Origin of the sequence: Salinilacihabitans rarus, assembly GCF_024296665.1 — an archaeon.
Classification (GTDB): Archaea; Halobacteriota; Halobacteria; order Halobacteriales; family Natrialbaceae; genus Salinilacihabitans; species Salinilacihabitans rarus.
In genome coordinates, this window is record NZ_CP100762.1 from 1439801 (window position 1) to 1496892 (window position 57092).

Sequence of the window (57092 nt, forward strand, 5' to 3'; positions counted from 1 at the left end):
GGTCGACCGGGATCGGTTCGACTCGCGACAGCAACTGCTGAACGACCTCCACCCGGTCTTCGAGGAGTACCGCAAGCGCCGCTCCGGCGGCGTCGTCAAGCAGGTCAGGTCGCTGTTGCCGTTCTGATCAGCGCTCGCGGTCCCGGCGGTCCGTCTCGCGGCTGATCCGTTCGAGACGCTGGCGTTGCTCGTGGTGCAGCGTGACGATCATGTCCGAGAGCACCCCGAACATCAGCAACTGGACGCCCAGCAGGACCGCCGCCGCGGAGACGACCGCCATGATCTCGTGGCCCTGCTGGTACTGGATCCACTCCCAGAGGACGTACAGCGCGATGGCGCCCCCGGAGACCACCGCCGCGGCCCCGAGACTGCCGAAGTAAAACAGCGGGTTGTTCGTCTTCGCCAGCGAGTACAGCGCGAGGATGATCGTCCCGCCGTCCCTGATCGGGTGGAGGTTCGTCTCCGACTCCTCCGGGCGTGCGCTGTAGCTGACGGGGACGACCGTCGTGTCGACGCCCTGTTTGACACACTCGACGGCCAGTTCCGTCTCGATCGTGAAGCCGTCGGATTCGAGCGGCAGCCGGCGGATCGACTCGGTCGTAAACGCCCGGTAGCCCGAGAGGATGTCGTCGTACTCGGCGCCGTGGATGAACCGGAACGCCCGGTTGATGAGGCGGTTCCCGAACCCGTTGAGCTTCCGCATCGCGTCGTCGTCCATGTCGGCGAACCGGTCGCCGATCACGTGCTCGTAGCCGCGGGCCAGCGGTTCGAGCATCCGATCGGCGTCGGCCGGGTCGTACGTCCCGTCGCCGTCGAGCATGAGGACGTACGGGACGTCGACGTAGTCGAGCGCCTCGCGGACCGCCTGACCTTTCCCCTCGCCCGACTGGACGAAGACGCGAGCGCCGCGCTCGCGGGCGATCTCGCGCGTGTCGTCGCTCGAACCGCCGTCGGCCACCAGCACGTTGGTGAACCCTCGCTCGCGGAAGCCGTCGATCACCTCGCCGATCGTGGCCCCCTCGTCGAGCGTCGGGATCAGCACGCAGACGTCGTCCGGCGAGACGCCGCGTGACTCGTCGCCTGCGGCCGCGACGTCCCGGGCCGGCGAGTCCGCGTGAACCGCGTCGTCCATCGGGACTCACTCTACGTTCCGGGCCGAAAAGGCTACTGATCGACCGTCGACGCTTCCGGCCGACCGCGTCACCAGGTCAGCCCCTCGTACGCGTCGAGGGCGGCCCCGTCGACGTCGATCCGGCGGCCGTCGACGACCACCCGCCGGGCCATCCCCTCGAACGAGAGGTCGTCGAACTCGGGCCAGCCGGTGGCGACGACCGCCCCCTCCGCGCCGTCGAGGGCCGCCTCGGCCGCGTCGGCGTACTCGATTTCGGGGTACTCCTCTCGGACGTTCTCGACCGCGACCGGGTCGTAGGCGACGACGTCCGCGCCGCGCTCGCGCAGGTGGTCGATCACGTCCAGCGCGCGCGACTTCCGCGTGTCGTCGGTGTTCGGCTTGAACGAGAGCCCGAGGACCGCGATCCGGGCGCCCGCGAGGTCGACGTGGTCGGCCAGCAGGTCGACCAGCCGGCGGGGCTGTTCGTCGTTGACCGCGACGACCGCGTCGAGGAGTTCGGGGTCGTACCCCTGCTCGCGCGCGCCGGCGCGCAACGCGTTGACGTCCTTCGGGAAACAGGAGCCACCCCAGCCGAGCCCCGAGCGGAGGAACCGCTCCGAGATGCGACTGTCGAGGCCGACGGCGTCGAACACCTCGTAGGCGTCGGCGCCGTAGGCTTTCGCGACGTTCCCGAGTTCGTTCACGAGCGAGACCTTCGCCGCGAGGAAGGCGTTGTTCGCGTACTTGATGAGTTCGGCCTCCCGGAGGCCGGTCTCGACGAGGTGCGTCTCGTCCCGTCCTACGATCGGGGCGTACAGTTCCCGGAGCGTCGCGTACGCGTCGTCGCTCGTCGCCCCGACGACCACCTTGTCGGGTTCCAGAAAGTCCCGGACCGCGCTGCCCATCCGGAGGAACTCGGGGTTCATCGCGAGTTCGAGCCCCTCGCCGACCCGCTTCCCGGAGTGCTCCTCGACGACGGGGCCGACGACCCCCTCGGTGGTGCCGGGGAGGACGGTGCTCTTGACGACGACGAGGTGATCGCCGTCCGTCGACGCGAGCGCGCGCCCGAGCGACTCCGCGCCGGCGCGCATCGCCGCGAGGTCGAGGCTGCCGTCGTCGGCCTGGGGCGTCGGCAGACAGAGGAAGGTGACGTCGGTCTCCCGGACCGCGTCGTAGTCGGTCGTCGCCCGCAGGCGGCCGCCCGCGTGCTCGGCGATGCGCTCGTCGAGGCCCGGTTCGTGGATCGGCGCCTCGCCGGCGTTGATCGCGTCGACGATTCCCTCGTCGACCTCGACGTTGACGACCTCGTTACCGAGGTCCGCGAGGCAGGCGGCGATCGTCGTGCCGACGTAGCCGCTGCCGACGATGGAGACGTTCATACGTTGGAGGATGGAGGGGGCGGATTAGTCGTTTTGGGTTCGCCGCCGACCGGCGGACGGCGTTTCCGCGGAGCGTCAGGCTTCCTCGACGAGTTCTTTCCCTTCCTCGGCCAGCCGCTCCTCGGCGCGGTCGCGGTCCTCGGGGTAGCCGACGTCGATGCGCCAGCCGTCCATCCGGATGGCGTCGATCGTCCGGCCCGACTGGATCAGGAGGTCGATCGCGTCCGGCAGTTCGTACTCGCCCCGATCGGAGGGCTGGACGAGGTGACAGGCGTGGAAGATGGCGGGCGTGAACGTGTAGAAGCCGGTCATCACGAGATTGGAGGGCGGGTCGTCGGGCTTTTCCATCACCTCGACGATCTCGCCGTACTCGTTCGTATCCAGCACCCCGTACCGACTCGCTTCCTCGTAGGGGACTTCCTCGACGAGGAACGCGGCGTCGGCGCGTTCTTCCTGTTGCCTGTTGATCACGTCGCCGAGGTTCGCCCGGAAGACGTTGTCCCCGAGCATCAGCATGAAGTCGTCGTCGACGTGGGGTTCGGCCTGGAGGATGGCGTGGGCGAGACCCAACTGCTCGCGCTGGTGGGCGTACGTGATCGGGACGCCCTCGTACTCGTCGCCGTAGCGCTCGATGATTTTCTCTTTCATGTACCCGACGACGACCACGAACTCGGTCGCGCCGACCTCGATCAGGTTGTCGAAGACGTCCTCAATGAGGGGTTTCCCGTCGACTTCGACGAGGACTTTCGGTTTGTCCTCGGTTAACGGCCGGAGGCGGGTGCCCTCGCCGGCCGCTAAAACGACTGCTTGCATACGCCTCGCTATCTGATGCCGGTGACAAGTATCTTCTGCTCGTTCGAACAGGACGGCGGAAACGCGTAGATGCTGGAAACCGGTTCGCTTATAATATCTCGTTGGGGATCTTCTCAGCGTGGAACTGAACGTCAGAGAGTGGCTGAAGCAACTCCGGACTGAGTGGGGCCAGAATCCGCGTCGCGCTCCCCTCTACGCCTTTTACGTCCCGTACCTCGGGATGTGGTACTCCGTTACTTCTCGCTACCCTGTCGGGACGAACGTATACGATAAAGATTGGGACGTTCTGGTCGTTCTCGACGCGTGTCGGACCGATTCGCTCCGACAACTCTCGGACGAGTACGACTTTTTGGCCGAGATCGATAGCGTTCGTTCCGTCGGGAGCCAGTCGGGCGAGTGGATCGCGAACACGTTTCGAGAAGACCGGCTCGATGACGTCGAAAATACGGTCATGGTGACGGCGAACGGCTTCGCGAGGCGGATTCTGGCCGATCGTCGATTTCCGCCCTTCAGCAATAACCCGCCCGTCCAAGCGGCCCAGTGGACTCCAGTTTACGGTTCCGACTTCGAGGACCTACAATTCGTCTGGGAGGACCATCACGATCCGGATCTCGGCGTTGTCCCTCCACGGGTCGTGACGGATTACGCGATCGAAGCCGCACGGGAGACGCAGCCGGAACGGCTCGTCGTTCACTATCTTCAGCCCCACCGGCCGTACATCGCGGACGCCGCGGCCGCCGGGCGACGTACCACCGAGGTCGAACGGGAGGGATACGAGGTTCTGGAACGGGGCGAGGCCTCGCGAGACGAGATCTATTCGATGTATATGGACAACCTGCGGTACGTATTGGACGACGTCGAACTCCTTTTGGAAAACGTCGACGCCGAAACGGTCGCGATCACCGCCGACCACGGGGAGTCGTTCGGCGAGGGGTTCGCGTACGGACACCCCGAAGGCTTCCTCCATCCCGTGGTGAAACGGGTCCCGTGGGTCGAGACGACGGCGGCGGATACCGGCTCGTATACGCCCGAGATCTCCGCTCATGAGGATCTCGAAACGGACATCGAGTCACACCTTCAGGACCTGGGCTACATGTGACCGGAATCGCATCCGACCAGAGGCGTGACCGTGGATCACGCTACCCCGTAGATACCGGCTACACGACCCTATGAGACTCGGTCAAACCTCCGTCGTACACTTCGGCTCGCAACTGCTGGTGACCGTCGCCGGCTTCGTCGCGAACATCTACTTCGTGAGAACGCTGGGTGGCGATACGCTGGGGGCGTACTTCCTCGTGCTCGGCGTACTGGCGTGGCTCTCTATCGTGGGCGATCTCGGCATCCGAACCGCGGTGAAAAAGCGAATGAGCGGCACTGGTGAGGAGGCCGCCTTCTTCACCGCCGGCCTTCTCGCGCAAGTTGTCGTATTGAGCGCGGTCGCAGCCCTCGTCCTCGTGTTCGCCGACCCCCTCAATCGCTACCTCGGGGTCGAGGCCGCGACGTTCGTCGCGCTGTTGCTGGTCGCACGCGTATTTCTGTCGTTCGTCAGAGCCGCGCTGGACGGCAGTCACCTCGTGTACGTCTCTTCGCTGTTGAACCCCTTGGAGTGGGGCGGGCGAACTACGCTTCAGGTCACGGCCGTCTTCTTTGGCTTCGGTCTCTCCGGAATGCTGTGGGGCTACTTCGGCGCAGCAATCTTTGCTATTGCCGCCGGACTGTTCTTTCTCCCGGCCGAACTCGCAACGCCGGATCGGGAACACTTCGACTCCCTCTTCTCGTACTCCCGGTACTCCTGGCTCGCCGAGTTCCGCCATCGGAGTTTTCTCTCGATGGACACCGTCGTTCTGGGGCTGTTCGTCTCGACGGGGTTCATCGCCATTTACGAAATCGCGTGGAACATCGCCTCCGTGCTGGCGATCTTCGGAACGTCGGTGAGCAAGACGCTGTTCCCGGAGATCAGTGAACAGACGTCGAGACAGTCGGCGGAAAAGGCAGTCCGGTTTACGACGCAATCGTTACTGTACTGTGGGCTGTTCATCGCCCCCGGACTCGTCGGCGCGGTCGTGGTCGGCGACCTCGTCCTCGCGCTGTACGATCCCGAGTTCGTCGCTGGTTACTGGGTACTGCTCGTTCTCATCGTCGCACGGGGGATCCAGTTGTATCACGGCCAACTTACCAACGTTCTCTCCGCCATCGACAGACCGGACGCCGTCTTCCGGATCGACGCGGCGTTCGTGCTGACGAACCTGTCGCTCAACGTCGCGCTCGTGTACTCGTACGGCTGGATGGGGGCGGCGGTGGCGACGACGATCTCGGCGGTCGTCGGTCTGGTCCTGGCGTACTACGCGCTCTCGAGCGTGATCGACGTGTCAGTTCCCGTGGTGGAAATCGGGAAACAGTGGGTCGCCGCGTTGACGATGGGCGGCGCGACGTACTACCTGCGGACGTTGATGGCGGACTCTACGGTCACGCTCCTCATTTTGGTCGGGATCGGGGCTGGCATCTATTTCGTCGTCCTCTGGGCTCTTTCCGGTCGGTTCCGGCGTGCTGTCGTCGATAATGTCCCCGGTGACTTCTTGACCGGTAGTGGATAGCGAACCAGTCCGGTAGAAACGTTCGCAGCTACAGTCCGGTTGCATCCCCGGATTGATCGACCTGCATACGCTGGTCGACATTTCGAACGGCTGGTCCGAATCAGCTCTCCCGCTGAATCGGCATCGTTTTGATCGTCTGTAAGAACCCGTCCATGAGAGATGGGTGGATCGTTCAAGGAGTGGGTGAGAGATCATTACGAACGGATCGCCTCCGAGCCCGCCCGCGGGCTGATGCACGCAGCGTATACGACGTACCTCGGACTTTGGTATACCCTCACGTCGAGACGGCCGGTTGGAACCCACATCTACGACGAGGACTGGGATGTGCTGGTAATCCTCGACGCGTGTCGCCTCGACGTGCTTCGGTCCGTAGCCCCTGAATATGACTTCATCGAGACGGTGGACTCCCGATGGTCTGTCGGAAGTCATTCACACGAGTGGCTCGCACAGACGTTCTCGATCGAGTATGCGGACGAGATCTCGGACACGGCGTATATAAGTGGTAACGGACACACGTACGAAACTTTTGTCGCGAACGAATATCCGCCGGACGAGACGGTACCGATTTGCTGGCCACGTTGGCAAACTGTAGAAGAAGATACCTTCGGCACGATAGACATGCTCTGGGAAACCGCTCATCGGGATCAACTCGGCGTCCCACCGCGTGCGATTACGGACCGAACCGTCGAGGTGGCCCGCGAGGCCGACTACGAGAGGGTAGTCGCTCACTACATGCAGCCACACATTCCCTACATCGCAGGATCGCTAGAGCAAGACCGCGAACCGACCGATGTCGAAGCCGGAGGATGGAAACATCTTGAATCCGACGGGACGACGTACGACCGCGTGTGGGAGCTCTACGAGGAAAACCTTCGGCTCGTCCTCGACGACGTCGAACTCCTCCTCGAGAACGTCGATGCTGAAACCGTCGTCATCACGGCCGACCACGGTAACGCGTTCGGGGAGTATACGGTGTACGGACACCCGGAAGGATTTCTCCTCCCGTGTATCAAGAAAGTGCCATGGGTCGTAACTTCGGGGTCAGACGAGAAGACGTATACGCCGACAGAGGAGTACGATACTGAGGAGAGGACCGATATCGAAAGTCATCTTCAAGACCTCGGGTATCTGTGAAATATACTCCTCGAGGGGAGTGACAGCGCAAGCTACTGTTTTGAGGGATCAGACTCGCTGCCCACCTGATACGCTTCGAGACGAGTCGCTTCGTATAACCGCGCGGCGTGTGTCTCCGGGTCGGGGGTGTTCGCCGACATCAGATCCATCGTCGGGTCGAAACAGCGTTGGATCTGTGTTCGAACCCACGTTTCACGGTCTTCGCGGGTAGCGACATCGAAGGTTTCGAACGCGAACGGGATTTCGAATCCGGGTGGGTTGTACGGGTAGCCAAACCGGTTGTCGTCGATCGATTCACGGTACGCTTCCGACCGAGCGTACTCGAGAGCGCGCCGGACGGATGTGGTGTCCCAGACGGAGTGTGACGGATAACATCTTTTTAACAGCGCCAGTGCGTACAGGTTGAAACTGTGATAGCCGATCGCCTTCGTTCTGAGCGCTCGTTTTCGTGACGGGGGCCGCGCGTAGTGGAGGAGGTGCGTTCGTAATAACCCCCGATAACGGAGCGGTCGAGAGAGAATCACCCCTCGGTCGGTAACGAGGTCGGGTCGGAGCGGGTGTCGAACGAGCCCGGTGTCCTCTACGTCCAGCAGCGACTCCAAACGGTCGAGAAAGATAGCCACCCGTGCGTCCGCTTCGTCGCTTCCAGCCTGAGCGAGCAATCCGCCGGCAGCGGCGAACCACAACTGGTGGTTGAACGTTCTGTCGTACGGCAGGACGGTCCCGTCCACTTCGACGCGTTTCCATATTCCTAACCGTTCGTCGAACGGATGGCTACAGAAGACGTCAGTGGCGAGCCGACACAGATCCGGCCGATCGAGTCGCTGTGACGCGACCGCCAGCGCCTCGATGGTCCACGCCTGTCCGATCAGTCCGTTACAGCGATCCTTGTCGGGATTTTCCCTGTGGACGAACGTCGCACCGTGTGGTCTTGCAGCCGGCGAGAGCAGGTATTCGATAGCGCGTCGGGCACCCTCACGGTACCGATTTTCGCCGGTCAGTTCGGCAGCTTGCAGGAAAATGACGAGCCAGTGGGACGTATTCCGGACCGGCGTCTCCGGGTCGCGGTACGGACCGTTGTGACCCGCGGGCATGGCGCCCGTCTCCGCCTGTCGGCCGAGGCCAGCCGTCGCGGATCTGACAATCAGCTCGTGGAGGGAAGATGACATTGAATCTGATGAGGATCGCTGCTGACGCGTGATACAGTTTACTATCGCTGCTGTCGGGTCGATCTTCCGCCACCCGCTATGGTACTACTCGAGGATTCGAGTTGCCGTCAGTAACACCTATGAACGGCCGGCGACCTGATGCTGATAATGAGCGCCCGTGCTCCGAACGTTCTTCTAGTCGTACTGGATAGCCTGAAGGCCAAAAACGTCGGATTGTACGGATACGAGAGGGAGACGACCCCGTTTCTCGAATCGTTCGCCGCTTCGGACGCCACGACCGTGTACACGCAGGCGCGAGCGCCGGGGATGACGAGTTACCCGAGTCACACGAGCATCTTTACGGGTCTCGAGGTCGCCGAACACGGTGCCCACGATCTGCTGACACACCAACTGGATCCGTCGCGTACGATCTGGCACACGCTCTCGACCGAGTTCGGCTACGAGACGGGCGTGTTCTCCGACAACGTCAACTTGACCGGCGAGAAGTCACTCGCGTCGGCGTTCGACCACGTCGTCGGGCGCCGGGGAAGACTGGTTCCCGATGCGCCGGATCCTGACAAGTTCTTCAACAGTCCCGAGTATCTCGATGGGGAGACGAACGGTTCGAAACACCTCGAATACCTAAAACACTGTCTGCGAAGCGAACGGACGATCGGCGGAATCGCGAACGGTGCTGCCAAGCAGTTCAGCCAGACCTTCTCCTCTGCGGCCCTAGAACGTCGCCTCGACCACTCTGCCGATCGGTTCCTCGACCCCTTCTACACATGGATCGACTCGGTAGACGGGCCGTGGGCCGCCTGTCTCAATCTCATGGACACACACCTCCCCTTTTGTCCCGCGAAGGAACACGATCTGTGGGGCGGATCGCGTCTCCAACGGACCCAAGCCGCTCTCGACCCGACCTCGTGGAACGTGTACGGCGGAGACGTATCTTGGGACGCGTGGAACTCCCTCGAGAACATCTACGACGGAACTATCAGGCAGGTTGATCACTACCTTGCGGACCTCGTCGACCAACTCAAAGGGCGGGGCTGTTTCGATGATACGCTCCTCGTTATCACCTCCGATCACGGGGAGGGGTTCGGGGAATACAGTCGAGTCAAACCCGATTTCCGGATCGCCGGCCACATCGTCGGGTTACACGAATCGCTGTTGCACGTGCCGCTCATCGTCTCGGCTCCGGAGCAATCGAACGGGGAAACCGTCACGGACCTGGCAACACTCCGACGGTTCCCCGATGCAGTAACGGAGGCCGTGGACGGGGAAATCGAACCCGACGCCTTCGTCCCGAACAGCCCCGTCGTAGCCTCCGCGTCGACAATCGACGTTAAACGGAAAAACAGACAACGAGCCAGGAAGTACTGTGGGGATCTCGCGCCGTACGAGGGACCCATTCGAGCAGTGTATCGGTCGGAGAACGGGACGATCCGGAAGTACCTGACGTGGGGGGATCGCGGCGCGACGGTCGAGATCGAAGATGCCCAGCGGGCGTCGGTGGTCGATGGTGGGGATCCACACGAAGAGGTGGCCTCGGCATTCGAACGGTTCGACGAGGCCGACGTGGTGCTCGAACAAGGGGAAATCGGCGACGAGACGAAAACACACCTTCAGAGCCTCGGCTACCTGTAACGCGGAATCGAACGCAGCCCTCTCGGCACGATTAGCCGGCTTTCGGTGAATTGATAGCCGCGGGCTCACAACCGGTAGCCGATGTCACACGTTGCCGCCGTATCCCTCTCCTTACGTCGAGCCCCCCGAGACGGAGAGCCGACTGGATTGAACGGTCGAGCGAAGCGGGCGGCGTGGAGTCGAGTTCGGTGATCGATGCCAGCCGACGCTACCGTCTCGATTATCGTCCCCGTGTACAACGATCCGGGCGGCGTCGCGGTCACGATCGACTCGTCGTTGTCGCAGTCCCTCGACCGCGAGTACCGCATCGTCGTCGTCGACAACGGCTCCACCGACCGAACCCCCGACGTCGTTCGCTCCTCCGACGACGACCGACTCTCCCTCGCTCACGAAACCGACGTCCAGTCCTCCTACGCCGCCCGAAACACCGGCATCCGCGCCACCGATGCCGACGTCCTCGCCTTCGTCGACGCGGACGTGACCGTTCCCGAGGACTGGCTCGACCGCGCCCTCGACGAGTTCGAAACCGCCGACGCGGACTACATGGGCTGTAACGTCGAACTCACGCTCCCCGAGAACCCTGCGCTCGCGGCCCGCTACGACGCCCACACCGGCTTCCCGGTGGAACAGTACCTCCGGCGCCAGCGCTTCGCCCCGACCTGCTGTCTCTTCGTTCGCCGCGAGGTCTTCGAGGACGTCGGCCTCTTCGACCACCGGCTCACCTCCGGCGGCGACAAGGAGTTCGGCAACCGCGTTCACGAGGCCGGCTACGAGATGCACTTCGCCGAGGACGTCACGATGTACCACCCGACGCGGAACTCGATCCGCGACCTCGTGACGAAGGACCTCCGCGTCGGCCGCGGCCTCTGTCAGCTACAGCGGTACCACCCGGACCGGTACGGCGAGCCCGGAATCCCGCCGCGTCCGTCGGGGATCAAGCGACCGGACCGCGACCTGTCGCGACGCGATCGGCTCGCGTTCGGCGCGCTCTCGACGTTCCTCACGGGCGTCCGCGGGCTGGGCTACTACCGCGAGTACGTCGCGGGCGAGCGAGACGCGGAACCCGGTGGGGTTCCCGCGCTCGAATCGTGAGCCGCGGTCGGAGCGAAACGGGCAGTCAGTTACCCGTCGCCGAGTCGCGGCCGGCGGTCAGCCCGGAGCGGTCGACGTCGACCAGCCCGTACAGGTAGCCGAACCCGACCGCCGCGGTGAAGACGAAGATCGCGACGAGCTGTTTCACCCCCGCCAGCGACGGCCGTCGAACGAGGTCCGTCAGCCGCGAGGGGACGAACTCGAACAACAGCCGCTTCAGGTACTCGTTCTTGTCGCCTTTCGCCTCCGGCAACAGCAGGTCCATGATCCGCTTGGAGTAGCCCTGCCAGAACGACCGGAACACGAGCCAGCGGAACTCGCCGCGGTAGTCGAACAGCTTGTGGTGGACGACGGCGTCGGTGTTGTAGATCACGCCCTTGCCGTACTCGTTTCGCATCCGGATACAGACGGGCGCCTCGTGGGCCTGGACGTGGCGGTCGCCCTGCCGACCCGTGTTCTCGTCGTAGCCGCCGACGCTCAGGAACACCTCGCGGCGAAAGGAGATGTTCGAGCCGTAGGTGTTTCGCAGTTCCTCCATGTGCTCGCCGAACCCACGCTCGTCACAGCCGACGAGCCAGTAGAACTCCTCGGGGAAGAAGTCGGGCTTCGCCGTGACCCAGTCGGGCGCGACGTGGCCGCCGACCGCGATGGCGTCGGTCTCCTCGTACACCCGCACTAGCTGTTCGATCCAGTCCGGTTCGGCGACCGCGTCGTCGTCGATGAACGCCACGACCTCGCCGGTGGCGATCTCGGCGCCTTTCGTGCGGCTGTAGGAGATGCCGCGGTTCTCTTCGTTGCAGTGGAGGACGACGTCGTCGAGGTCGCCGAAGTCCTCGCGGACGCGCTCGAAGACGGGTTCGTTGCCGTCGACGACGAGGACGACCTCGAGGGGCTCGTAGGTCTGGGCGAGGACGCTCTCGACACACTCGGAGAAGACGTCGTAGCGCTCCATCGCGTACGTGCAGATGACGACGGAGACTCTCATCGAAGGTCGATTGCGGCGACTTTCGAATAAGCCTTCTCTTTCCGCCGTCCCGATACGTTCGCCCGCGGCCGGCGCCCGACCGCCGCGTCCTCCGCCCTCGACCGCGGACCCCCTCGCGGCGCCGGCGGATCGCCGGACGGCCGGACGACACACCGGTTTCACGCCCTCCTGCCAACACGAGTAGATGACAAAGTTTATTCGCCACATCCCTCTGGTGGGACCTAATGAGTACCGACACCGAGCACGTCGAGGAGGGAGCCGAAACCTCCACCCTCCGGGCGTGGGAACGGTGGTATCACCTCCCGGTTCTGGGGGCCGTGATGCTGTTCATGCTGTGGGTTCGAACGCAGCAGTACGAGCGCTTCCTCACCGACGACGGCACGCCGGCGCTGGCGGGCGTCGACTCCTGGTACCACTGGCGGATGATCCGGTGGACCGCGGAGAACTACCCGAGCACGATGCCCTACGAGGCCTGGACCGGCTTCCCGACGGGCCGGTACGTCGGCCAGTTCGGGACGCTGTTCGACCAGTTGATCGTCACCGCGGCGATGATCGTCGGTCTCGGCGACCCCTCCACCGGGACGGTCTACGCGGTCGCCCTGTTCGCCATCCCCGTCATGGCCGCCCTCGTCGCGGTCCCGGTCTTCTACGCCGGCCGTCGCCTCGGCGGCACGTTCGGCGGCCTCGTCTCCGTCGTGGTCCTCGCGCTCGCGCCCGGACAGTTCCTCTCGCGGAGCACGATCGGGCAACTCGACCACCACGTCGGCGAGGTGCTGTTCATGGCCATCGCCGTCTTCGCGACGATGGTCGCGGTTCGCGTCGGCGAGCGCGACCGGCCGATCTACGAACTCGTCGCCGAGCGGGAGTGGGACGCGGTCCGCCGGCCCGCGCTGTACGCCGCGCTCGCGGGGCTCGCGCTCGCGCTGTACGTCTGGGTCTGGCCGTCCGCGGTCGTCCTCGTCGGCATCTTCGGCGTCTTCTACGCCGTCGCCCTCTCGATCGACTACCTGCGCGGGGTCTCGCCGGACCACCTCGCGTTCGTCGGCGCGGTGAGCATGGCCGTCACCGCGCTCGTCGCGGTCGTCCTCTTCGAGGAGCCGAGCACGAGTCCGACGAGTTTCGGCTACCTCCAGGTGCTGTTGCCCGCGCTGGTCGCCGTCGGCAGTCTGTTCATGGCGTGGCTGGCCCGGCAGTGGAACGCCCGCGACCTCGACCGCCGGTACTACCCGGTCGCCATCGCCGGGCTGGCCGCCGTCGCGTTCGCGGCCATGGCGGTCGTCCTGCCGGACCTGTTCGACACCATCGCCAACAACCTCACCCGGCGGCTGCTGCCGCTCGGCGAGCCGACGACCGACGTCACCATCCGCGAGGCCCAGCGGCCCGACGACTTCACCGCACACGCCGTCGCCGAGTTCGGCGCGGCCTTCTACACGATGCTGGCCGGTCTGGCGCTCCTCGCGGCCCGGCCGTTGCTCGGCCGGGAGTACCGCGCCGAGTACACGCTGGTGATCGTCTGGTCGCTGTTCCTGATCAGCATGGCGGCGACGCAGATCCGTTTCGCCTACTATCTCGTGCTCGCGGTCGCGGTCGTCAACGCGGCGTTCGTCGCCGACGTCGCGAACCTGTTCGACATCGACGTCCGGGGCAGTCTCGACTCGCTGCGTTCGGTCGAGACCTACCAGATCATCGTGGTGGCCCTCGTCGTGCTCTTGCTGTTCGCGCCGCTGCTTCCGCCGCTGGCGCAGGCGGGCGGGACGGCGTGGGCCCAGGGCAACGCGACCGCTCCGAACTCGGACGCGAGGGTCTGGGAGGGGTCGAACGAGTGGCTGAACGAGAACACGCCCGAACCCGGTAACTGGGCCGGCGCCGACGGGGCGGCCGAACTCGACTACTACGGCACCTACGAGCGCCCGGCCGACGGGGACTACGACTACCCCGAGGGCACCTACGGGGTGTTGTCGTGGTGGGACTACGGCCACCTCATCACGGTCCAGGGCGAGCGGATCCCCCACTCGAACCCGTTCCAGCAGAACGCCCGCTCCTCGTCGGCGTACCTGACCGCCGAGTCCGAGGAGCGCGGCGAGTTGATCCTCGACGCGATCGCGGCCGGCGCGTCGGTCTCCGAGCAGTCCAACGAGGAACTCAGCGGGATCGTCGAGGGCAACGAGTCCGACGAGGAGATCCGGTACGTGATGATCGACTACGCGACCGCCGGCGGCAAGTTCGGCGCGATCACCCAGTGGACCGGACCGGCCTACGGCCACTACGCGACTCCCGAGGACTACCAGCTCGGCGAGCCGATCCCGGTCGACGAGATCAACGAGACGCTGACCGACCTGCCGTACGACGACACGATGACGTCGCGGCTGTACTTCGGCGACGCGACCGGGATGGAGAACTACCGGCTGGTCCACGAGAACGCCGAGGCCGGGAGCCCGCTGTTCGCCAGCTACGCCGTCGTCCGGGACGGTCAGGTGGCGCTCGACGAGAACGGGCGGCCCGCGGTGGCGGTCAACCGGCAGGTCAGCCGGGGAGAACTGCTCCAGCTCGACAACGACCCCCGCTTCGAGGTCTTCGACGTCCGCCAGGCCGCCGCGGTGAAGACGTTCGAGCGCGTCGAGGGCGCGACGATCACCGGCACCGTCGACGACTCGTCGGTTGCCGACGCGAACGCGACGGTCTTCGCCTCCGTCGAACTCGCGACGGCGGACAACCGGACGTTCACCTACGTCCAGGAGGCCGCGGTCGCCGACGACGGCTCGTTCGAACTGACCGTCCCGTACGCCACCGACGACGAACTCGCCGTCGAGGACGGCTACACGAACAGCAGCGTCGAGGCGACCGGCCCGTACGATGTCGAACTCGCCGTGGAGGGCGAGGACGGCCTCGAACTCGCCTACGACGGCACGACCGAGGTCGGCGAGACCGCGGTCGTCGAGGGCCAGACCGTCGACGTGACGCTCGAAGAAGCCACCGGCGAACCCGGAGGGGCCGACGCCGGGGAGACGGACGGCGACGGAGACGACGGAACGCAGGACGACGCGCAGGACGGCGGAAACGACACGCAGGCGGGCGACGCGGGCGAGTCGGAGAACTGACGCCGGCCGTCCGAACCGCGCCGCCCGCACCAACGGGGAGTGAGAACGCTTTTACCGGCACCCGGAATACACCCCGAGCGATGCGAGAGCTTCTCGTCGTCTATCTCAAGGGGTTCGCGATGGGCACCGCCGACGCCGTCCCGGGCGTCTCCGGGGGCACGATCGCGCTCATCGCGGGCATCTACGACCGCCTGATCCGGGCGCTGACCGCGCTCGACCCGCGGGCGTTGCGGCCGGCGCTCCGGCTTCACGACTCGGCCGGCCGGGCGGCGTTCCGCGAGGCCATGGTACGCATGGACGTCCCGTTTCTGGCGGCGCTCGGCCTCGGCGTCGGGACGGCGCTCGTGACGTTCGCACACCTCGTCGACGCGGTCGTGGAGGCGTACCCGGTGCCGTCGTACGCGTTCTTCTTCGGCCTGATCGCCGCGTCGGCGGTCGTCCTCTACGGCGAGATCGGTCGCTGGACCCCGCCCCGGATCGCGGTGTCGCTCGCCGGAGTCGTCGTCGCGGCCGTGGTGACTGGCGCGACGGCGACCGGGGTCTCCCACACCACCCCGATCGTCTTCCTCGCGGGCGCGATAGCGATCTGTGCGATGGTGCTGCCCGGCGTCTCGGGTGCGTTCTTCCTGCTCGTGCTCGGCCAGTACACGTACCTGGCGGGCGTGCTGACCGACTTCGTCGACGCGCTCGCCGGCCTGGCCGACGGCGGGTCGGTCGCGCCGGTCGTCGAGTCCGGGACGGTGGTCGCCGTCTTCGGCGCGGGCGCGGTCGTCGGCCTCTTCTCGATGGCTCACCTCGTCCGCCGGGCGCTGGACCGGTACCGCGCGGCGACGCTCGCGTTCCTCGTCAGCCTGATGGTCGGCGCGCTGCGGTTCCCGATCGAGAAGGTGGCCGCCGCCCTCGGCGAGACGCCGGCGGGTTCGCCGGGGGTGGCGGTGCTCGCGGCCGCCCTCGGCGCCGGCGCCGTGCTGGTGTTCGACCGCTACACGGCCGACCTCGAGTACGACGCCGACCCGGCCCGGGTCCGCGACGGCGCCTGAGCGACGGTCGGGGTCGTCGATCCCGTCACGAATCGCACCGGTCGGCACACTGTACTCATCGCCGAGCTACCCGAAATAATGGGGTGGATTAATAACCATTGGAGATGATTATGTGGGTGCAATGTCCGCGAAAGGTCGTCTGAAAGACTCCCTCGCATCGCACCCCCGAATGATCGGCGCGCTGTTCACGCTGCTGGTGCTGCTCAGCCAGAGCGGCACCGTCCTCGCCGGAGCGTCGAACACGAATCCTGGCCCCTGAAAGACGTCTCACGGCAGATCGGGGAGTCCGGGAGAGTCGTTCCAGATTATCGAACCGTTTTTGCAGACGGGTAGCCGGGCCCACGTAAGATACGCCAGCAGTTCAGACCGCGGAATCGACGAGTTCCGGACGGTTCCGGAGGTGAGATGCCGTTCGGTTATCGTCTCGATGTTCGGCTTGGTAGCGGAGCCGATCGCCAGTTCTTTCGTCGGATACGACTTGATAACTGCGTCGTACGGCTCCTCGTCGTTTTCGATCCACATCGCGGTCGGCGCACCCCCGTCCGTCTGGGCGATGTCCGCCGAGCCGTCGCCGACGATGAGGTACTCGTCGCCGAGCGCCGTCGTCTCTCGCACCAGTTCGAGCGCCGCCCGCAGGGGAAAGCCGAGGTTCAACAGCCGTGCCATCGTCTCGCCCACCTCGACGGCGTCCTCGTTGCCGACGTCCTGGAGGGTGGCGATCCCCCCGAACGCGCCGCGTCGGGTCAGGGCGAGCCCCTGATCGTACGACCGGCAGGCGTTGAGGAAGAAGACCCCGAGGTCGACCGACGACAGCGAGCGCACGTCGAGTTCGCCGTCCGAACAGCGGAGGCCGTCGGGGGTCGCGTGGCCGATGTAGTGCAGGAAGTCGTAGCCGCGGTCCAGCAGCGCCGCGAGTTCGTCGGTCGCGACGCCGAACTCGGAGTCGACGTCGAACGGGAGCGCCTCCCGGTTCCCGTAGGCCGCGCCGAGCAGGTCGTGCTCCTCGAGCATCCGCGCGTCGTTGCAGACGACGAGGATCTCGATCGACTCGTTTCGCCGTCCCCGCGAGAGCTGGTTCCGGTAGGCTTCGAGGGTCGCCTTCGACGCGCCGCGCGGGACGTCCTCGCCGAACCAGGCCTGCTCGATCGAGCCGTCGTCGACCGCCGGTTCGACGTACGTCTTCGGCTCTCGCTCCTCGACCGGGCGAACCGACGGCGAGCGCTCGACCGACGCGGACCGCACGAACGTCGCCTCGGCGTCGGCGGCGGGCGCCGGCGCCCGGACGACCTCGCCGCGGGGCTCCCTGACGACGCCGAGTTCGTTGACGACGAACGGGAGGATCTCGATACCGTCGGGCGTCGAGGGGACGTGCGCCGTCAGCGGCCAGCGCGGCACGTACGGCTCGACGACCTCGTACGGAACGTCGAGGTAGCGGTCGACCCGCTCGGAGAGCGTCGCGTCGTAGACGCGGCCGGGGTCGAACGGCAGGACGTCTTCGAGTCGGCTCCGCTCGTGGAGGGGGTCGGGGTAGACGCCCTCGGTGCGGACGACGCAGTCGAGGAGGAACAGTCGTTTGAGCGCGCGCGCGGCGTCGTCCGCCAGCGGGCGGTCGACCCCGAGTTCGTGGGTCGCCGTCGCGGTCTCGATCGCCGGCCGGTCGCCGGGGCGGACGTCGGCGCCGAGGTAGAACGACAGCGAGGCGACGGCGTAGAGGTCGCGGTACGTCGGCGGCACCCGGATCGTGATCGGCGTCTCCAGCGGCGTCACGACCGGCGGGATCTCGAGGTCGTCGCCGAGTTCGATCAGGGGCGGGTGGCCGCGCAGGCTCGGCCACGACCGCTCCGGCGAGGTCGTCTTCAGCGCCGAGGAGAGCGCGGAGAGCGCCCGCATCGTCGCCTCGGGGTCGGCGGGCGTCCGGACGGTCGCGGTGGGCCGCTCGTGTAGCGAGCGCGCCCCGACGTCGATCGTCGTCTCGCGCTCGAAGGTGAGGTGAATGGAGTCGATCCCCGTCTCGATCTCGCCGGCCCCGGGGACGCGACAGTACAGTTTGATCGGGCCGCCGAGGCCGACGAACCGCGTCCCGTCGAGGCTGACCCGCTCGCCGACGTCGACGTCCCGGATCGACTGGCCGTTCTCGTCGTGGAGGTGGACCGAGTAGCGCTGGTCGAAGACGAGCGACGCCGTCTCGATCGAGCAGGCGCTGTCGACGGGAAAGCAGAACCGCTCGGGGGCGATCGCCGCGGGCGAGACCGGCTTCGAGGTCCGGACGCGGAGCCGGCGCTGTTCGATCCGGTCGTAGACTTCGAGGCTCGACGGCGCCGTCGTACTGTCGAATTCGACGCTCATTCCGGTTCGATAGCGCTGATATTCACGCGAACGACCAAAAATCAACCGCCGTCAGATCTCGCCGTCGTCGCCCGGCTCCGAGACGAGCGCGCGGTAGACGAGCGTCGGGAACCGCGGCTCGACCGTGCTCGGCCGCCGGCCGCTCCCGTTCGAGGGAAGCTGGCGGCGCTCCAGGACGCCACGGTCGGCGAGTTCGTAGAGGAGCCGCTTGACGGTCCCCGTGGTCAGCGACGAGCCGGCGGCGACGTCGGCGGCGAGGTCGCCGATCGGCCGGTCGGCAGGCTCGCGGTCGACGAGTTCGAGCAGCACCCGCCGGCGCGTCTCCGAGAGCGCGAGCGCGCGGCCGACGTGGACGCTGTCCGGCGGGACCGCGGCCTTCCCCTCCTCGAAGTACACCGGTTCGAGGCGGTCGGCGCCGGCCTCGCTGGCGAGCCGTGCGGTGCCGAACAGGGCCGCGAGGCCGTCGTGGGCGTTGCCGTCGGCCCACCGCGCGAGGTCGCGGATCGAGCCGTGATCGAACGCGCCCGCGGCCAGCCCGGCCGACGCCCGCTCGGTGAGGACGTCGACGAGTTCGTGGCGCCGGTAGGCGGGGACCGAGACCGTCTCGCCGCTCCAGTCCGCGGGCTCCCGGACGCCGACGGCGACCGTCGAGACGCTGTCGGCGACCGGGTCGAGCAACTCGCGTGCCCGCCCGTACGAGAGCGTCGCCGGTTCGTCGTGGTGGTCGATCGCCACGACCGCCCGCCGGGCGGGCCGGTCCAGCCGGGTGCGGAGCCGATCGCGGAGGTCGTCGGTGCCGACGCCGCCGGTCGGAACCGTCTCCGAGGAGAGCGCAGACAACACGGCCCGGTAGAACGCGAAGGCGCTCTCGGTCCGGCGACTGTCGACGTAGACGAACCACGTCGTGGGCGTCTCGCTGCCCCCGCGCGTCGTCGTCGCGATCGCCCGACGCGAGCCGCCGAGTCGCTCGCCGAGGCCGGCAAACAGCGCGGTCACCACCGCGGACGTGCCCGCGCCCGGCGGGCCGACGACCGCGATCGGCGGCGGGAGGTCGCCGTCGAAGATCGGTTCGAGCGCGTCGAGACACCGTTCGAGAACCGGCCCACGCCCGATCGGTTGCGGACGGTGGACGACCGGGCTCAGGTGGTCGCGGTCGACGACGATGCCGCGGTCGCCGTGGGCCGACTGTCGTCGCGCGATTCGCTCGCGGAGGTCCATCACTCGGTCCCGACCAGCGCCGCCTCGAGGACCTCGAGCGGGTGCGTGATCTCGTATCCCGTGCCGTGTTCCATCTGCATCGCGCAGGTGGGACACTCGGTCAGACCCGCCTCGCCGTCGACTTGCTCCATGTGCTCGAACATCTCCTCGCCGATCTTCATGGACGTTTCGTAGTGCTCTTCCTTCCAGCCGTAGGTGCCGGAGATGCCGGAACAGGAGTCACCGACGTCGTGGGCCTCGACGCCGTCGATGGTCGCGAGCACCTCGACCGCCTGCCCGTCGAGTCCCTGATTGCGGGCGTGACACGGCGCGTGGTAGGCGAACTCGCCGAGGTCGGCCGAGGTCCCTTCGAGTTCGGTTTCGAGGTCCTCGTGGACGCGCAGGTACTCGAGGGCCTCCCAGGTGTTCTCCGAGACGTCCTCGACCCCGTCGATGTCGAACAGTTCGGGGTACTCCTGGCGCAGCGACATCGAACAGGAGGTACAGGAGGCGATGACGTCGGCGCCGTCGTCGATCGCGGCGGCGAGTTCGGGGACGTTGACCTCCGCGGCCCGCTTGGCGTCCTGGAGCATCCCGTTCGCGTACATCGGCGTGCCCGAACAGCGCTGCTTCGGGACCATGATCTCGTAGCCGAGGTGCTCGAAGACGCGGACGAGGGCCTTGCCGACCTCGGGTGTGTTGTAGTTCGAGTAACAGCCGTGGAAGTAGGCGATGCGCTTGTCGGGGTTCTCCACCTGCGCGCCGCCGCGTTCGGCCCACCAGCTACGGAACGTCTGGGTCGCGAACTCGGGGAACTCCCGGTCGCCGGCGAATCCCAGGGTCTTCTCGCCCAGCCACCTCGTGATCGACAGCCCCATCACGAAGTTCGCGAGTCGGGGGAACATGGCACCCAGCGGCGCGAACGTCCCGTAGTTCGCGAGGATGCGGTTGCGGACGTACTCGCGGGAGAACTTGTTCATCTGGCGCTCGACGTACTCCCCGCGGGCGGTGTTGTGCATCTGCGAGAGGGGCACCTCCGAGGGGCAGGCGTGGTCACAGCGCATGCAGTTGGAACACTTCAGCACCGAGTCGTCGATGTCGTGGTCCTCCTGGCGCTTGAGCCGCCACTGTTCGGGGCCCTGGAACTTCGGCCCCGGGAACTCCTCGTCGACCTCGGCGACCGGACAGTTCGTGTCGCAGGTCGAGCACTTGTAACAGTTGTCCGCCCCTGGCCGCAGGTCCATCTCCTCGGCCTCGGGGAACACCTGAACTGGTTCGAACTCGTCGTCGCCCGGTACGTGATCGTCCGTGGGTCGTTGCGCGTCGCTCATCTGATCACCCGTGTCTCGGTCGCGTCGGTCGCATCGGTCGTCGCCGGTTCGCCGGTCGGTCGCGTCGCACCGGCGGCGCTCATCCGCTCACCTCCTCGCCGGCGCGGCGGCCGGCGACGTAGCCCGTCGCGAGCGAGACGCCGCTGCCGGACTTCTCGGCGGCGAAGTCGTAGCCGCCGAGGACGGCCCCCGCCGCGCGGAGGTTCTCGAACTCGCGGTCGTCGTCGGCGTCGAGCGGCCGCAGGTCGCGGTCGACCGCGAGGCCGAACCGCGCGAACGGGTGGTCGCCGAACGCGTCGTCGACGAACCAGTCGTAGCGGTCGGCGGCGTGGGCGACGTGACAGTCGAAGATCGGTTCGAACACCCGGTCGCGCTCCGAGCGGACGCCCTTGCCGACGAGGCCGCCCGTCGCCAGCACGTACTGGTCGGCGCGGTAGGGGACGTCCCGGCCCTTCCGGTCGACGAGGACGCGGTCGATGCGGTCGCCGCCGTCGGCCTCGTAGTCGACGACCGGTACCCCGGTCGTCACCCGTACCCCTGCGTCGGCCATCGCGTCGTACAGCAGGTCCTCCAGTCGCATCCCCGGGAGGCTCGGCGGCCCCGAGGGCACCTCGAACACCTCGACGCCCAGTCGCTCCTCGAGGTCGCGGCGGACGACGTCGTGGTTGTCGTCGCCGAGGATCGGCGGGAAGCCGACCCGCCCCTCGCCGTCGAGGTGCGGGCGGACGGCCTCCGCGAGCGCCGTCCGCGCGGGGGCGTCGCCCGCCCCCGAGTCGACGGCCTCGTTCCGGTCGAGCAGGTGGGCGTAGCGGGTCACCTTGGCGTCGTCGCGCTCGATGCCGGGGAACCGGAGCGTGACCCCGCGGGTCCGGAAGGGGACGCCCGCGGCTTCGAGGTGGCCCGCCGAGAGCGGCGCGTCGAAGTCCGGCAGCGTCTCGAAGCCGACCAGCAGGGCGTCGCGCCGGTCGCTCGCCAGCCCCGGCGCGACCGCGGCCGGGTAGCGCGCGGTCGGCTTGACCGTCCCGCCGTGGGTCGGCACCAGCGCGTTCGCGTCGGTGTGGCCGCCCCGGTAGGCGTCGCCGGCCACGGAGTCGAAGAAGAGCAGCGCCTCGCGGACCGCGTCTGCGCCGACGCGCTCGTAGGGGTGGCCCTCGGGCAGGTCCGAAAGCGCCTCGAACGGGTCGGCCAGCGGACCGCCGGCAGACCTCGGGTCTGCCGTGGATCGCGAACCGTCATCGGTTCGCTCACCGCCGTCCGCGCGAGCGGCCTCCCCGCTCGCGGCGAGGTCCGCGGACGGGTAGCCCAGCACGTCGATCAGGCCGCTGGCGTGACGCAGCGTGCTCTGCTTGTACGAGATCAGCCGCACCTGCGCGTCGCGTTCCGCGGCGGCGAGCGCGGCCGTCGCGCCCGCGAGGCCCCCGCCGATCACGAGGACGTCGTCCTCGATCGCCACTAGCGGTCACCTCCCTCGTCGGTCGTGCCGGGACGGCGCCCCGGCGAGGATCGCGGTCCGGCGGACCGTTCACCGCCGTCGGTGGCCGCGCCCGCCGGCCCGAGCGGCGAGTCGCTCGCGCTCCCGGTGCCGTCGTCGAACGCGCCGAAGTCGACCGCGGCGTCGGCGCTCGCGGGGTCGGCGTCGCGGTTCATCGTCGTCGCGTGCAGGGCGTAGTTGAGCATCGCCTGTGAGAGCTGTTCGCCCCAGAGGGCGTGGCGCTCGCCTTTCCAGCGTTCCTGGAACAGTTCGTCGAGCGAGTCCCGGACCGTCGGCTCGTCGTACTCCGGGTGGAGTTCGTGGGCCATCGCGTGACAGCAGAAGCCGCCCTGACAGTTGCCCATCGACGCCCGGGTGCGGATGCGGACGGCGTTGAGGTCCGAGCCGGACTGCTCGATGGCGTCCCGGATCTCGGCGCGCGTGACGCCCTCGCACTGGCAGATCACGGGGTTTGGCTCGTCGGTGTCGAGCACCTCGCGGGCGCGACTGCCCAGCCGTTGCTTGCTCCGGCGGGCGATCGGCGAGCGAAGCCCGAAGTCGTCCATCCCCTCTTCGAGCACCGAGAGGTCCTCGCTGCCCGGCAGGGGTTCGTCGGCGGTCGTACACGAAGCCCGGACGCCGAGTTTCTCGCAGACGTGATCGGAGATCTGTTCGGCCATCATCCGGTAGGTGGTGAACTTGCCGCCGACGATGCTCGACATGCCGGAGACGCCGTCGCGCTCGGCGTGGTCGAGCAGGAAGAAGTCCCGCGTGATGTCGGTGGGGTCCTCGGTGCCGGTCCCCGGGGGCTCGTACAGCGGTCGCACCCCCCAGAACGAGCGGATCGTCCGCGCCTCCTTCAGGATCGGGACGAGTTCCGAGAGGGTGTCGATCATGTGGTCGACCTCCCACTGTTCCTCGGGGTAGTCGTCGGGGTCCTCGACCTCCTCGTCGGTCGTGCCGAGGATGGCGGTCGTCTCGTGGGGGACGACGATGTCCGCGTCGCCTTTCGGCCGGCAGCGGTTGACGACGGTGTCGACCTGCCGGACGTTCATGATCGTCATCACGCCCTTCGACGGCCGGACCGCCACCTCGAGGTCGGCCATCGCGCCGATCTGGCCGGCCCACGCGCCGGTCGCGTTGACCACGTAGTCGGCGGTGATCTCCTCGGTCGTCCCCGGGGCGCGGTGGACGCGCTTCCCGGGCCCGGAGGTGTGGCGTACCTTCACGCCGTAGATGTCGTCGCCCTCGCGCAAGAGGTCGATCACCTCGGCGTGGGTCTCGATGCGCGCGCCGTGGCGCTCGGCGTCGATGGCGTTCGCGACGCAGAGCCGGAACGGGTCGACGGCGCCGTCGGGGACCTCGATCGCGCGCTTGACGTCTTTCGCGAGGTAGGGTTCGACCTCGCGCGCCTCGCGGCCGGAGAGTACGCGCGCGGGGATGTCGCAGTCGCGACAGCCCTGGAGTTTCTCCTGGAAGTAGTCGTCTGGATCCTCGGGTCGCTGGACGAACAGGCCGCCGGTCATCTCGACGCAGTGGCCGGCGATGTCCCGGAGGACGCGGTTCTCCTCGATGCACTCCTTGGCGCTGGCCTGATCGGAGACCGCGTAGCGCCCGCCGCTGTGGAGGAGCCCGTGCATCCGCCCCGTGGTTCCGTGTGTGAGGTTCCCTCGCTCGACGAGGGTGACGTCCAGCCCGCGCATCGCCAGGTCCCGGGCGATGCCACAGCCGGTCGAGCCGCCGCCGAGAACGAGAACCTCGGTGTCGTGTGCCATCCCTTCTCCCGACTGGAGGGGCGCCATCACCTTTATTTTATCGACGATCCCCGAACGCACATAGCTATCGGAAATGTGATCCATGTGGCGCGACGGGGACCGGCACTGATCGGACGGGACTCGCTACCCGGGGCCGGTCGCTCGACGTCCCCGTGTGGCCGCGGTCGGTCACGTCGCTGACACCCGGCGACCGACCGCTATACCAGCAAGGTTTATAATAGTCGTAGATAATGTTTACCAGTAGCACGCGACCGACAGTAAAGACGTCGCGTGAGACACCACGAGGGGCAACCGAAAATGACAGACAACACCTACGTCGGCGCAGTCGATCAGGGTACGACCGGCACGCGCTTTATGGTCTTCGACCACGGCGGGCAGGTCGTCGCCAACGCCTACGAGAAACACGAACAGATATATCCGGAACCGGGTTGGGTCGAACACGACGCGACCGAGATCTGGGAGAACACCAAGTCCGTCATCACGACGGCGCTCGGGCAGGCCGGGATCAGCCCCGACCAGCTCGAGGCCATCGGCGTCACCAACCAGCGTGAGACGACGCTGCTCTGGGACGCCGATTCGGGCAAGCCGGTCCACAACGCCATCGTCTGGCAGGACCGGCGGACGACCGACCGCGTCGAACAGCTCGAAGAGGACGGCCTCGTCGGGACGATCCGGGAGAAGACCGGCCTCGAGGCCGACGCCTACTTCTCGGCGACGAAAGCCGAGTGGCTGCTCGACAACGCGGACCCGATCAAGCTAGAGCGTACGCGTCCGGAGGACATCCGCGACCGCGCGGAGAAAGGCGAGGTGCTGTTCGGCACCATCGACACCTGGCTGATCTACAACCTCACGGGCAACCACATCACGGAGGTCACGAACGCCTCCCGGACGATGCTCTACAACATCCACGACCTCGACTGGGACGACGAACTCTTAGCGGAGTTCGACGTCCCCCGGGAGATGCTCCCCGAGGTCCGACCCTCGAGCGACGAGGCGACCTACGGGACGACCGACCCCGAGGGCTTCCTCGAGGCCGAGATCCCGGTCGCGGGGGCGCTCGGAGACCAGCAGGCCGCGCTGTTCGGCCAGACCTGCTTCGACGCCGGCGACGCGAAGAACACCTACGGCACGGGCTCGTTCTTCCTGATGAACACCGGCGACGAGGCCGTCGAGAGCGAACACGGGCTGCTCACCACGATCGGCTTCCAGCGCTCGGGCGAACCCGTCCAGTACGCACTGGAGGGTGCGATCTTCATCACCGGCGCGGCGATCGAGTGGCTGGAGGACATGACGCTGATCGACGACCCCTCCGAGACGGCCGAACTGGCCCGCAGCGTCGACTCGACGGACGGCGTCTACGTCGTCCCCGCGTTCACGGGGCTGGGCGCGCCCCACTGGGACCAGCGCGCCCGCGGCACCATCGTCGGGATGACCCGCGGCACCCGCAAGGAGCACCTCGTCCGCGCGACGCTGGAGTCGATCGCCTACCAGACCCGCGACGTCGCGGAGGCGATGGAGGCCGACTCGGGCATCGAGATGACCTCGCTGAAGGTCGACGGCGGCGCCGTGAAGAACAACTACCTCTGTCAGCTCCAGGCCGACATCATCGGCTCGGACATCGTCCGCCCGGTCGTCGACGAGACGACGGCGCTCGGCTCGGCGTACGCCGCCGGCCTCGCCGTCGGCTACTGGGACGACGTCGAGGGGCTGCGCGACAACTGGCAGGTCGACCGCGAGTTCGAACCCGAGATGGACGAGTCGGAGGCCGACGGGATGTACTCGCGCTGGAGCGACGCCGTCGAGCGCTCGATGGGGTGGGCGACCGACGACGGAGGTGACGAATGATCGACCAACTGCTGGACCTCGCCGAGTTGCTCGGTGCGTTCGCCGGCGGGGCGTTCGGCGCGGCGCTCGGCCCGCTGCCGGCGTTCATCTTCACCGGCTTCATGGTGATCGCCGGCGAAGCCTCGACGCTGGCCGATCCGAACGCGGTCGCGATCACCGACAACGTCGCGTTCGGGCCGCCGTTCTCGCCCGCGATCAGCTTCGGCGGCGGCGTCGCCGCGACGGCCTACGCCGCCCGCAAGGGCTACATGGACACCGGCTTCGACTACCACGAGGCGAAGAACATCGCCTACGCGCTGGGGACGAAGCCCGACGTGCTCGCCGTCGGCGGCGCGTTCGGCATCCTCGGCTACTGGCTCCAGACCTTCTCGGGACAGCTGGCGCTGCCGTACGACCCCATCGCGATGGGGGTCGTCCTCTCGGCGCTGTTCCACCGGCTCATCCTCGGTTACAGCATCATCGGGAAGGTCCGCGGTTCGGGCATCTTCGACATGACGCCGTTCGAGCGCGAGGAGCGCCGCGCGGTCACCGACGGCGGCGAGGCCGAGGCGGCCGAATCCGCCGCTGCCGGCGTGGCCGACCGCCTCGCCGTCGAGCCGTGGCTGCCCCACCAGTACAAGTGGGGCCACGTCGCGATGATCGGCCTCGCGGCCGGCATCCTCGGCGGTTACGTCGCCATCTCGACGGGGCGCCCGTTCCTCGCGTTCGGTATCAGCGCGGCGACGCTGGTCTTCCTCAACTGCGGCGTCGAGAAGATTCCGGTCACCCACCACATGACCTTGCCGGCCGGCACCGCGGCGCTCGCGGTCACCCAGACGGGTGACGGCGCCCTCGCCGGCATGGGGCTGGCGGGCGGGTTGCTCGTCGCGGGCGTCTTCGGCATCCTCTGTGCGCTGTTCGGCGAGGCGTTCCAGCGGGTGTTCTACGCCCACGCCGACACCCACTGGGACCCGCCGGCGGCCGCGATCGTCTTCGGGACGTTCCTGATCGCCGTGCTGTACTTCGCGGGCGTCTTCCCGGACGCCGTCTGGGTCCCGACCCTCTGATCGGCCCGCGAACGTACCGCTCGTTTTTTTCGGCCGTCGGCGACGAGCGCCGGCGTCGCGCGTTGCCCCGACCCGATCCGTTTAGGCCGCCGGCCGCCCACGGTCCGGTATGGCCGACGATCCGCCGCTCGTCCTCGACGTCGACGGCACGCTCACCCGCCCCGAGGGGTGGGGGCTCGACCCCCGCGTCTTCGACCCGCTGTGTGGCTGGGACGCGCCCGTCGTGATCGCCACCGGGAAGGCCTTCCCGTACCCCGTCGCGCTCTGTCACTTCGTCGGGATTCCGGAACTCGCCGTCGCCGAGAACGGCGGCGTCGTCTACGCCGGCGACGAGGTCCGCGTCGTCGGCGACCGCGAGGGCGCACGGGCCGTCGTCGAGGAGTACCGCGCCGCCGGCTACGACCTCGGCTGGGGGCCCGAGGACACCGTCAACCGCTGGCGCGAGACCGAGGTCGCCGTCTCGCGTGACTCCCCCGAGGAGCCCCTGCGAGAGATCGCCGCGGCCCACGGGCTGGAGGTGGTCGACACGGGCTACGCCTACCACGTCAAAGATCCGGCACCGAACAAGGGCGACGGCGTCGAACTGGTCGCCGACCGGGTCGGGTTCGACCCCGCCGACGCCGTCGCCGTCGGCGACTCGATCAACGACGTCTCCACGTTCGCGGTCGTCGGTCGGAGCTTCGCCGTCTCGAACGCCGACGACGCCGCCCGCGAGGCGGCCGACGAAACCCTGACGGAGGCTCACGCGGACGGGACGCTTTCGGTCCTCGAACGGGTTCGCGCGACGAGCGAGTGAGGGCGGGCTTACGCGTCCTCGGTCAGGTCCGCGATCCAGCTCAGCGCGGCCATCGCCTGCGGGAAGCCGAGGGTGGTGATCGCGAGGATCGCGACCTGTTCCAGCGCTTCGGGGTCGACGCCATCGTCGAGCCCGCGGCGGACGTGAGAGTGGACGCCGCCCTCGGACTGGGCGCCGACGGCGAGCGCGAGTTTCACGAGTCGCTTCGTCTCGTCGTCGATCGGGCCCGCGTCGGAACAGGCTTCGCCGAGGTCGGCGTACCGCTCCCAGACCTCGGGGTGGTCGTCAGCGAACTCGCTCGGCGTCGACGGCAGTTCCTCGGGGAGGTCGAGCTGGTCGGTCATGCACGTTCTCGTTCGCTCGCCAGCTATAATAATTCGTGCTCGCCCCGCCGGGGTCGGAGGGGGCGGTCGCAGCCGTCGCGCTCGGGACGGCCCCGGCGTCGGGGCCCCACACCACACGGCTTTTGACCGCGCCCGTCCAACGACGCCACCATGACCGACTCCGCGGACTCCGGGGGCGGGTCGTCCGCCGGCGGCGACGCCCGGGACGAGGGGACGGGCGACGCCCCGATGCAGGTCGACTCCCCGAGCTACCACCACGAGAACCACACGGCCGCCCAGACCTGCGGGTGGACCGCGAACGCCCTGCGCGGGGAGGGCAAGTGCTACAAGAACGTCTGGTACGGGATCGAGTCCCACCGCTGCATCCAGATGACGCCCGTCGTCCGCTGTAACGAGCGCTGTGTCTTCTGCTGGCGCGACCACAACGGTCACGCCTACGAGATGGACGACGTCGAGTGGGACGACCCCGAGGCCGTCGTCGACGCCTCGATCGACCTCCAGCGGAAGCTGCTGTCGGGGTTCGGCGGCAACGACGAGGTCCCCCGCGAGGCCTTCGAGGAGGCGATGGAACCCCGCCACGTGGCCATCTCGCTGGACGGCGAACCGACGCTGTACCCCTACCTGCCGGAACTCGTCGAGGCCTTTCACGACCGCGGCGTCACCACCTTCCTCGTCTCGAACGGCACCCGCCCCGACGTGATCCGCGAGTGCGACCCGACCCAACTGTACGTCAGCGTCGACGCCCCCGAGCGCCACACCTTCGACGGCGTCGTCGGCGCCACGGAGGACGACGCGTGGGAGAAGTTAGTCGAGACGATGGACGTCCTCGCCGGGAAAGTCGACACGCGGACGGTCCTCCGGACGACGCTCGTCGAGGGCGAGAACATGCACAGCCCCGACTGGTACGCCGCCTTCTACCGCCGCGCGGACCCCGACTTCGTCGAACTCAAGGCGTACATGCACGTCGGCCACTCCCGGGGCCGGCTGGACCGCTCGTCGATGCCCGACCACGAGCGCGTCGTCGCGTTCGCGGAGGCGGTCCAGAAGCACATGCCCGACCACCCCGAACTCAAGGCGGTGCCCGCCTCCCGCGTCGCGCTGCTCTCGAAGACCGCCGACACGTGGGTGCCGAAACTGAAGAAGGACGGCGAGTTCTGGGCGCGCGACCCCGCGGCCGGCGACTGACGTTTCCGCCGGCCGTCGTCCTCAATCGGCCGACCGCGGCACGTACCGCTCGAACCCCGTCTCCCGGAGCACGCCGCGGATCGTCACCCGGAGTTTGCGGCTGATCGCGAGCAAGACGACCGCGTAGACCACCGCGCCGACGCCCACGACGCCGAGCAGGTGGTACCAGCGGTCGACGGCGACCGCCTCGACGAGCGCGAGGACGACGGCGAACATCACGACCGCCGCCGCGACCTGCTCGCCGAGCGTCCGGGGGAACAGCGTGACCTCGGGCAGTTCCCGCCTGACGACGTACGCCGAGAGGACGTACCGGAGGGTCTCGGCGATCACCGTCGCGACGACGACGCCGACCGCCCCGTACGCGAGCGTCAGGACGACCCCGAGGACGACGTTCAGCGCGAGCGTCGCCGCCGAGATGCGCGTGTTGACGTCGGGGCGGTCGATGCCGGCGATGGCGCTCGTCAGCGGCCCGCTCTGGGTGCTCACGATCTGGAACAGCGCGAGACCTACGAGGAGGGAGGCGGCGGCGGCGTACTCGGAGCCGTACGCGGTCACGACGAGGACCTCCGGCATCGCGAGGGCGCCGAAGAACATCGGGATCGCGACGATGCTCGCGAACGCGATCGTGTTCGAGACGTCCTCGTCGACCGCCTCGTCCCGGCTGTGGAGGTTGCTGACGCGTGCCAGCAGCCCCGCCTGCGCGGCCTCCATCACGAACACGGCGGGGACGGTCAGTTTGAGCGCCACCTCGTACTGGCCGGCCGTGGCGGGCGCGAGCAGGAACCCGAGCAGGAGGATGTCGAACCGGTCGTACGCCTGCCCGAGAAACGAGTTGGGGATGCTGTACTTCGCGTACCGCCAGAGGCTCCCGAGGGTCTCGCGGCTCGGAACCGCCGGCCGCGTCCGGACGACGTACCAGAGCACGGGCAGCGTCAGGAACGTCGCCCCGGCCAGCCCGTAGGCCATCCCGGCCGCGCCGAACCCGAGGAGGACCAGCGCCAACTGGAGCGGGAAGGTAAGCAGCGACCGGAGCGTGTCGATCCACATCGACGCGCCGACCCGCCCGCGGGCCTGCACGACGCGGTCGGTCGGCTCGTAGAGCGTGACCGCGGCCATCAGCACGACGAACAGGACGGGCGCCTCGGGCAGGCCGGTGTAGGAGACGAGCCACGTAGACGCGAGGACACAGGCGGCGCCCGTGACCGCGACCCACGCGGCCGCGAACGCGAGCTGGCTCCCGATCAGCTCCCGTTCGGGGGCGTCGGCCTCGGAGAACCGCTTCATGATCGCCGTCCCCCAGCCGTTGACGGCGCGGTCGGCGATCTTCACCAGCGAGAACAGCAGGTAGAAGCCGCCGAAGCCGGTCGGACCCAGCGCCCGCGCGAAGACGACGGTCCCGACGAAGCCGATCACGGCCATGGTGAACTTCGCGACCGTCGCCTTCGCCGTCTCGCCGCCGAGGCTGACCGACGCGGCGTCGCTCATGGATCGGGCGAGCGGGAGCGCCGGCGGGCGGTTCGGGCGACGGACCGCCGCCTGCAGCGGGCGGGGGCGGGCGCGGCCGCTGCGGTCGCCGCGGTCGTCGCGGGCGCGGCCCCGGCGGTCTGCGGTCGACGCGGGACGGACGGGGGACGGAGTGTCGCCGTCGGTGCCATCGGTATCGAAGTCGAGCGTCGCGTTCGCGCAGGGGACACTGCAACGGGCGCCGGTATCAGTGTGACGCCTGCTGGGGTCGCCACCCGACCCGCGGCGCTCGGTCCGCGACCGTCGCCGGCCCCACGTTGAAGAGCGCGCCCGTGGTCGATCCCCGTATGCCGACGCTGGGGATCGTCGCCCTCGACGCCGCCGACTACGCCCTCGCCCGCGAGTGGGGCTGTGACCACCTGTTGCTCGACCGCCACCGGGAACTGGAGACGTTCGCCCACTCCGGGGCGAACCCGAACACGCTCGAAGTGTGGACCTCGGTCGCGACCGGCGTCGGCCCCGGGGAACACGGCCTCGCCTCGACCGGCGAACAGGGGGAGTGGCGAAACCCGGCGCTGGCGTACGCGAGCAAGGTGGCGCCGTACCTCCTGCCCAAGGCGGCCCGCGTCAGGATCGGCACCTGGCTGCGCGGCGACTCGGGCGACGGGACCGGGGACGGCGTCGAACTGACCCTCCGGCAGACGTCACATCCCCACCTCTTCGACGCCGAGGGCCGCGTCGTCCGCTGGTGGCCCGGGGTCACCCCCGCCGAACACCTGACCGAGACCTGGCACTGGCTCAACCTCGCCTCGAACGGCGAGATCACGGACGACGAACTCTGGCGGCGGCTGTACGGCAACGCCGGCCTCGAACTCGGCTGGCTGCAGGGGATGGGCCACGCGGACGTGGCCGTCGCCGGCGTCCACCTGCACCTCCTCGACGCCGCCGGTCACGCCTTCGCGACGCATCCGGAGCGCCTCCGCGAGACGTACGAACGGGTCGACCGTCTCCTCGGGAGCGTCCGCGAACACGTCGACGACCTGCTGGTGCTCTCCGATCACGGCATGCAGGTCGGATGGATCGACGGCGACGACGACCCGGGCTTTCACAGTTTCCGGGCGCTCGCGTCGACCACGCTCGACGCCGACCCGCCGGCGAGCGTCTTCGACGTGCGCGAGTGGGTCGAGGCCCGCGCCGACGCCTTCGACTCCGAACGCGAGCGCGGGGCGGCGGTGATGGACACGACGGAGCAGCAACTGCGGGACCTGGGCTACCTGGAGTGAGCGCCGCGCGTCGCGCCTCCCGGTTCGGCTTCGGGACCCGACCGGCGCGGCGCTGGCCGTCCTCGGTGTCGGACTGGGGGCCGCGACGACGCGGGTCGGGTCCCGGGATCGAAGATCGAACTAGCGGAGACGAGCGCGCCGTTCCGTTCGGCGCGACGCCCCCTTTTTCCTCCCGGCGGTGCCCGGTCGCCGGCGATCAGTCCAGATACCCCAGTTCGCGCAGGTGATCCGTCGGCACGTCGATCCCCTCCTCGCCGGCGCCGCCCTCGACGCGCGTCCCGCTCGCCCGCGTCTCGACCCACTCGCGGACGTCGTACACCGACGCCGGGCGGGTGCCGGCCGTCGAACTCGCGTACGCTCGAAACGAGTGCGTCGCCGGGTTCTCGCCGGCGTCGGGCGGGTAGAACTCCGCGTGCATCCCGTGGTCGCTCAGTAGCAGGAGGTCGTCGCCCGCCCCGAGCGCGTCGACCACCTCGTCAACGAACTCCCCGACGCGGGCGTAGACCCGGCGAAGCGCCGCCTCGTCGTCGGCGTAGGCGTGGCCGGCCGCGTCCAGCGCGTGGACGTGGACGCCGGCGATCGAGACGGGGTGGCGAAGCATCTCCTTCGCCCAGGCGAACTGCTGGGCGCACTGGCCGAACAACTCGCGCTCGAACGCGCTTCGGGGCAGTCCCTCGGCGACGGCGTTCATCAGGTCCCACGCCCGCTGGAGCGGCCGGCCGTCCGCGACCCCCGGCCAGTTGTGGACGACCGCGCCCTCGGCGTCGAACATCGACTCGGCGTCGGTGCGGCCGATCCGCTCGCGCTCGCCCGTCTTCGACCGGACGAACTTCCCGAGGGTCCCGCGCGTCGACTCGTCGAGCCGCCCGGAGACCCGCGAGAGCCCTTCGAGGACGGGGTTGTCCCACTCGCTCGTCCCGCCGCCGGTGACGCCGTGTTCCGCCGGCGGGAGGCCGGTCGCCACCGTCGCCCACACCTCCGGGGTGTACGGCACGTCCTGCGTGCGCGCGAACGTCTCGAGGTCGCCGCTCGATTCCAGCCGGACGGCGTCGAGGTCGAAGTGCTCGACGAGGCCGGCGTCGAGCGCGTCCAGCGCGAGGACGAGTACCGTCATGCGTATCCGAGGTCCTCCAGGTCTTCCCGCAGCGCGTCCTCCGTCACGACGTAGGCGGGGTCGAACCGCGCGCGCTCGCGTTCGAGGGCCGGGTCGCTCGCCGGTTCGCCGTCCGGGAGTCGGACGACCCCCTCGTCGCTCGCGAGGTGGGCGTCGTTCATCGCCGCCTTCTTCTCGCCGTAGGCGGCGAAGGCGACCTCCCGGTCGAGGGTCCCGACGCCGTGTTCGCGTCCGGTCAGTATCGTCGGGACGTCGACCAGCGAGACGACCTCGCCCACGTCGGGCGCGTTTCGCGTCCCGAACGGCACGCCGAGCAGTTCCGGGCGCATCTCGCCGGGGTGGCCCCACAGGCCGTCCTCGCCCAGCAACTCGCCGTGGTCGGCACAGAAGACCACCCGCGCGTCGTCGGGAACCGCCGCCCAGAGGCGCGCGAGCTTCCGGTCGAGGTCGACGACCTCCCGCCGGTAGAGGTCGCGGACGAGGGCCTCGTCGTCCGCCGAACCGCGACCGGCGAGCACGCGACGGCTCACCCGCTGGGCCGTTGCCCGGCTCACGTCCGCGCCGTCCGGGTCGTAGGGGTGGTGCGGTTCCATGAGGTGCAGCCAGCCGAACCACCGCTCGCGACCTTCGACCTCGTCGAGGAACGCCTCGATCACGTCGTCGGCCGGCCGGAACGACTTCTCGATGCCGCCGAAGCGGCTCCGCAGCGCCTGGTACCGGCTCCAGCCCCAGCTTGCGATGTCGTACGCGAGGGTGCCGCGGTCGAGCAGGACCGCGCCCTTCTCCTTCAGGCTCCCCCCGCCGCCTTTCGGCGAGGCGAACGAGTCGAACCCCTCGTCGTAGCCGTACGCCGCGGAGAGCAGGTGGTTCGTCGTGACCCCGACGCTGTGGCAGTCGAACGCGCTGGCGACGCTCGTCCCCGGTTCGAGGCCGCCGCCGGTCGCGTACCGGCCGCCGATAATCGCCGGGAAGCTCCCGAGGGTCGCCGTCGACGTCGCGAACGCCCGCGGGTGGGTGCGGTCGAGGTACGCCCGCGTTCGCTCCATCTCCTCGAAGCGGTCGGCCCGCAGCGAGTCGACGGTGACCAGCAGCGCCGGGCCGTCGGCGGTCGGCGTCACCGTCGGCTCACCCCCGGGAGCAGGTCGCCCGCGCTCGCGTTCGCGGCCGCGGCGGCGAGTCGCAGTCGCGCGTCGCGCAGGTCCATCACCTTCGCGCCGAGCCACGCGGGCACCGGGAGGTCGCCGTCGAGGGCCGCGAGGGGCTTGTCGACCGACTGGTTCCCGAGCCAGAACTCGCGGGCGACGACCTGGTCGTAGCCCCACTTCTCCCGGAAGTGGGCCTTGCTCGCGAGGAGTTTGGCCGGGTCGCGCCGGTTGGCGTCGTACTCGCGGCCGCCGCCGGGCCGGTGGGGGAAAAGCACCGACGGACAGGTACCGAAACGCCAGTCGGTCCGCTTCCAGTGGCCGACGAAGAAGTCGAGGTGCTCGCGGCCGATCACGTACCGTTCGTCCCACGCCAGTTCTTCGAGACACTCCCGTCGGAACGTCGTGACGTTCGGGACGAAGTCGAACTCGACGAGGGGGTAGCCCGCGACCGTCTCGGCGGTCTTCGGCCCCGTGTCGCGGACGAGCACGTCCCCCTCCTCGTCGAGGTCGTGACACAGCCCCTGGATCCGCCCGTCCTCCAGCAGGAGGCCGCTGATCCCGCCGAACTCGGGACGGGCGTCGAGTTGCCGGGCGAGTACGTCGACGTTCGGCGGCACCTCGTGGTCGCTGTCGACGACCGTCAGGAACGCCTCGGAGAGCGCGTCGACGACGGCGTTCCGGCCGCGGCCGAGCCCCGCGTCGTACGGCAGGTCGATGAGTTCGAGGTCGAAGGGCCACGCCCGCTCGTAGAGGTGCGCGCGCTCGTCGGTCCGGCCGTCGTCGGCGACGTAGACCGTCTCGTACTCCTCTCCGGGGACCGACTCCAGCAGCGCCGCGAGTTTCTCCGTGCGGTCGAAGACCTTCACGCCGAGGGCGGCCGAGGGCTCGCTCACCGCTCGTGCACCTCCGTTCGGTTCGGGCTGGACCCTGTCATCGGTCTCACTCCCTGTACCCCAGCGACGCGAGGCGGTCCCGGACGTCGGCGTCGACGCCGGCCGCGCGTTCGTCTTCGGCCGCCGGTTCCAGCGTCGGCTCTCTGGTCCCCTCGTCGCGGGCTTCGAGTTCGATCCACGGCACCCGGCGGACGCTCGCGACGGGTTCGTCGGGGTGGCCCCAGAAGCCGAGTTCGCCCATCGCGTTGCCGTGGTCGGAACTCACGACCAGCCGACCGTCGACGTTGCGCCGGAGGGTGTCGACCGACGCCAGCCCGACGCGCAGGTTGTCGGCGTAGGCGGCCCAGACCTCCTCGCGGTCGAGGTCCCCGCGCCGGACCCGGCCCCACGCGTCGAGGCCGGCCTCGTCGGGGTCGACGACCGAGTCCGGCGAGCCCCACTCCGCGGGTCGGTAGCCCGCGTGGAGGTCCGGCCGGTCGAGAAACGGCACGTGCGGCTGCATGTAGTGGGCGATCACGCGGTCGTACCCGTCCTCGCGGGCGGCCCGGATCGTCCGATCGGTGATCGGCTCCGGCCGGATCGAGCCGAGGTCGTCGTCCCAGGCGTACCGCCAGACCTCGTCGAGCAGCCCGAGGGGGTGGTCGTCGCCGAGGACCTGCGCCGAGAACGGGTTGCCCGTCACGTAGGCCGTACTCGCGAGTTCCGCGGCGCGCTCGTCCGCGAACGTCCGGCGCATCCACTCCTTCGACGAACCCGCGACCGAGTCGACCGCGCCCGCCTCGACCTCGGCGGGCGCGGGGAGCCAGCCGTACTCCGGCGCGACTTCGGCCATCAGGTCGACCCGGCAGGCGTCGAGCAGGACGAGGACGTCCCACTCGCGCTCGAAGACCGTCCCGGAGGCGAACTCGCCCATCCACAGCCGCCGGCCCAGCCACTCGTAGACCACCTCGGCCGAACGCCGGACGCCGCGGTCGGGTAGCCGTCGCAGGAACCGGCCGACGCCCATCAGTCGCTCACCTCTCGATTTCCGATCATGCGTACCCCAGATCCTCCAGTTGTCGCATCACCGCGTCGTCTAGCTCGCCGTCGTCCGCGACGTCGGTCCGCCGGTCGAGCGCGTCGACGAGCGCCTCGATCCGGGCTCGCGGGTCCTCGTAGGGCGACTCGCCCCACTCCGCGAAGCCGTCGAACGTCTCGTAGCCGAAGTAGTCGCCGCGGGCGACCCCGTCGAGCCAGCGGGTGCGGTACTCGACGTCCTCGTACCCCTTCCGGCGCAGGGAGTCGAGGTGGCGGTCGGGGAGGCCGTGGTACTCGACGAGGACTTCGTCCGGGCGGAAGCCGTCGCCCTCCGCGGGTTCGTCCTCGCCCTCGCCGTTCGGCAGGTCGGTCAGGTTCCGCCCCCGCGCGTCGGGGCCGGATTCGAGGCCGGCCGCGGCGAGGACCGTCTCGTGGACGTCCAGCAGGTTCACCGGGCGGTCGTCGTAAGCGACGCCGTCGACGGGGCCGTCGCGGGCGTCGTAGACCGACAGCGGCACGCGGGCGAGTTCGGGGTAGATGCCCGAGAGGTGCTCCCAGCCGCCGTGCTCGCCGAGCAGTTCGCCGTGGTCGCTGACCGTCACGATCAGGTCGAACGACTCGCGCAGTTCGTCGAAGATCCGCTCGTAGACGTGCGAGAGGTAGCGGACGCTGTCCTCGTAGGCCCGCCTGATCTCGTCGGGGTCGTCGTCCGGGTCGCCGAGCGAGGCCGCAAGCCCCTGAACGTCCACGTCGACGGTCTTCCACTCCGGGGGCGGGTCGTACGGCGAGTGAGCCTCCATCAGGTTCGCGAAGAAGAACTCGTCGTCGCCGAACTCGGTCTCGCGGACGAGGTCGAGTGCGGTGCTCGCGCCGTCGTCGACGACCTCGGTGTGCCGGCCAAAGCGGGTGTCGCGCAGTTTCAGCTTCGCGCCGTGTTTCAGCGACGGGAGGGTCCGGTCGTCGCCCAGCAGCACCTCCTTGAGCGCGAGGGCGTACCGCTCGGGACCGCTGTCGCGGGTCTTCGCGATGAACGCGTCCCAGTCGAAGAGGTCCTCGCCGTGGTGTTCGAGCCGCCAGCTCTTCTCGAACTCCCGGAAGCCGCGGTCGGCGTCGAACACCGGCGAGACGTTGGGATTCGCGCTGAACGCCCGGGTAGTGTAGCCCGCTTCCCGCAGGCGCTCGGCGAGCAGCGGTTCTGGGTTGTCGAACGTCTGCGCGCCGGCGTAGACGCCGACCTCGCTTGCGTACCGGCCCGTGAAGAGCGAGGCGTGGGCCGGGACCGTCCAGTGGCTCGTGCTCCAGGCGTACTCGAAGCGCCTGCCGGGGAGCCAGTCGAAGTGCTCCTCGAAGGCGTCGTACCGGAGGGTGTCGAGGACGACCAGTGCGACGTTCGTCATGGGTGGGTGTGGGTCTTCCGTCGCATCGTCACCTGTCGGAGCGAACCGCGTTCGGGACGTCGTACCGGACCGCATCGACGAGGTCCCAGACGCCCTTGCGCCAGAGCCAGTCGTTGACCCGCCCCGGGAGGGTGTCGGGGACGAGCACCGCTTCGTAGCGGTCGGGGTACTCCCGCTTCAGGCGCTCTTCGAGGGCCGCGTCGATGCTCGCCCGCGGCGGGTCCGGGTGGCGCATCCGGACCGCGTCCGCGTACGCACAGCGGCCGTCGGCGTCGCGCTCCATCCGCCAGCCGAACTCGGTGTCGTCGCGCCAGCCCGCAAACGCCGGGCGGAAGCCGCCGACGGCGAGCGCCGCCTCGCGGTCGAACGCGAGGTTACAGCCGACGTAGCGGCGCTCGCCGTCGTACGTCCGCCCGCCGTCGACGGCCCCCTCCAGACAGACGAGGTCGGGGTCGCGGTCGAACGCGGCCTCGATCCGGTCGATCCACTCCCGGGGCGGCCGGCAGTCGTCGTCGGTCAGCGCGACGATCTCCCCTCGGGCGGCGCGGATCCCCGCGTTGCGCGCCTCGCAGATGTCGAGGCTCGCGTCGTCGACGACGAGGACCTCGTAGGCGTCGGCGGTCTGTTCGCGGAGGGTCTCGACTACCGCCTCGTGGTCGTTCGCGGGAATCGTCGGGACGACCACCGAGACGCGGGGGTCGGGACGGTCGATCGGCCGCTCGACGCCGGACGCCGCCGCGTCGGCCGCCGTCGCGGTCACCGGTCGGTCACCCCCGGGACGGCGCCGCGTTCCTCGACGGGGAGCGGGTCGTCGGTGCGGTCGTCCTCGTCTCCCTCCGCGCCCTCGACGACCGCCCGGACGTCGCGCTCGAAGCGGTCGCGGTCGTACCGACTCGCGCGCGCTCGTATCTCCGCGGGGTCGAAGTCGTCGGGGTCGAACCGGCTGACGGCGTCGCGAAGCGAGTCGACGGTCGGCTCGAACAGCAGGCCGGTCGTCCCCTCCTCGACCTGGTACTTCGTGAACCCCTCGTCGACGCCCAGCAGGGGTTTGCCGGCGGTCATCGCCTCCGCGCCGACGAGCCCGAAGTCCTCCTGCTTGGGGGCGTAGACGACCGCCGTCGCCCGCGCGACCAGCGATTCGAGGTCGTCGACGTAGCCCCGGACCTCGACGTTGTCGTGGCCGCGGGCGATGGCCTCGATCCGCTCGCGTTGCTGTCCGTCGCCGGCGATCACGAGGCGCTCGTCGAGGCCGGCGAACGCCGCGGCGATCAGGTCGATGCGCTTCTCGGGGGCCAGCCGCGACCACGCGACGAAGTAGCCCTCGTCGCCCTCGTCGCGCCAGTCGCCGGTCACGGGCGGGTAGACCACCGCGGCGTCGCGGCCGTAGTAGCGGCGGATGCGGTCGCGGACGACCTCGCTGTTGGCGACGAAGCGGTCGACGTGGTCGTTCGCCTCCTTGTCCAGCGCCCGCCAGCACTTCGCGTAGGCCTTGACCGCCGCCTCGGCGACGGGCCGACGGAACGACGACAGTCGGTCGCGGTAGAGGTCGTACAGCCAGCGCGGCGGGCTGTGGGGGTAGTGGACGATCCGCTGGTCGGGGTCGGGAACGAACCCCTTCGAGAGCGGCGCGCTCTCGAGGATCACGTCGTAGTCGAGCAGGTCGTCGTGGGCGTCGGTCAGGTCGAGCGCGACGTTGAGCGTCTCCAGCGGGTTCATCCCCTCGTTCTTCCACTCGAGGAGGGGCCGCCACGGCAGCGAGGTGTACTTCGACTGGCGGAACGCGATCACGTCGACGTCGTCGGGCAGGTCGGTGCCGCGCGCGACGTAGGTCGTGTAGATCGGCGCGTCGAGCGCCCGCGCGGCCTCGATGGCGAACGCCTCGCCGCCGCCGATGCCGGGGAAGCGGTCGTGGAGGATCGCGACGTCGGTCACTGCAACACCTCCCTGAGTTCGCGGTCGGGGGTCCACGTGCCGTCCGCGCCCTCGCCGTCGCCGCCCGCGAGGAGGAGTTTCGCGCTCGCACGCGCCAGCGAGACCTGCGTGTCGAACAGCGAGTACAGCGGCTGGAGAGGGCCGAGGGCGTCCCGGGAGCCCGCGGCCACGAACGCCGCCACGCCGGCCGGGACGGCAAGCCCGAACGGGCCGAGGACCGCGAGACTGCCGAGGGTCGCGGCCGCGAGCGAGCAGACGAGCAGCCACGGCGAGACGAGCATGAACCACCAGTTAAAGGGCAGGACGACGCGGCCGTAGGTGCCGTACCGGCCGAGGGCGTCGCGGTGGCGCCACAGCAGGCGGAGCAGCCCCATCGCGCGGCGGTCCTTCTGGCGTCGTCGCTTCCGGAACGCCGAGTGGGCCGCCTCCCGGTACCGGATCGCGGGGTCGAAGACCACGCGGCCGCCGTTGCGCCGGATCCGTAACGCGAGTTCGGTGTCGTCGGCGATCGAGTCCTCGTCGACGGGGACGATGGCGTCGCGCTCGAACGCCGAGAACGGCCCGTGGAAGATCAGCGTCGAGTCGAGGTGCGATTCGAGGGTCTGGATCGTCGCCTGCACGTCGCGGTAGCCACGCTCGACGCCGCTGCCGCCGAGGACCTCGGCGTTGCGCCCGGTGACGGCGGCGACCTCGGGGTCCGCGAGGTTCGCGACGGCCTCCCGGAGCGCGTCCGGCGCCAGCCGGGAGTCGCAGTCGGTCTTGACGACGACCTCGTTCGCCGCCGCGGCGTACCCCTCGTTGAGCGCGACCGCGAGCCCCTCGCGGTCGTCCTTCCGGACGAGCGTCAGCGACGGGGCCGCCCGCCCCTCGAAGAACCGCTCGACGAGGTCGGCCGTCCGGTCGTCGCTGGAGTCGACGACGACGACCTCGACTCTCTCCATCGGGTAGTCGAGGGCCAGCAGGTCATCGAGTTTCGCCTCGACGATCGGTGCCTCGTTGTACGTCGGGAGGACGACGCTCACCGTCGGCTCTCGCGGCCACTTCTCGGCCGGCGACCCGCTCGGCCGGCGGACGGCGTACAGCGCGAGGTACAGCAGGTACGGCAGGCCCGTCAGCGCCAGCAGGCCCGTCAGAAGTCCGACGAGGCGTCTCATACACGTGCCCGGAGTATCGACGCTGAGCGCGAAAACGCGCGCCCTTGCATTCTTCCACTCCCGTCGACGTTCGGTACGGTCACGGGTTCGTACTGGTTGCGGTGACGGGGTGGTCGACCGGACGAGGGGCCGGACCCGGCGAACGAAACCGACCGCGGGACTGCCGACGGGCCGCCGACCGATCGGTGGTCTTTTCACCCGACCCGACCGATCACCAGTTCGTAAACTCCCGGCAACTCCATCACAGTTTCGTTACGCATCCCACATTCGGCACGCTTTTACGACGAGGGGCGAAACACCCGGGTATGGAACGGACAGCGACGGCCGCCGTCGGGCACGACGAACTCGCCGCCCTCAAGCACCTCGCGCTCGATGGCGGGCTCGAAGGCGACCTGAAGATCTCCTGTGCCGCGCTCGCGGACCGCCTCGACGCGTCGAACCAGACCGCCTCGCGCCGCCTCCAGCGCCTCGAATCCGCCGGCTACCTCGACCGCGACACGGTCGCCGACGGCCAGTGGGTCGCGGTCACCGACGACGGCGAGGCCGCCCTCCGCGCCGAGTTCGAAGATTACCGCCGCATCTTCGAGACCGAACCCGAGGTCGAACTCGAAGGGACCGTCACCAGCGGCATGGGCGAGGGCCGCCACTACATCTCGCTGCCGGGGTACAGCCGCCAGTTCGAGGAGCGACTGGGCTACGAGCCGTTCCCCGGGACGCTCAACGTCGACCTCCGCGAGGACAGCGTCCGGCGGCGCAGCGCCGTCGCCTCGCTGGAGCCGGTCCACATCGACGGCTGGGAGGACGACGAGCGCACCTACGGCCCCGCGGTCTGTCACCCGGCGACGGTCGAGACGGCCGACGGCTCGACGTACGAGGGCGCCCACACGATCGCGCCCGAACGGACCCACCACGACGACGACCAGCTCGAACTCATCGCGCCGGCGAAACTCCGCGACGCCCTCGCGCTCGCCGACGGCGATCACGTCACGATCCACGTGGAGGGGCGCTAACATGACGGGACGTGCCAGCGCGAACGCCGGCGAGGCGACGAGCGCCCGGAGCGAGAGCGACGACGTCGAGCGCGCGATGGAGGCGCTGCGGCGCGGCGAACCGATCCTCGTGCACGACGCCGCCGACCGCGAGGGCGAGACCGACCTGATCTACCACGCCGACGCCGTCACGCCGGCGGCGGTCTCGCGGCTGCGCAACGACGCCGGCGGGCTGATCTGCGTCGCCCTCGGCCACGACGTCGCCGAGGCGTTCGACCTGCCGTTCTACACGGAGGCGGTCGACCACCCCGCCGCGGGCGACCACGACCTCGGCTACGACGAACGGTCGTCGTTCTCGCTCACGGTCAACCACCGCGACACGTTCACGGGGGTCACCGACAACGACCGCTCGCTGACCATCCGCTCGCTCGGCGCGGCCGCCGCCGACCCCGACGACGTCGCCTTCGCCGAGGAGTTCCGCGTCCCCGGCCACGTCCACCTGCTGAAGGCCGCGCCCGACCTGCTGGGCCACCGCGAGGGCCACACCGAACTCGGCGTCGCCCTCGCCGAGGCCGCCGACCTCGCGCCCGCCGTCGTCGTCTGCGAGATGCTCGACGGCGCGACCGGCGAGGCCCTGTCCCCCGCCGACGCCCGCGCGTACGCGAACCGCAACGGGTTCGTCTACCTCGAGGGCCGCGACGTCCTCGACCGGCTGGGCTGACGGGCGCGCGGGGTGGAACCGAATCGCGAACGTTCATTATGGAGGGTTCCGTCTCCCTGCCCATGAGCTTCGACGAGATGGACGTCGACACGATCTGGATGGACGGGGAGTTCGTCGACTGGGACGACGCACAGATCCACGTTCTCACCCACGGCCTCCACTACGGCACCGGCGTCTTCGAGGGCGCGCGCTGTTACGACACCGAGAACGGCCCCGCGATCTTCCGCTGGGAGGAACACCTCGAACGGCTCTATCACTCCTGTAAACCCTACGAGATGGAGATCGACCACTCCCCCGAGGAGCTGACCGAGGCCACGCTCGAACTCATCCGCCGGCAGGACCTCGCCTCCTGTTACATCCGCCCGATCGCCTTCTACGGCTACCACTCCCTCGGCGTCAGCCCCGGCGACTGCCCGACCCGCACCGCCATCGCCGTCTGGCCGTGGGGCGCCTACCTCGGCGAGGAGGCCCTCGAAAACGGCATCGAGGTGATGGTCTCCTCGTGGCGCAAACACTCCTCGAGCCAGATCCCGACGAACGCGAAGACCACCGGCCTCTACGTCAATAGCATGCTCGCCGGCGAGGAGGCCCGCCGCCACGGCTACGCCGAGGCGATCGTCCTCAACAAGGAGGGCCACGTCGCCGAGGGCCCCGGCGAGAACGTCTTCCTCGTGCGCGACGGCGAACTCTACACGCCCGGCCTCTCGGAGTCGATCCTCGACGGGATCACCCGCGACACCGTCATCGAGATCGCACGCGACCTCGGCTACACCGTCAACGACGACGTCTCGATCTCCCGGGGCGAACTCCACACGGCCGACGAACTGTTCTTCACCGGCTCCGCGGCCGAGGTCACCCCCATCCGCAAGGTCGACAACGTCGTCGTCGGCGACGGCTCCCGCGGTCCCGTCACCGAGGAGATCCAGCAGCGCTTCTTCGACGTCGTCGAGCGCCGCGTCGACGACTACGAGGAGTGGTTCACCTACGTCTAGTACACCCACCGTTTGCGCTGTGTGCGGTCGCGCCGCGGTGTGGCATCGCCGCTCCCGGCGGGACACAAACGCGGTAAACGTTAGTCGTCGTCGGCGCTGCGCTCGTCGACGACGTCGATCGGGATGCCGGCGTCCATCCCCCGCTTGCGCTCGGCGTCGCCGAAGCCGGCGCTGAGCACGCGGGTGAGCGCGTCCTCGACGTCCTCGTCGAGTTCGGTGATGCGATCGGACTCGACCTCGATGACGAACCCCGTCGTGATGTTCGGCGACGTCGGGAGAAAGAGCACCTCGCGGCCGTCGTCGGTCGTCTTGCCGGTCTTGAACGCCGTCATCCGCAGCCCGTTCCACGTCTCGAGCTTGACCGGCTTCTGGAGCGACTCCTGCTCGCCGAAGGCCGTCTCGGCGGCCATCTTCGAGGCGTTGTAGACGACCCGGAGCCCGGGGACGCGGTTCGCGACGTCGTCGACGATCCGCTCGACGAGGCCGCCGATGGTCGTCCGCATCAGGTAGCCCACCGAGAGCGTGAGGATGATAAAGACCGTCAGCGTGACGAGCACCCGGAGGAACTGGGCGAGTTGCTCGCGGGTCTCGACGGCCTGTCCGGTGTTGCCGGGTACGAGCTGTTTGAGCACGTTCGCGTCGAGGATCAACTCGGGCGTGACCCCGGCGATGATGCCGTAGAGCCAGTAGATGATGTAGAGGGTCACGAGGATCGGCCCGAGGACGATGAGCCCGCTCGCGAAGTCCCGCTTCCACGAGGTCATGTGGAGAGACTCACACCACGGGATTATGAGCCCTTCCCTTCACCGGCCCAGAACCGCTCGCGCGGCGAACAGGAGGTTCTCCTTGCGTTCCATCACCCGGCGGTAGAAGTACGACATCCAGCGGCCCCCGTAGGGGACGTACTGCCAGACCTCGTACTCGCGTGCGAGGTCGGTCTGGGCGTCCTCGCGCACGCCCATCAGCATCTGGACCTCGAAGTCGGTGCCGTGTTCCTCGTGTAACGCGACGGCGTGGTCGATCATCGCCGGGTCGTGGCTCCCGACGGCGATTCCCCCGTCGTAGTGCTCGAAGGCGTATTCGAGCAGGTCGCGGTACTCCCGGTCGACCCGCGCCCTGTCCGTGTAGGCGACGTCGCTCGGCTCGTCGTAGGCGCCCTTGACGAACCGGACCTTCCCCGGCACGTCCGCCAGCCGCTCGACGTCCTCGCGGGTGCGTCTGAGGTTCGCCTGCACGCAGACGCCGACGCCGCCGTCGTGTTCGCGGGCGAGGTCCTCGAAGGCGTCCAGCGTCGCGTCGGTCGTCGTGTGGTCCTCCATGTCGATCCAGACGAAGACGCCGCGCTCGGCCGCGCGGTCGACGATGCCGTCGAGCAGGTCCCGGAAGACGTCCTCGCCGAGGTCCAGACCGACCTGAGAGGGTTTGACCGAGACGCACGCCTCGAGGTCCGAGTCCGCGACGTCGTCGACGAGCGCCCGATACTCCGCGGCGTCGGCCGCCGCGGGCGGGCGTTCGTCGTAGTGTTCGCCGAGCAGATTGATGATCGCCTTGACGTTCCGCTCGTTCAGGCCCCGCACGTGGTCCAGTGCCTCCGCGGGCTCCTCGCCGGCGACGAACCGACTCGCGATCGGTGGGATCATACTGACACGTAGGGTCGCCGTTATAAGGTAGTTCATGATTTCGATCGAGCGGACCGGCCCGCCGCAAACCACCCTCGTTAAGACACGCCGGTTCGTCCCGCCGGACATGGCAGTGTTCGAGACGGTCGCGGTCGCGTTCTGGGCGATGTTGCCCGCCTACGTGCCGAACAACGCGGCGGTGCTCGCCGGCGGCGGCCGCCCCATCGACGGCGGCCGCGAGTGGAACGGCAGGCGGATCCTCGGCGACGGGAAGACCTGGCGCGGGACGGCCGTCGGCACCCTCGCCGGCGCCGTCCTCGCGCTCGTCCTGAACGCCGTCGGCGGGGACGTCGGCGCCGCACTCGGCGTCTCGCTGCCCGAGTTCCCCGTCCCGGTCGTCCTCGCGCTCCCGTTCGGCGCGATGCTCGGGGACATCCTCGCGTCCTTCCTCAAGCGCCGGACCGGGCGCGAGCGCGGCGCCGCCTTCCCCGGCGTCGACCAGCTCGACTTCGTCGTCGTCTCGCTCGCGCTCGCGGCCGCCGTCGCCCCCGGCTGGTTCCGCGAGGTGTTCCTCTGGGACGTCCTGTTCGTGGTGCTCGTCATCACGCCGATTCTGCACGTGGCGACGAACGCCATCGCGTACACGCTCGGGCTGAAAGACGAGCCCTGGTGAGAGCGGTCGACGCGAGGCCGCGCGCTACTCCGTCTCCTCCGCGGACGGTACGTCGCTCGCCGCCCACCGCAGTTCGATGCTGGCGGTGTCGGTCGCAAGCGGGAGTCGCGACGCGGTCACCTCCGACAGGACCTGCTCGGGCGGCGACAGCCGGACGGGCTCGCCGTCGACGACGACCGTCACCTCGCTTGCCGTCGGCAGGCGGGCCTCGAGTCGGTCGATCGACTCGACGACGGCGTCGCTTCCGCCGTCCGCCGCGGACGGGCCGTCGCCGTCCTCGACCGGGACGCCGCCGAACACCGGGCGGACGGACACGTCGTCGCTCCGGTTCGAGAGCACGGCGTTGATCGCCGCGCCGACGAGGACGACGAGACCGCAGAAGTACAGCCACGTCACGACCACGAGAACGTTCCCCAGCGTCCCCCCACCGCCACCGCCGTACTCGAGGTAGAGCTGGAACAGCGACTCGAACGAGACGAGACCGACGGCGGCAAAGCCCACGCCCGGCATCACCTCCGGAACTGACACGTCGGGCTCGTCGGGGAAGAGGTAGTACATCGGCGACAGCGCCAGCCCGACGCCGAGGACGAGCAGCAGCCGCTGACCGAACCAGCCGGCGCCGACTCCGACGTCGACCGACAACGTCGACTCGAGTGCGACGGTCACGAGGAGCACCACCGCGACGGAGACCAGCACGACGAATCCGTCCGCGAGCTGGTCCGCGAACGTGTTCTCGCTCGGCGTCTCGTAGATGTCCGAGAAGGCGGTGTCGAGGCTCCGGAAGATGCGAAGCGCCCCCCACAGGAGGACGACCGCCCCGAGTATCGACACCCCTCTGGACGTGTTCTGGAGTTCGGCGACGAGGACGTCTCCCGCGCCGGGCGTGATCGTCGCGCTGACGATCTGCAAGAACGCGTCCTCCAGTCGCCGGTCGCCCGTGGCCGATATCACGGCCATCACCAGCAACAGCAGCGGCAACAGCGAGACGAACGCGTGGTACGCGAGGCTGCCCGCCATGAACGTGACGCGTTCTGTCCGAAGCTCGTGAACGATAGCGCGAAGGAGCGTCGTCGCACGTACCCTACGTGATCGCATTGGTTCATGGAACAAAAAGCACGTACGAAAAGCCTATCGGGATCGGTCGCCGATCGTTCGGCTCGTCTGTCACGTGTGGGCGGTCCCGGACCGCGTCGGCCCGTCGGCGCGTCCGTTCCACACCGCTTATCCCGGTCCGGTGCGCCTCTCCCGTCGATGACCAACCAGGAACTCATCGACGCGCTCCGGGCGGCCGACGCCGTCCGCTTCGGCGAGTTCGAACTCTCCCACGGCGGCACCAGCGAGTACTACGTCGACAAGTACCTCTTCGAGACCGACCCGCGGTGTCTGGAACTGATCGCCGACGCCTTCGCCGAGCGCATAGACGACGACGCGAAACTCGCGGGGGTCGCGCTGGGTGCGGTCCCCCTCGCCGCGGCGACCAGCGTCGCCGCGGGCGTCCCGTACGTCGTCGCGCGCAAGCAGCGCAAGGAGTACGGCACCGGGAACCTGATCGAGGGACGGCTGGCGGAGGGAGAGGAGGTCGTCGTCCTCGAAGACATCGTCACGACGGGGACGAGCCTCGTCGACGCCGTGGAGGCGCTGCGCGAGGCGGGCGCGACCGTCGAGCGCGCGCTGGTCGTCGTCGACCGCCAAGAGGGCGGCCGCGAGACCGTCGAGGAGGCCGGCGTCGAGATGGAGGCGCTGGTGACCGCCGAGGAACTGCTGGCGGGCCGGGACTAGCTCACTGCCCGTAGGACTCGAACTGCTCGATCACCGTCTCGAGTTCGTCGTCCGAGAGCGTCTCCGGTTCGAGACCGGCCGCGCGCGTTTCGAGGTACAGGCGCGCGAGGCTCTCGACGTGGACCGTATTTTCGAGGGCGGTGTCGAGGTCCCGCGCGGTGACGACCAGCCCGTGGTTCTCGATGAACGAGGCGGTCGCGTCCGCCTCCGCCATCGCAGTCACGATGTTCGCCGCGAGTTCGTCGGTCCCGTAGGGGGCGTACTCGGCGACCGGGACCCGCTTGCCGACGGCGACGATCATGTAGTGGATCGGCGGCAGCGGTTCGTGGGCGACCGCCAGCGCCGTCGACCACGGCGAGTGGGTGTGGACGATCGCGCCGACGTCCTCGCGGCGGTAGATCGCCGAGTGCATCGGCACCTCGCTGCTCGGGGCCATCCGGCCGTCGCGGCGCTCGCCGTCGACGCCGACGACGGGGACGTCCGCGGCGTCGAACGCGTCGTAGGGGACGCCGGTGGGGGTGATCGCGAACGCGTCGCCGTCGGTCCCGTCGCGGACGCTCAGGTTGCCCGTCCGACCGGGCGTGAGCGCGGCCAGTTCCGCCGCGCGGTCGACGACCGCGCGCCGTTCGTCTTCGAGGATCACAGTACCACCTCCGTTAGCTCTTCGAACGCATCTATCCTGTGGTCGGGTTCACGGGCCCCTTCCAGCCCGTCGTCGACGTCGGCGTTGAACAGCACGGTTTCGAGCCCGACGGCGTTCGCGCCCACGACGTCGGCCGTGACGTCGTCGCCGACCATCGCGGCCTCGGACGCCCGGCAGTCGAGCCGTGCGAGGGGGAGCGTGAACATGACCGATCCCGGCTTCTCCCGGCCCGTCTCCTCGGAGGTCAACAGGAGGTCGACGTGGGGTTCCAGCCCCAGTTCGTCGAGTTTGCGGAGCTGAATCCGGGTCGTCAGGTTGGTCACGACGGCGACGGCGACGCCCGCCTCGCGGAGCGTCGCGAGGGTCCCTTCGACGCCCGGGAACGGCTCCATCGCGTCGACGTACCCCTCCCAGTAGGCCTCGCCGAGCGCGAAGGCGTCGCCGATCCGGGGCTCGCCCTCGCGGCGTTCGAGGGCGCGCTTGAAGTAGAGGAACCGCTCGTGGGAGGCGGCCGTACCGCCGAGTTCGCGCTTGACCTCCCGCCGACCCGCCCGGTAGAAGTCCTCGAACCCCTCGCGGTCGAAGTCGTAGCCCCGGTCGCGGGCGGTCCGCAGGGCGGCTTCCTTCCCCGCCTCGTTACAGGGCGGGTACGGGTAGAGCGTGTCGTCGAGGTCGAAGAGGACTGCGTCGACGGACATAGGCTGTCGTGTGCGGGGGAGCGCAAAACGCGTGTCGGTCGCGGAGCGGGCGACGTCGGTTGGTTTATGCCGGGCGGCTTCCTGACGTCGACCGTGAAATTCGTCTCAGCCGAGTACGACGCGGCCGCCGCCGGCGTCGACGCCGAGTTGACCGTCTGGGACCGGCTCAAAGGGTGTTTCACGCCCGAGGACGTCGGCGTGTGCTACTACCGGTATCCCATCGTCGACCAGCAAAACGACGACCTCGACCGGGAGGCGGATTTCGTGGTTCTACACAGGCGGTACGGGCTCGTCGTGATCGAGTGCAAGGGGTACCGGATCGACCACATCGAGTCGATAGAGGGGTCACGGTGGTCGCTGCGGGGGACGACACAGGAGTACGCGGCGCCGTACTCGCAGGCGCGCGACCACGGGTTCCGACTCCGGTCGCCGATGATGCGCGAGCCGACGCTGGTCGACGAGCGCGGCAACTGTCACATCACGATGACGCCGCTGGTCGCGTTACCGAACGTCGGCCGCGAGGAGTGGGTCGAACGCGGGTTCGACGACCTGCCGTCCGCGCCGCGGGTGCTCCTGCGGGACGACCTCACGAAGTCGTCGCTCCGGGAGGCGTTCGAGTCGCTCCCCGGGGACACCGAACTGACCGCCGAGCAGTACGTCGACGCCCGCGCGGTGCTCGGCGGCGGTCAGGCGATCAGCGGCGAGCGCGGGCCCGTGCTGGCCGACGGCGACACGAAGGCGGGGCTCTACGAGACCGTCGAGAAGGGGCTGAAACGCCTCGACGAGCGACAGGAGGAGATCGGGGTCCAGATCCCCGACGGGCCCCAGCAGATCCGGGGGATCGCCGGTTCGGGAAAGACCGCCCTCGTCGCCCGGAAGGCGGCGGCGATGCACGCCAAACACCCCGACTGGAAGATCGCGATCACGTTCAACACCCGGAGCCTCTACCAGACGATTCGCGACTCGGTCAGGCGGTTCTACGCCGACTTCGGCGGCGACGAGCCCGACTGGGAGCGCCTCGAGGTGCTACACGGCTGGGGCGGAAAGAGCGAACACGGGATGTACTACCGGATCGCCCAGGACGCGGGGGTCTCCCCGCACCACGTCGGGTCGGCGAAGGACGCGTTCGACGCCGACGGCCCCGGGGAGTTGCTCGAGGCGTGCTGTCGGGAACTGGTCGCGGAGGCGCCGATCCAGGAGCGCTACGACGCGATCCTCATCGACGAGGCACAGGACATGGAGCCCGCCTTCTACGAGATGTGTTACCGGGCGTTGAAGCCGCCGAAACGCCTCATCTGGGCCTACGACGAGGCCCAGAACCTCACGAGCCTCTCGGCGCCGAGCCCGAAACGCATCTTCGGGACGGACGACGACGGCGAACCGGCGGTCGACCTGAGCGGGTCGTATCCCGGCGGCATCCAGAAGAGCCAGATCATGCGGAAGTCCTACCGGACCCCCCGGTCCGTCCTGATGCTCGCGCACGTCTTCGGGATGGGGCTCACGAGCGACCGCGGCGCCGTCCAGGCGATCACGACTCAGGAGGGCTGGGAGGACATCGGCTACGAGGTCCTCGAGGGCGACTTCCGACGAGTCGGCGAACCGGTCTCGATCCGTCGACCGGCGGAACACTCGCCACACCCCCTCTCGGAGAACCCCGAGGCGAAGCCGTTCGTCACCTTCGACGCGTTCGACGGGAAAGACGCCGAGTTGCGCGCGGTCGCAGACGCGGTCGCCGAGGACGTCCTCGAACACGGTATCGCGGCCGACAACGTCCTCGTGATCCCGCTGGGATCGCCCCGCGAGGCGCGGTCGACCGGCGCCGAACTCGCGGGCCTGCTCGCCGACCGCGGACTGGAGGCCAACCTCGTCTGGAAGGGCAACAAGAGCGTCTTCGCGAAGCCCGGGGAAGTGACCGTCTCCGGGATCAACCGGGCGAAGGGGAACGAGGCCGCCTCGGTCTACCTGTCGAACCTCGAGTACCTCGACGACCCGTACTGGCACGATACGCGCGTCCGGCCGCGAAACGAGGCCTTCGTCGGGATCACCCGGACCCGCGCGTGGTGTCGGATCACCGGCACCGGCGACCACCCGGCGCTGTTCGAGGAGATCGACCGCCTCGTCGCGGACGTGACGGCGGCGGACCCGACGGTGACGTTTCCGGCCCCCGACCCGACCGAACTCGAAAACGAGATCGGCGACGACGAGACGATCGCGACGACGATCGACCAGTTCTGACGCGGCGCCACACCATCACAACGTTTTTAACCTGTTCGGGACTACGCGTATCCACGATGGTAGGTGTCCGCTTTACACGGGCGTTCGCCCGCTTCTAACCCACACCTACCGTGCGCTGTGTCTCGGAGTTCGAATCCCGACCAGCGGACGGTCTCCGTGTCGACGGCACGCCTCGCGGACGCCGCCGGAATCCTCACACCCATGTCAGAACCAGAGTCAGAATCACAGGAGTCGATAGCGGTCGTACTGCCCGACGGATCGGAACTCGATGTCGACGCCGGCGCGACGGTCGAGGACTGCGCCTACGAGATCGGCCCCGGCCTCGGCCGGGACACGGTCGCGGGCAAACTCGACGGCGACCTCGTCGCCAGGGAGGAACCCGTCTACGACGGCGCGGAACTCGAGATCGTCACCGACCAGTCGGAGGCGTACCTGCGGGTGATGCGCCACTCCGCGGCCCACTGTCTCGCGCAGGCCGTCGAGCGACAGTTCGACGACGTGAAACTCGCCATCGGCCCGCCGACCGACGAGGGCTTCTACTACGACTTCGACGACCTCGACGTCGACGAGGACGACCTCGAAACCCTCGAAGACGAGATCGAGGAGATCGTCGAAGCCGACTACGACATCGAGCGCGAGGAGGTCTCGATCGAGGAGGCCCGCGACCGCCTCGAACAGCGGGACGAACCGTACAAACTCGAACTCCTTGAGGAGTTCGCCGCGGAGGGCGAGACGGTCACCTTCTACAGTCAGGGCGAGTGGGAGGACCTCTGTGCCGGCCCGCACGTCGACTCGACGGGCGAGATCGGCGCCGTCGAACTGCTGGAGATCGCCGGCGCCTACTGGCGCGGCGACGAGACCAATCCGATGCAGACCCGGATCTACGGCACCGCGTTCGAGGACGAGAGCGACCTCGAGGCGTTCCTCGAACGGCGCCGCGAGGCCGCACAGCGTGACCACCGCAAGATCGGCCGCGAGATGGACCTCTTCTCGATTCAGGACGTCACCGGCCCCGGCCTCCCGCTGTATCACCCGCCGGGGAAGACGGTCCTGAACGAACTCTCCGAGTTCGTCCGCGAACTGAACGGGGAGGCGGGCTACGACTACGTCGAGACGCCCCACGTCTTCAAGACGGACCTCTGGCACCGGTCGGGCCACTACGAGAACTACAAGGACGACATGTTCGTCTTCGACGTCGGCGACGACGAGTTCGGCCTGAAGCCGATGAACTGCCCCGGCCACGCCGCCATCTTCCAGGACCACTCCTGGAGCTACCGCGACCTGCCGATCCGGTACGCCGAGGACGGGAAGGTCTACCGCCGCGAGCAGCGCGGCGAACTCTCGGGTCTCTCGCGGGTGTGGGCGTTCACCATCGACGACGGCCACCTGTTCGTCCGCCCCGACCAGATCGAACAGGAGGTCGAGCAGATCCTCGAGATGATCTTCACGGTACTCGAGACGTTCGACCTCGATTACGAGGTGTCGCTTGCGACCCGCCCCGAGAAGTCCGTCGGGTCGGACGAGATCTGGGAGCGCGCCGAGTCGATCCTCGAATCGGTCCTCGAGGAGTCGAAGATGGACTACGAGGTAGAGGAGGGCGACGGCGCCTTCTACGGGCCGAAGATCGACTTCGGCTTCGAGGACGCCATCGGCCGGGTCTGGGACGGCCCGACGGTCCAACTCGACTTCAACATGCCCGAGCGGTTCGACCTCACCTACGTCGGCGAGGACAACGAGGAGCACCGCCCGGTGATGATCCACCGCGGCATCTACGGCAGCTACGAGCGGTTCTTCATGGTGCTCATCGAGCACTTCGAGGGGAACTTCCCGCTCTGGCTCGCCCCCGAGCAGGTGCGCGTCCTGCCCATCTCCGACGACAACCTCGACTACGCCCGCGAGGTCGCAAGCGAGTTCGAGGGCTTCCGGATCGAGGTCGGCGACCGCGACGCCACCCTCGAACGGAAGATCCGCGCGGCCCACGACGACCGCGTCCCCTACCAGATCATCGTCGGCGACGACGAGGAGGAGGCGGGTACCATCTCCGTGCGCGACCGGTTCGAACGGCAGGAGTACGACGTCGACATCGACGCGTTCCGCGCCCACCTCGAAGCCGAACGCGACGAGAAGCGGACGGAACCGAACTTCCTGCAGTAGTCGCGTCGGCCCCCGGGCGGTACGGCCGTTCGGACGTGACGTCCGGCACTCGCTGCGGGAGGCGATAGCACGCACGTGGACATCCGCTCGCGGAATCGACATCGACGTGTTCATAGTCGCACATGCGTGAGTATTCCTGCATGAACAGAGCCGAGAAGGCCGCCTTGCAGCTTCGCGCCGTCGACGTGTTGCGGATGCTCAAGGAGACCCGGACGTACGACGAACTGGCCGCCGAGACGGGTCTGCCCGCGGGCGACCTCAACCGCTACGTCAACGGCCACGTCCTGCCGAGCGCGGACCGCGCCCGCGAGGTCGTCGCCGAGGTCGGCCGGGCCGCCCTCGCCGCGGAACTCGACGCCCGCATCCGCGTCGACGCGGACGGCTACGTCGACAACTCCGGGGTCGTCTTCGACCAGCAACTGCTCGACCTCGTCGCGCCGGTCGCCGCCGAGGCGTTCGCGTTCGACCGTCCGGACGTCGTCCTCACCGCGGCCACCGACGGCATCACTCTCGCCGCGTCGCTCGCGAGCTTCTACGGCACCCGGTGTGCGTACGCGAAAAAGCGCAAGGAGACCGCCGTCGAGGAGTTCATCGAGGCCCGCGAGCGTCTCGAATCGGGGATCGAACTCACCTACTACCTGCCGGCGTCGGCCATCGACGCGGGCGAGTCCGTGCTCGTCGTCGACGACCTCATCCGCTCGGGCGAGACCCAGGAACTCCTGTTGGACATCGTCGAGACCGCCGACGCCGACGTCGCGGGCGTCTTCGCGCTGATCGCCGCCGGCGACGACGGGATCGAACGCGCCCGCGAGCACACGGACGCCCCCGTCGGTGCGCTCGTCGACGTCTGATCAGACCCCTTCGATCTCGTCGAACAGTGCCGTCACGCGCCCTTTCACGTCCTCGCGGATCTCGTGAACTTCGTCGAGGTCCCGCCCGTGTGGGTCGGACAGGTCCCAGTCGCGGACCTCGGCGTCGGCGTCGAGGTCGAGCGTCGAACAGCCCATCGTCGCGACGTAGTCACAGGATTCCAGTTCCGCCTCGGTGACCTTCCGCGGCGTGCGACCTGAGAGGTCGAACCCCTCCTCGGCCATCGCTTCGACGACGACGTCGTGGACCTCGTCGGCGGGGTGGGTGCCGCCGGTGAGTATCTCGACCGTCTCTTCGAGGCCGCGGGCCGCCCGCTCTCGCTCGGCGTAGGCCGTCGCCATCTGGCTGCGGCCGGCGTTCTGGACGCACATCAGCGCGATCCGGGTCGTCTCGGTCATACACCGATGGAGCGTCCGCGACCACCTAACCGTTCGTATGTGGGCTACTGTGGGTTCCGTAGACGAGGGAAGTCGCGGCCGCGCTCACCTGACGATCGTCACCGGCACCGGCGACCGGCGGGCGACCGTCTCCGCGACGCTGCCCAGCAGGATCCGGCTCGCGCCCGTCCGGCCGTGGCTCCCGACGATCACGTGGTCGACGTCCTCCTCTTTGGCGTACTCGACGATCGTCCGCGAGACGCCGCCGACGACGGTCTCGATGTCGAGGTCGACGTCGCGGTCGGCCGCCAGGCTCCGCGCGCGTTCGAGGAGGTCCTCGGCGCGGCTCTCGTGGCTCTCCCGGAGCTGTTCGAAGTTCGGTATCGCGCCGCCTTCCATCCCCGTCGCCGCGTAGAAGTCCGCCGGGTCGAGGACGTGCAGCGCCGTCAGCCGCGCGTCGGGATACTCCTCGAGGGCGAACTCGAGGGCGGTCATCGCGCAGTCGGAGTCGTCGATAGGAATCAGCACGTGATCGGGCATACCCGACGGTTGTACCCCGGACGTGTTAAGTCCCCCCTGCCGTAACCGGCCGCCGGGAGCTACCCGGTGGGCGTTTACGAGGGACGGGGCGGCCGACCCGACCGTCTCCTGACCGGCCGACGGGCGGCGGTCTCGCGGTCGCGCGGTGTGCCGCCGCCCGATCCACCGCCCGCTCGCCACCGCGGCCGCCGGCGGTCACGCCGTCGCCACCCGTTCGATCGCGGCGCCGATCCGGCCCGCGTCGGGCCGGTAGGAGTCCTCCCTCGCCGGCAGCGGGACGGGTACGTCGTAGCCCGTCACGCGCTCGATCGGCGCTTCGAGGTGCCACGTCGCCTCGTCGACGATTCTGGCCGTCACCTCGCCGGCGAAGCCGCCCGTCCGGGGCGCCTCGTGGACGACGACACACCGGCCGGTCTCCCGCACCGAGTCGACCACCGTCCCCGTGTCCAGCGGCGAGATCGACTGCAGGTCGATCAGTTCGACGCTCGCGTCGACCGCTTCGAGGGCGCGCTCGGCCTCGCGGACCATCGCGCCCCACGCGACGACCGTCACGTCGGTCCCCTCCTCGACGACGCGGGCCTCGCCCAGCGGGACGACGGACTCCTCGGGGACGGGCCGGCGAATCGCCCGGTACAGCGGCATCGGCTCGAAGAAGAGCACGGGGTCCGGATCGCGGATCGCCGCTCGCAACAGCCCGGCGGCGTTCCTCGGCGTCGACGGAATCGCCACTTTCAACCCCGGCACGTGGGCGTACCCCGCCTCGTAGCTCTCGGAGTGGTGTTCGAGCGCCTTCACCCCCAGACCGTACGGCGCCCGGACGACCATCGGACAGGTCACTCGGCCGCGCGAGCGGCTGCGGATCCGCGAGACGTGCTGGTGGAGCTGGGCGAACGCCTGGAAGGTAAAGCCGGAGAACTGGATCTCGGCGACCGGCCGGTAGCCCGCGGCCGCGAGGCCGACACCGAGGCCGACGATGCCGGCCTCCGCCACGGGGGCGTCGTGGACCCGCCCGGGGAACGCGTCGAGCAGCCCCTGCGTCGCCCGGAAGACGCCGCCGTCGACGCCGACGTCCTGACCGTAGACCAGCACGTCCTCGTCGCGCTCCAGTTCCGCGCGCAGCGTCGTCCGGATCGCCTCGACCACGTTCAGGCGGTCGGCGTCCGCGAAGGCGTCCGCCGAGGCGGCGGTCGGATCGTCGCCCGCCGCGTCCGCGGGCGTGCCGGCGCCGTCGCCCCGGGCGACGCTCTCGGCGGGCGCGACCTCGCGGTCGTCGCCCGCGGCGAACGCCTCGCGCTGGCGGTCGAGGTACCGCGGCGGCTCGCCGTAGGCGTACTCGAACATCTCCTCGGGGTCGGCCCCCTCGGCGAGGTCGCGGGCCGCTTCGATCCCCGCGGCGAGGTCGTCCTCGATCCCCGCCTCGATCGACGCGACCGCCTCGTCGTCCAGCACGCCGCGGTCGCGGAGGTACCGCTCGAACCGCAGGATCGGGTCGAGGGCTTCCCACTCGGCCTCCTCGTCGGTCGTCCGGTACACCGACGGGTCGTCGGCGGTCGTGTGCATCCCCCGGCGGTAGGTGAGCGCCTCGATCAGCGTCGGGACGCCCCGCCGGGCGCGCTCGATCGCCTCGTTCGTGGCGGCGTAGACCCCGAGGACGTCGTTGCCGTCGACCTGAATCCCCTCGATCCCCGCGGCGATCGCCTTCTGGGCGAGGGTGCCCGCCCGGGTCTGTTTCGCCAGCGGCGTCGAGATGGCGTAGCGGTTGTTCTGACAGCAAAAGACCGTCTGGGAGCCGTAGACGCCCGCGAGGTTCAGCGCCTCGTACACCTCGCCCTCGCTGGTGGCGCCGTCCCCGAAGTAGGTGAGCGCGACCGACTCGGTCCCGCGCATGGCCTCGGCCCAGCCGATCCCCGCGGCGTGCAGCGGCTGGGTACCCACCGCGATCGACGGCGGGAGCACGCGCGATCCCTCGGGGGGCGCGCCGCCCTCCTCGAGCCCCATCGCGTAGGCGAAGACCGCCCGCGGC

50 protein-coding genes (2 of these 50 running past the window's edge) are annotated in these 57092 nt (G+C 68.9%); 22 read left to right on the forward strand and 28 right to left on the reverse strand.

Going from position 1 to position 57092, the window contains the following annotated elements:
* Window positions 1-127 carry the 3' portion of a DUF5789 family protein gene (locus NKG98_RS07585; protein WP_254769050.1) on the forward strand. The gene continues 203 nt to the left of window position 1, outside the view, so 127 of the gene's 330 nt are visible here — the last part of the coding sequence; the start codon falls outside the window, past its left edge; the stop codon is at window positions 125-127.
* Here the strand turns inward: NKG98_RS07585 and aglJ are convergent, their stop codons facing one another.
* The 3 genes from aglJ to aglF all read right to left on the reverse strand — a co-directional run bounded on the left by aglJ (window position 128) and on the right by aglF (window position 3303).
* Window positions 128-1132, reverse strand: a complete 1005-nt coding sequence (aglJ, locus tag NKG98_RS07590; protein WP_254769051.1) for an S-layer glycoprotein N-glycosyltransferase AglJ — start codon at window positions 1130-1132, stop codon at window positions 128-130. It abuts the gene before it with no gap.
* Window positions 1133-1200: 68 nt separating this feature from the next.
* Window positions 1201-2490, reverse strand: coding sequence for a UDP-glucose 6-dehydrogenase AglM (gene aglM, locus NKG98_RS07595; RefSeq protein WP_254769052.1), 1290 nt, complete (start codon window positions 2488-2490; stop codon window positions 1201-1203).
* A gap of 75 nt (window positions 2491-2565) precedes the next feature.
* Window positions 2566-3303: a UTP--glucose-1-phosphate uridylyltransferase AglF gene (gene aglF, locus NKG98_RS07600; protein ID WP_254769053.1), complete on the reverse strand. Its 738-nt coding sequence runs from the start codon at window positions 3301-3303 to the stop codon at window positions 2566-2568.
* Window positions 3304-3421: 118 nt separating this feature from the next.
* Between aglF and NKG98_RS07605 the strand changes: the two genes are divergently transcribed.
* The 3 genes from NKG98_RS07605 (at window position 3422) to NKG98_RS07615 (ending at window position 7031) form a co-directional block, all read left to right on the forward strand.
* Window positions 3422-4402, forward strand: a complete 981-nt coding sequence (locus NKG98_RS07605) for a sulfatase-like hydrolase/transferase (RefSeq protein WP_254769054.1) — start codon at window positions 3422-3424, stop codon at window positions 4400-4402.
* Between the two features lie 70 nt (window positions 4403-4472).
* Complete coding sequence (locus NKG98_RS07610; RefSeq protein WP_256558478.1) at window positions 4473-5897, forward strand: lipopolysaccharide biosynthesis protein; 1425 nt, start codon at window positions 4473-4475, stop codon at window positions 5895-5897.
* A 159-nt stretch (window positions 5898-6056) separates the two neighbouring features.
* Window positions 6057-7031 (forward strand): hypothetical protein, encoded by a 975-nt coding sequence (locus NKG98_RS07615; protein ID WP_254769056.1) that lies wholly within the window; start codon window positions 6057-6059, stop codon window positions 7029-7031.
* A 32-nt stretch (window positions 7032-7063) separates the two neighbouring features.
* On the opposite strand, the gene NKG98_RS07620 is transcribed toward NKG98_RS07615, so the two are convergent.
* Window positions 7064-8200 carry an agl cluster protein AglQ gene (locus NKG98_RS07620; RefSeq protein WP_254769057.1) on the reverse strand — a complete coding sequence of 379 codons (1137 nt, stop codon included), beginning with the start codon at window positions 8198-8200 and terminating at the stop codon, window positions 7064-7066.
* Window positions 8201-8347: 147 nt separating this feature from the next.
* Between NKG98_RS07620 and NKG98_RS07625 the strand changes: the two genes are divergently transcribed.
* Window positions 8348-9829 (forward strand): sulfatase-like hydrolase/transferase, encoded by a 1482-nt coding sequence (locus NKG98_RS07625; RefSeq protein ID WP_254769058.1) that lies wholly within the window; start codon window positions 8348-8350, stop codon window positions 9827-9829.
* A 195-nt stretch (window positions 9830-10024) separates the two neighbouring features.
* Window positions 10025-10921 carry a glycosyltransferase family 2 protein gene (locus NKG98_RS07630; protein ID WP_254769059.1) on the forward strand — a complete coding sequence of 299 codons (897 nt, stop codon included), beginning with the start codon at window positions 10025-10027 and terminating at the stop codon, window positions 10919-10921.
* Between the two features lie 25 nt (window positions 10922-10946).
* On the opposite strand, the gene aglG is transcribed toward NKG98_RS07630, so the two are convergent.
* Window positions 10947-11906: a glucosyl-dolichyl phosphate glucuronosyltransferase gene (gene aglG, locus NKG98_RS07635; protein ID WP_254769060.1), complete on the reverse strand. Its 960-nt coding sequence runs from the start codon at window positions 11904-11906 to the stop codon at window positions 10947-10949.
* A 224-nt stretch (window positions 11907-12130) separates the two neighbouring features.
* On the opposite strand from aglG, the gene NKG98_RS07640 reads away from it, so the two are divergent.
* The 3 genes from NKG98_RS07640 to NKG98_RS07650 all read left to right on the forward strand — a co-directional run bounded on the left by NKG98_RS07640 (window position 12131) and on the right by NKG98_RS07650 (window position 16303).
* Window positions 12131-15004 carry an oligosaccharyl transferase, archaeosortase A system-associated gene (locus NKG98_RS07640; protein WP_254769061.1) on the forward strand — a complete coding sequence of 958 codons (2874 nt, stop codon included), beginning with the start codon at window positions 12131-12133 and terminating at the stop codon, window positions 15002-15004.
* 80 nt (window positions 15005-15084) lie between these two features.
* On the forward strand, window positions 15085-16044 hold the full coding sequence (locus NKG98_RS07645) for a DUF368 domain-containing protein (RefSeq protein ID WP_254769062.1): 960 nt from the start codon (window positions 15085-15087) through the stop codon (window positions 16042-16044).
* A gap of 121 nt (window positions 16045-16165) precedes the next feature.
* The gene (locus NKG98_RS07650) at window positions 16166-16303 is read left to right on the forward strand and encodes a DUF7503 family protein (RefSeq protein ID WP_254769063.1); all 138 of its coding nucleotides are present in this window, start codon (window positions 16166-16168) and stop codon (window positions 16301-16303) included.
* An 8-nt stretch (window positions 16304-16311) separates the two neighbouring features.
* Here NKG98_RS07650 and NKG98_RS07655 read toward each other — a convergent pair whose 3' ends face one another.
* The 5 genes from NKG98_RS07655 to glpA form a co-directional block, all read right to left on the reverse strand.
* Window positions 16312-18390 carry a hypothetical protein gene (locus NKG98_RS07655; RefSeq protein ID WP_254769064.1) on the reverse strand — a complete coding sequence of 693 codons (2079 nt, stop codon included), beginning with the start codon at window positions 18388-18390 and terminating at the stop codon, window positions 16312-16314.
* A gap of 51 nt (window positions 18391-18441) precedes the next feature.
* A complete protein-coding gene (locus NKG98_RS07660; protein ID WP_254769065.1) occupies window positions 18442-19608 on the reverse strand; it encodes an AAA family ATPase in 1167 nt (388 codons plus the stop codon).
* Window positions 19608-20918 (reverse strand): anaerobic glycerol-3-phosphate dehydrogenase subunit C, encoded by a 1311-nt coding sequence (locus NKG98_RS07665; RefSeq protein WP_254769066.1) that lies wholly within the window; start codon window positions 20916-20918, stop codon window positions 19608-19610. Before NKG98_RS07665 ends, NKG98_RS07660 begins: the two co-directional genes overlap by 1 nt.
* 79 nt (window positions 20919-20997) lie before the next feature.
* A complete protein-coding gene (gene glpB, locus NKG98_RS07670) occupies window positions 20998-22371 on the reverse strand; it encodes a glycerol-3-phosphate dehydrogenase subunit GlpB (RefSeq protein WP_254769067.1) in 1374 nt (457 codons plus the stop codon).
* Window positions 22371-24164 (reverse strand): anaerobic glycerol-3-phosphate dehydrogenase subunit GlpA, encoded by a 1794-nt coding sequence (glpA, locus tag NKG98_RS07675; protein WP_254769068.1) that lies wholly within the window; start codon window positions 24162-24164, stop codon window positions 22371-22373. The genes glpB and glpA overlap by 1 nt, the downstream gene beginning before the upstream one ends.
* A 297-nt stretch (window positions 24165-24461) precedes the next feature.
* On the opposite strand from glpA, the gene glpK reads away from it, so the two are divergent.
* From glpK to NKG98_RS07690, 3 genes are all read left to right on the forward strand, one after another.
* Window positions 24462-26009, forward strand: a complete 1548-nt coding sequence (gene glpK, locus NKG98_RS07680) for a glycerol kinase GlpK (RefSeq protein WP_254769069.1) — start codon at window positions 24462-24464, stop codon at window positions 26007-26009.
* Entirely contained in the window at window positions 26006-27055 is a 1050-nt protein-coding gene (locus NKG98_RS07685; RefSeq protein ID WP_254769070.1) for a DUF7973 family transport facilitator, read from the forward strand. Before glpK ends, NKG98_RS07685 begins: the two co-directional genes overlap by 4 nt.
* 109 nt (window positions 27056-27164) lie before the next feature.
* Window positions 27165-27851, forward strand: coding sequence for an HAD-IIB family hydrolase (locus NKG98_RS07690; protein WP_254769071.1), 687 nt, complete (start codon window positions 27165-27167; stop codon window positions 27849-27851).
* A gap of 8 nt (window positions 27852-27859) precedes the next feature.
* Here NKG98_RS07690 and NKG98_RS07695 read toward each other — a convergent pair whose 3' ends face one another.
* Window positions 27860-28195: a carboxymuconolactone decarboxylase family protein gene (locus NKG98_RS07695; protein ID WP_254769072.1), complete on the reverse strand. Its 336-nt coding sequence runs from the start codon at window positions 28193-28195 to the stop codon at window positions 27860-27862.
* A 150-nt stretch (window positions 28196-28345) separates the two neighbouring features.
* On the opposite strand from NKG98_RS07695, the gene twy1 reads away from it, so the two are divergent.
* On the forward strand, window positions 28346-29380 hold the full coding sequence (gene twy1, locus NKG98_RS07700) for a 4-demethylwyosine synthase TYW1 (RefSeq protein ID WP_254769073.1): 1035 nt from the start codon (window positions 28346-28348) through the stop codon (window positions 29378-29380).
* 21 nt (window positions 29381-29401) lie between these two features.
* Here twy1 and NKG98_RS07705 read toward each other — a convergent pair whose 3' ends face one another.
* Window positions 29402-30865, reverse strand: coding sequence for a lipopolysaccharide biosynthesis protein (locus NKG98_RS07705; protein ID WP_254769075.1), 1464 nt, complete (start codon window positions 30863-30865; stop codon window positions 29402-29404).
* Window positions 30866-31191: 326 nt separating this feature from the next.
* Between NKG98_RS07705 and NKG98_RS07710 the strand changes: the two genes are divergently transcribed.
* Complete coding sequence (locus NKG98_RS07710; RefSeq protein WP_254769076.1) at window positions 31192-32127, forward strand: alkaline phosphatase family protein; 936 nt, start codon at window positions 31192-31194, stop codon at window positions 32125-32127.
* A 196-nt stretch (window positions 32128-32323) separates the two neighbouring features.
* Here the strand turns inward: NKG98_RS07710 and NKG98_RS07715 are convergent, their stop codons facing one another.
* The 8 genes from NKG98_RS07715 to NKG98_RS07750 are packed head-to-tail and all read right to left on the reverse strand — an operon-like array spanning window position 32324 to window position 40779.
* On the reverse strand, window positions 32324-33241 hold the full coding sequence (locus tag NKG98_RS07715) for an alkaline phosphatase family protein (protein ID WP_254769077.1): 918 nt from the start codon (window positions 33239-33241) through the stop codon (window positions 32324-32326).
* Complete coding sequence (locus NKG98_RS07720) at window positions 33238-34359, reverse strand: sulfatase-like hydrolase/transferase (RefSeq protein WP_254769078.1); 1122 nt, start codon at window positions 34357-34359, stop codon at window positions 33238-33240. The genes NKG98_RS07715 and NKG98_RS07720 overlap by 4 nt, the downstream gene beginning before the upstream one ends.
* Window positions 34356-35279 (reverse strand): glycosyltransferase family 2 protein, encoded by a 924-nt coding sequence (locus NKG98_RS07725; RefSeq protein WP_254769079.1) that lies wholly within the window; start codon window positions 35277-35279, stop codon window positions 34356-34358. Before NKG98_RS07725 ends, NKG98_RS07720 begins: the two co-directional genes overlap by 4 nt.
* Before the next feature lie 46 nt (window positions 35280-35325).
* Entirely contained in the window at window positions 35326-36285 is a 960-nt protein-coding gene (locus tag NKG98_RS07730) for an alkaline phosphatase family protein (protein WP_254769080.1), read from the reverse strand.
* A gap of 25 nt (window positions 36286-36310) precedes the next feature.
* Entirely contained in the window at window positions 36311-37693 is a 1383-nt protein-coding gene (locus NKG98_RS07735; RefSeq protein WP_254769081.1) for a sulfatase-like hydrolase/transferase, read from the reverse strand.
* A 28-nt stretch (window positions 37694-37721) separates the two neighbouring features.
* Window positions 37722-38453 (reverse strand): glycosyltransferase family 2 protein, encoded by a 732-nt coding sequence (locus NKG98_RS07740; protein WP_254769082.1) that lies wholly within the window; start codon window positions 38451-38453, stop codon window positions 37722-37724.
* Window positions 38450-39625, reverse strand: coding sequence for a glycosyltransferase (locus tag NKG98_RS07745; protein ID WP_254769084.1), 1176 nt, complete (start codon window positions 39623-39625; stop codon window positions 38450-38452). The genes NKG98_RS07740 and NKG98_RS07745 overlap by 4 nt, the downstream gene beginning before the upstream one ends.
* Window positions 39622-40779 (reverse strand): glycosyltransferase, encoded by a 1158-nt coding sequence (locus NKG98_RS07750; RefSeq protein WP_254769086.1) that lies wholly within the window; start codon window positions 40777-40779, stop codon window positions 39622-39624. The genes NKG98_RS07745 and NKG98_RS07750 overlap by 4 nt, the downstream gene beginning before the upstream one ends.
* A gap of 305 nt (window positions 40780-41084) precedes the next feature.
* Between NKG98_RS07750 and NKG98_RS07755 the strand changes: the two genes are divergently transcribed.
* The 3 genes from NKG98_RS07755 (at window position 41085) to NKG98_RS07765 (ending at window position 43481) form a co-directional block, all read left to right on the forward strand.
* The gene (locus NKG98_RS07755) at window positions 41085-41789 is read left to right on the forward strand and encodes a DUF120 domain-containing protein (RefSeq protein WP_254769087.1); all 705 of its coding nucleotides are present in this window, start codon (window positions 41085-41087) and stop codon (window positions 41787-41789) included.
* A 1-nt stretch (window position 41790) separates the two neighbouring features.
* Window positions 41791-42489, forward strand: a complete 699-nt coding sequence (gene ribB / locus NKG98_RS07760; protein WP_254769088.1) for a 3,4-dihydroxy-2-butanone-4-phosphate synthase — start codon at window positions 41791-41793, stop codon at window positions 42487-42489.
* A gap of 62 nt (window positions 42490-42551) precedes the next feature.
* Entirely contained in the window at window positions 42552-43481 is a 930-nt protein-coding gene (locus NKG98_RS07765; RefSeq protein ID WP_254769090.1) for a branched-chain amino acid transaminase, read from the forward strand.
* A gap of 80 nt (window positions 43482-43561) precedes the next feature.
* Here NKG98_RS07765 and NKG98_RS07770 read toward each other — a convergent pair whose 3' ends face one another.
* On the reverse strand, window positions 43562-44245 hold the full coding sequence (locus tag NKG98_RS07770) for a DUF502 domain-containing protein (protein WP_254769091.1): 684 nt from the start codon (window positions 44243-44245) through the stop codon (window positions 43562-43564).
* A 39-nt stretch (window positions 44246-44284) separates the two neighbouring features.
* Window positions 44285-45121 carry a proline dehydrogenase family protein gene (locus NKG98_RS07775; protein ID WP_254769092.1) on the reverse strand — a complete coding sequence of 279 codons (837 nt, stop codon included), beginning with the start codon at window positions 45119-45121 and terminating at the stop codon, window positions 44285-44287.
* 106 nt (window positions 45122-45227) lie between these two features.
* Between NKG98_RS07775 and NKG98_RS07780 the strand changes: the two genes are divergently transcribed.
* Window positions 45228-45773, forward strand: a complete 546-nt coding sequence (locus tag NKG98_RS07780; protein WP_254769093.1) for a CDP-2,3-bis-(O-geranylgeranyl)-sn-glycerol synthase — start codon at window positions 45228-45230, stop codon at window positions 45771-45773.
* Between the two features lie 24 nt (window positions 45774-45797).
* Here the strand turns inward: NKG98_RS07780 and NKG98_RS07785 are convergent, their stop codons facing one another.
* On the reverse strand, window positions 45798-46868 hold the full coding sequence (locus NKG98_RS07785) for a YihY/virulence factor BrkB family protein (protein WP_256558479.1): 1071 nt from the start codon (window positions 46866-46868) through the stop codon (window positions 45798-45800).
* A 156-nt stretch (window positions 46869-47024) separates the two neighbouring features.
* Here NKG98_RS07785 and pyrE point away from each other — a divergent pair, with 156 nt between their 5' ends.
* The gene (pyrE, locus tag NKG98_RS07790) at window positions 47025-47552 is read left to right on the forward strand and encodes an orotate phosphoribosyltransferase (protein ID WP_254769095.1); all 528 of its coding nucleotides are present in this window, start codon (window positions 47025-47027) and stop codon (window positions 47550-47552) included.
* Between the two features lies 1 nt (window position 47553).
* On the opposite strand, the gene NKG98_RS07795 is transcribed toward pyrE, so the two are convergent.
* Both NKG98_RS07795 and NKG98_RS07800 read right to left on the reverse strand, forming a co-directional pair.
* A complete protein-coding gene (locus NKG98_RS07795; RefSeq protein ID WP_254769096.1) occupies window positions 47554-48195 on the reverse strand; it encodes a ribulose-1-phosphate aldolase in 642 nt (213 codons plus the stop codon).
* Entirely contained in the window at window positions 48192-48893 is a 702-nt protein-coding gene (locus tag NKG98_RS07800; RefSeq protein ID WP_254769097.1) for a ribulose-1,5-bisphosphate 5-phosphatase, read from the reverse strand. Before NKG98_RS07800 ends, NKG98_RS07795 begins: the two co-directional genes overlap by 4 nt.
* Window positions 48894-48986: 93 nt before the next feature.
* On the opposite strand from NKG98_RS07800, the gene NKG98_RS07805 reads away from it, so the two are divergent.
* The 3 genes from NKG98_RS07805 to NKG98_RS07815 all read left to right on the forward strand — a co-directional run bounded on the left by NKG98_RS07805 (window position 48987) and on the right by NKG98_RS07815 (window position 54133).
* Entirely contained in the window at window positions 48987-51128 is a 2142-nt protein-coding gene (locus NKG98_RS07805) for an NERD domain-containing protein (RefSeq protein WP_254769098.1), read from the forward strand.
* Window positions 51129-51329: 201 nt separating this feature from the next.
* Complete coding sequence (thrS, locus tag NKG98_RS07810) at window positions 51330-53282, forward strand: threonine--tRNA ligase (protein WP_254769099.1); 1953 nt, start codon at window positions 51330-51332, stop codon at window positions 53280-53282.
* A gap of 140 nt (window positions 53283-53422) precedes the next feature.
* Entirely contained in the window at window positions 53423-54133 is a 711-nt protein-coding gene (locus NKG98_RS07815; RefSeq protein WP_254769100.1) for a phosphoribosyltransferase family protein, read from the forward strand.
* Here NKG98_RS07815 and NKG98_RS07820 read toward each other — a convergent pair whose 3' ends face one another.
* From NKG98_RS07820 to pdhA, 3 genes are all read right to left on the reverse strand, one after another.
* Entirely contained in the window at window positions 54134-54550 is a 417-nt protein-coding gene (locus tag NKG98_RS07820; protein WP_254769101.1) for an arsenate-mycothiol transferase ArsC, read from the reverse strand.
* An 84-nt stretch (window positions 54551-54634) separates the two neighbouring features.
* Window positions 54635-55069, reverse strand: a complete 435-nt coding sequence (locus NKG98_RS07825) for a universal stress protein (RefSeq protein WP_254769102.1) — start codon at window positions 55067-55069, stop codon at window positions 54635-54637.
* 195 nt (window positions 55070-55264) lie between these two features.
* Window positions 55265-57092: the 3' portion of a pyruvate dehydrogenase (acetyl-transferring) E1 component subunit alpha gene (gene pdhA / locus NKG98_RS19065; protein WP_343230434.1), read on the reverse strand. Its footprint extends 311 nt past the window's final position; the window shows 1828 of its 2139 coding nt (coding positions 312-2139); its start codon lies beyond the right edge, outside the window — the gene reads right to left on this strand; its stop codon occupies window positions 55265-55267.

Coding starts and splice junctions, on each gene's coding strand:
- NKG98_RS07775 (WP_254769092.1), bottom strand. CDS start 45,121: ATGATCCCACCGATCGCGAGTCGGTTCGTCGCCGGCGAGGAGCCCGCG.
- NKG98_RS07735 (WP_254769081.1), bottom strand. CDS start 37,693: ATGACGAACGTCGCACTGGTCGTCCTCGACACCCTCCGGTACGACGCC.
- NKG98_RS07730 (WP_254769080.1), bottom strand. CDS start 36,285: ATGGGCGTCGGCCGGTTCCTGCGACGGCTACCCGACCGCGGCGTCCGG.
- aglJ (WP_254769051.1), bottom strand. CDS start 1,132: ATGGACGACGCGGTTCACGCGGACTCGCCGGCCCGGGACGTCGCGGCC.
- NKG98_RS07750 (WP_254769086.1), bottom strand. CDS start 40,779: ATGAGACGCCTCGTCGGACTTCTGACGGGCCTGCTGGCGCTGACGGGC.
- aglM (WP_254769052.1), bottom strand. CDS start 2,490: ATGAACGTCTCCATCGTCGGCAGCGGCTACGTCGGCACGACGATCGCC.
- NKG98_RS07615 (WP_254769056.1), top strand. CDS start 6,057: ATGGGTGGATCGTTCAAGGAGTGGGTGAGAGATCATTACGAACGGATC.
- NKG98_RS07800 (WP_254769097.1), bottom strand. CDS start 48,893: ATGTCCGTCGACGCAGTCCTCTTCGACCTCGACGACACGCTCTACCCG.
- glpK (WP_254769069.1), top strand. CDS start 24,462: ATGACAGACAACACCTACGTCGGCGCAGTCGATCAGGGTACGACCGGC.
- glpA (WP_254769068.1), bottom strand. CDS start 24,164: ATGGCACACGACACCGAGGTTCTCGTTCTCGGCGGCGGCTCGACCGGC.
- NKG98_RS07630 (WP_254769059.1), top strand. CDS start 10,025: ATGCCAGCCGACGCTACCGTCTCGATTATCGTCCCCGTGTACAACGAT.
- NKG98_RS07665 (WP_254769066.1), bottom strand. CDS start 20,918: ATGAGCGACGCGCAACGACCCACGGACGATCACGTACCGGGCGACGAC.
- NKG98_RS07755 (WP_254769087.1), top strand. CDS start 41,085: ATGGAACGGACAGCGACGGCCGCCGTCGGGCACGACGAACTCGCCGCC.
- NKG98_RS07770 (WP_254769091.1), bottom strand. CDS start 44,245: ATGACCTCGTGGAAGCGGGACTTCGCGAGCGGGCTCATCGTCCTCGGG.
- NKG98_RS07765 (WP_254769090.1), top strand. CDS start 42,552: ATGAGCTTCGACGAGATGGACGTCGACACGATCTGGATGGACGGGGAG.
- NKG98_RS07715 (WP_254769077.1), bottom strand. CDS start 33,241: ATGACGGTACTCGTCCTCGCGCTGGACGCGCTCGACGCCGGCCTCGTC.
- thrS (WP_254769099.1), top strand. CDS start 51,330: ATGTCAGAACCAGAGTCAGAATCACAGGAGTCGATAGCGGTCGTACTG.
- NKG98_RS07640 (WP_254769061.1), top strand. CDS start 12,131: ATGAGTACCGACACCGAGCACGTCGAGGAGGGAGCCGAAACCTCCACC.
- NKG98_RS07660 (WP_254769065.1), bottom strand. CDS start 19,608: ATGGACCTCCGCGAGCGAATCGCGCGACGACAGTCGGCCCACGGCGAC.
- NKG98_RS07655 (WP_254769064.1), bottom strand. CDS start 18,390: ATGAGCGTCGAATTCGACAGTACGACGGCGCCGTCGAGCCTCGAAGTC.
- NKG98_RS07620 (WP_254769057.1), bottom strand. CDS start 8,200: ATGTCATCTTCCCTCCACGAGCTGATTGTCAGATCCGCGACGGCTGGC.
- aglF (WP_254769053.1), bottom strand. CDS start 3,303: ATGCAAGCAGTCGTTTTAGCGGCCGGCGAGGGCACCCGCCTCCGGCCG.
- NKG98_RS07625 (WP_254769058.1), top strand. CDS start 8,348: ATGAGCGCCCGTGCTCCGAACGTTCTTCTAGTCGTACTGGATAGCCTG.
- NKG98_RS07690 (WP_254769071.1), top strand. CDS start 27,165: ATGGCCGACGATCCGCCGCTCGTCCTCGACGTCGACGGCACGCTCACC.
- twy1 (WP_254769073.1), top strand. CDS start 28,346: ATGACCGACTCCGCGGACTCCGGGGGCGGGTCGTCCGCCGGCGGCGAC.
- ribB (WP_254769088.1), top strand. CDS start 41,791: ATGACGGGACGTGCCAGCGCGAACGCCGGCGAGGCGACGAGCGCCCGG.
- NKG98_RS07815 (WP_254769100.1), top strand. CDS start 53,423: ATGAACAGAGCCGAGAAGGCCGCCTTGCAGCTTCGCGCCGTCGACGTG.
- NKG98_RS07785 (WP_256558479.1), bottom strand. CDS start 46,868: ATGCGATCACGTAGGGTACGTGCGACGACGCTCCTTCGCGCTATCGTT.
- NKG98_RS07645 (WP_254769062.1), top strand. CDS start 15,085: ATGCGAGAGCTTCTCGTCGTCTATCTCAAGGGGTTCGCGATGGGCACC.
- NKG98_RS07820 (WP_254769101.1), bottom strand. CDS start 54,550: ATGACCGAGACGACCCGGATCGCGCTGATGTGCGTCCAGAACGCCGGC.
- NKG98_RS07650 (WP_254769063.1), top strand. CDS start 16,166: ATGTCCGCGAAAGGTCGTCTGAAAGACTCCCTCGCATCGCACCCCCGA.
- NKG98_RS07695 (WP_254769072.1), bottom strand. CDS start 28,195: ATGACCGACCAGCTCGACCTCCCCGAGGAACTGCCGTCGACGCCGAGC.
- NKG98_RS07710 (WP_254769076.1), top strand. CDS start 31,192: ATGCCGACGCTGGGGATCGTCGCCCTCGACGCCGCCGACTACGCCCTC.
- pyrE (WP_254769095.1), top strand. CDS start 47,025: ATGACCAACCAGGAACTCATCGACGCGCTCCGGGCGGCCGACGCCGTC.
- NKG98_RS07610 (WP_256558478.1), top strand. CDS start 4,473: ATGAGACTCGGTCAAACCTCCGTCGTACACTTCGGCTCGCAACTGCTG.
- NKG98_RS07705 (WP_254769075.1), bottom strand. CDS start 30,865: ATGAGCGACGCCGCGTCGGTCAGCCTCGGCGGCGAGACGGCGAAGGCG.
- NKG98_RS07825 (WP_254769102.1), bottom strand. CDS start 55,069: ATGCCCGATCACGTGCTGATTCCTATCGACGACTCCGACTGCGCGATG.
- NKG98_RS07685 (WP_254769070.1), top strand. CDS start 26,006: ATGATCGACCAACTGCTGGACCTCGCCGAGTTGCTCGGTGCGTTCGCC.
- NKG98_RS07780 (WP_254769093.1), top strand. CDS start 45,228: ATGGCAGTGTTCGAGACGGTCGCGGTCGCGTTCTGGGCGATGTTGCCC.
- aglG (WP_254769060.1), bottom strand. CDS start 11,906: ATGAGAGTCTCCGTCGTCATCTGCACGTACGCGATGGAGCGCTACGAC.